Source organism: Paenibacillus sp. P4_A7 (assembly GCF_056402455.1).
Genome location: NZ_JBFUHJ010000018.1, coordinates 1 through 47,327 on the forward strand (window position 1 = coordinate 1; position 47,327 = coordinate 47,327).

29 protein-coding genes and 3 pseudogenes are annotated in these 47,327 nt (G+C 43.9%); 6 read left to right on the forward strand and 26 right to left on the reverse strand.

The window, feature by feature from the left end; translation table 11 throughout:
• The 6 genes and pseudogenes from AC1DWN_RS04885 to AC1DWN_RS04910 all read right to left on the reverse strand — a co-directional run.
• Positions 1-287: pseudogene (locus AC1DWN_RS04885) on the reverse strand (carbohydrate ABC transporter permease); the annotation flags it as partial.
• 5 nt (positions 288-292) lie between these two features.
• Positions 293-1,192 carry a carbohydrate ABC transporter permease gene (locus AC1DWN_RS04890; protein ID WP_477557843.1) on the reverse strand — a complete coding sequence of 300 codons (900 nt, stop codon included), beginning with the start codon at positions 1,190-1,192 and terminating at the stop codon, positions 293-295.
• A 67-nt stretch (positions 1,193-1,259) separates the two neighbouring features.
• Positions 1,260-4,193 (reverse strand): extracellular solute-binding protein, encoded by a 2,934-nt coding sequence (locus tag AC1DWN_RS04895; RefSeq protein ID WP_477557817.1) that lies wholly within the window; start codon positions 4,191-4,193, stop codon positions 1,260-1,262.
• A gap of 96 nt (positions 4,194-4,289) precedes the next feature.
• The gene (locus AC1DWN_RS04900) at positions 4,290-5,666 is read right to left on the reverse strand and encodes an ABC transporter substrate-binding protein (protein WP_477557818.1); all 1,377 of its coding nucleotides are present in this window, start codon (positions 5,664-5,666) and stop codon (positions 4,290-4,292) included.
• A gap of 396 nt (positions 5,667-6,062) precedes the next feature.
• Positions 6,063-7,199: a GntR family transcriptional regulator gene (locus AC1DWN_RS04905; protein ID WP_477557819.1), complete on the reverse strand. Its 1,137-nt coding sequence runs from the start codon at positions 7,197-7,199 to the stop codon at positions 6,063-6,065.
• A 297-nt stretch (positions 7,200-7,496) separates the two neighbouring features.
• The gene (locus AC1DWN_RS04910) at positions 7,497-9,605 is read right to left on the reverse strand and encodes a methyl-accepting chemotaxis protein (RefSeq protein WP_477557820.1); all 2,109 of its coding nucleotides are present in this window, start codon (positions 9,603-9,605) and stop codon (positions 7,497-7,499) included.
• Positions 9,606-9,791: 186 nt separating this feature from the next.
• Here AC1DWN_RS04910 and AC1DWN_RS04915 point away from each other — a divergent pair, with 186 nt between their 5' ends.
• Positions 9,792-10,982, forward strand: a complete 1,191-nt coding sequence (locus AC1DWN_RS04915) for an MFS transporter (protein ID WP_477557821.1) — start codon at positions 9,792-9,794, stop codon at positions 10,980-10,982.
• Positions 10,983-11,108: 126 nt separating this feature from the next.
• On the opposite strand, the gene AC1DWN_RS04920 is transcribed toward AC1DWN_RS04915, so the two are convergent.
• Together AC1DWN_RS04920 and AC1DWN_RS04925 are read right to left on the reverse strand one after the other, a co-directional pair.
• Positions 11,109-12,932, reverse strand: a complete 1,824-nt coding sequence (locus AC1DWN_RS04920) for an ABC transporter ATP-binding protein (protein WP_477557822.1) — start codon at positions 12,930-12,932, stop codon at positions 11,109-11,111.
• On the reverse strand, positions 12,916-14,670 hold the full coding sequence (locus AC1DWN_RS04925; protein WP_477557823.1) for an ABC transporter ATP-binding protein: 1,755 nt from the start codon (positions 14,668-14,670) through the stop codon (positions 12,916-12,918). Before AC1DWN_RS04925 ends, AC1DWN_RS04920 begins: the two co-directional genes overlap by 17 nt.
• Before the next feature lie 202 nt (positions 14,671-14,872).
• Between AC1DWN_RS04925 and AC1DWN_RS04930 the strand changes: the two genes are divergently transcribed.
• On the forward strand, positions 14,873-15,043 hold the full coding sequence (locus tag AC1DWN_RS04930) for a hypothetical protein (RefSeq protein ID WP_477557824.1): 171 nt from the start codon (positions 14,873-14,875) through the stop codon (positions 15,041-15,043).
• Positions 15,044-15,264: 221 nt separating this feature from the next.
• On the opposite strand, the gene AC1DWN_RS04935 is transcribed toward AC1DWN_RS04930, so the two are convergent.
• The 4 genes from AC1DWN_RS04935 to AC1DWN_RS04950 all read right to left on the reverse strand — a co-directional run bounded on the left by AC1DWN_RS04935 (position 15,265) and on the right by AC1DWN_RS04950 (position 17,086).
• On the reverse strand, positions 15,265-15,702 hold the full coding sequence (locus AC1DWN_RS04935) for a TFIIB-type zinc ribbon-containing protein (protein WP_477557825.1): 438 nt from the start codon (positions 15,700-15,702) through the stop codon (positions 15,265-15,267).
• Positions 15,703-15,783: 81 nt separating this feature from the next.
• Entirely contained in the window at positions 15,784-16,008 is a 225-nt protein-coding gene (locus AC1DWN_RS04940; protein WP_477557826.1) for a hypothetical protein, read from the reverse strand.
• Positions 16,009-16,112: 104 nt separating this feature from the next.
• Positions 16,113-16,433 (reverse strand): hypothetical protein, encoded by a 321-nt coding sequence (locus tag AC1DWN_RS04945; RefSeq protein ID WP_477557827.1) that lies wholly within the window; start codon positions 16,431-16,433, stop codon positions 16,113-16,115.
• Positions 16,434-16,516: 83 nt separating this feature from the next.
• Complete coding sequence (locus AC1DWN_RS04950) at positions 16,517-17,086, reverse strand: xanthine phosphoribosyltransferase (RefSeq protein ID WP_477557828.1); 570 nt, start codon at positions 17,084-17,086, stop codon at positions 16,517-16,519.
• Positions 17,087-17,321: 235 nt separating this feature from the next.
• Between AC1DWN_RS04950 and AC1DWN_RS04955 the strand changes: the two genes are divergently transcribed.
• Positions 17,322-18,029 (forward strand): hypothetical protein, encoded by a 708-nt coding sequence (locus AC1DWN_RS04955; RefSeq protein WP_477557829.1) that lies wholly within the window; start codon positions 17,322-17,324, stop codon positions 18,027-18,029.
• 29 nt (positions 18,030-18,058) lie between these two features.
• On the opposite strand, the gene AC1DWN_RS04960 is transcribed toward AC1DWN_RS04955, so the two are convergent.
• Entirely contained in the window at positions 18,059-19,348 is a 1,290-nt protein-coding gene (locus tag AC1DWN_RS04960) for an ArsB/NhaD family transporter (RefSeq protein WP_477557830.1), read from the reverse strand.
• Positions 19,349-19,626: 278 nt separating this feature from the next.
• On the opposite strand from AC1DWN_RS04960, the gene AC1DWN_RS04965 reads away from it, so the two are divergent.
• Positions 19,627-20,661, forward strand: coding sequence for a YkvI family membrane protein (locus AC1DWN_RS04965; protein ID WP_477557831.1), 1,035 nt, complete (start codon positions 19,627-19,629; stop codon positions 20,659-20,661).
• 581 nt (positions 20,662-21,242) lie between these two features.
• On the opposite strand, the gene AC1DWN_RS04970 is transcribed toward AC1DWN_RS04965, so the two are convergent.
• From AC1DWN_RS04970 to AC1DWN_RS04980, 3 genes are all read right to left on the reverse strand, one after another.
• Entirely contained in the window at positions 21,243-24,779 is a 3,537-nt protein-coding gene (locus AC1DWN_RS04970; RefSeq protein WP_477557832.1) for an AAA family ATPase, read from the reverse strand.
• 721 nt (positions 24,780-25,500) lie between these two features.
• Entirely contained in the window at positions 25,501-26,781 is a 1,281-nt protein-coding gene (locus AC1DWN_RS04975) for a metallophosphoesterase family protein (RefSeq protein ID WP_477557833.1), read from the reverse strand.
• A 28-nt stretch (positions 26,782-26,809) separates the two neighbouring features.
• Positions 26,810-27,943, reverse strand: a complete 1,134-nt coding sequence (locus AC1DWN_RS04980) for a glycosyltransferase family 4 protein (protein ID WP_477557834.1) — start codon at positions 27,941-27,943, stop codon at positions 26,810-26,812.
• A gap of 259 nt (positions 27,944-28,202) precedes the next feature.
• On the opposite strand from AC1DWN_RS04980, the gene AC1DWN_RS04985 reads away from it, so the two are divergent.
• The gene (locus AC1DWN_RS04985) at positions 28,203-29,369 is read left to right on the forward strand and encodes a GGDEF domain-containing protein (protein ID WP_477557835.1); all 1,167 of its coding nucleotides are present in this window, start codon (positions 28,203-28,205) and stop codon (positions 29,367-29,369) included.
• Positions 29,370-29,502: 133 nt separating this feature from the next.
• Here AC1DWN_RS04985 and AC1DWN_RS04990 read toward each other — a convergent pair.
• A pseudogene (locus AC1DWN_RS04990) lies at positions 29,503-29,766 on the reverse strand (LLM class flavin-dependent oxidoreductase); the annotation flags it as partial.
• Here AC1DWN_RS04990 and AC1DWN_RS04995 point away from each other — a divergent pair.
• Positions 29,767-30,006 (forward strand): annotated as a pseudogene (locus tag AC1DWN_RS04995) (IS110 family RNA-guided transposase); the annotation flags it as partial.
• 841 nt (positions 30,007-30,847) lie between these two features.
• Here AC1DWN_RS04995 and AC1DWN_RS05000 read toward each other — a convergent pair.
• From AC1DWN_RS05000 to AC1DWN_RS05040, 9 genes are all read right to left on the reverse strand, one after another.
• Positions 30,848-36,418: a discoidin domain-containing protein gene (locus AC1DWN_RS05000; RefSeq protein WP_477557844.1), complete on the reverse strand. Its 5,571-nt coding sequence runs from the start codon at positions 36,416-36,418 to the stop codon at positions 30,848-30,850.
• A gap of 409 nt (positions 36,419-36,827) precedes the next feature.
• Complete coding sequence (locus tag AC1DWN_RS05005; RefSeq protein ID WP_477557836.1) at positions 36,828-38,108, reverse strand: Gfo/Idh/MocA family protein; 1,281 nt, start codon at positions 38,106-38,108, stop codon at positions 36,828-36,830.
• An 80-nt stretch (positions 38,109-38,188) separates the two neighbouring features.
• Positions 38,189-39,178, reverse strand: coding sequence for a carbohydrate ABC transporter permease (locus AC1DWN_RS05010; RefSeq protein ID WP_477557837.1), 990 nt, complete (start codon positions 39,176-39,178; stop codon positions 38,189-38,191).
• A 12-nt stretch (positions 39,179-39,190) separates the two neighbouring features.
• The gene (locus tag AC1DWN_RS05015; RefSeq protein ID WP_477557838.1) at positions 39,191-40,063 is read right to left on the reverse strand and encodes a carbohydrate ABC transporter permease; all 873 of its coding nucleotides are present in this window, start codon (positions 40,061-40,063) and stop codon (positions 39,191-39,193) included.
• Positions 40,064-40,067: 4 nt separating this feature from the next.
• A complete protein-coding gene (locus tag AC1DWN_RS05020; protein WP_477557845.1) occupies positions 40,068-42,443 on the reverse strand; it encodes a DUF5696 domain-containing protein in 2,376 nt (791 codons plus the stop codon).
• Complete coding sequence (locus AC1DWN_RS05025; RefSeq protein ID WP_477557839.1) at positions 42,443-44,551, reverse strand: YIP1 family protein; 2,109 nt, start codon at positions 44,549-44,551, stop codon at positions 42,443-42,445. Before AC1DWN_RS05025 ends, AC1DWN_RS05020 begins: the two co-directional genes overlap by 1 nt.
• A gap of 18 nt (positions 44,552-44,569) precedes the next feature.
• A complete protein-coding gene (locus AC1DWN_RS05030) occupies positions 44,570-45,481 on the reverse strand; it encodes a carbohydrate ABC transporter permease (protein WP_477557840.1) in 912 nt (303 codons plus the stop codon).
• Positions 45,478-46,473 carry a carbohydrate ABC transporter permease gene (locus AC1DWN_RS05035; protein ID WP_477557841.1) on the reverse strand — a complete coding sequence of 332 codons (996 nt, stop codon included), beginning with the start codon at positions 46,471-46,473 and terminating at the stop codon, positions 45,478-45,480. Before AC1DWN_RS05035 ends, AC1DWN_RS05030 begins: the two co-directional genes overlap by 4 nt.
• Positions 46,463-47,327, reverse strand: an 865-nt coding sequence (locus tag AC1DWN_RS05040) for an extracellular solute-binding protein (RefSeq protein ID WP_477557842.1), incomplete at its 5' end; no start/stop codon positions are given. The genes AC1DWN_RS05040 and AC1DWN_RS05035, both read right to left, overlap by 11 nt.

Genomic DNA, 47,327 nt, shown 5'->3' on the forward strand with positions numbered 1-47,327 from the left:
GTTCCTAATACTGCAACGAAAAACGTATTGAATAAGTACCGGGAAAACGGGATCCAGGAATCACTAAACAGATGCAGCAAGTCAAAAAAGTTTTCCAACGTCGGATTTCTAACAAAAAACCGTGGTGGAAACACGAAGATTTCATCCATAGGCTTAAATGCGTTGCTTATGGCAAAGACAAGCGGCAAGGCCATGAAGGCAGCTACAGAACCGATCATTAGAAAAAGTAAAATGTCTACACTGATCGAACGATTTATACGCTTAGGCAACAACCACCGTAGAAACATTGTGCTTATTCACCCACTTTCTTTAAAAGCCGCTGAGTTATAAGATTCATTCCAATCATAAGCCCAAATAGTACAGTGGCTATAGCCGAAGCGTATCCCATCTCAAAACGGATGGTACCATAGTCCATTAGATGCGTAACAATTGTATGCGCTGCATAATCCGTACTTGGGAAACCCGTCAAAGACATACTAACTTCGGCAACCGCGAACGAGGTCGTTATTTGGATCACCGCTCCAAACATGAGCTGTGGCCTCATGGATGGGAGCGTGATAAACCAAAGCTCCTGCCATCGATTTCGAATCCCATCAATAGCCCCTGCCTCAAACAACGTCTGATCAATACCCTGGAGACCAGCAATAAAGGCAAGGAAAGCGGTTCCTAGGCTTAACCAAAGCTGTACGAGCATAACAATTCCAAGCATATACTTAGGATCTTGAAGCCAAAGAATCGGCTCCGATATAAAACCCCACTGCATTAAGAATGAATTGAAGTACCCATACGAGTCTCCATTAAACATAATTTGCCAAATCATAAACGCATTTCCTGCAATGGATGGTGCGTATAAAATTAGCGTGATGAGAGCCCTAATCTTCGGAGGCAACTCATTGATGAGCCATGCGAAAATAAAGCAAGCTATATAACTGAGAGGACCAGTAATCGCAGCGAATAAAAACGTGTTCTTTAAAGCGATTAGGAACACATCATCCTTGACGAATAACCGTACATAATTGTCCCATCCGGTCCACCGCGGAAATTCAAGCATATTGAAGTTCGTAAAGCTAAGCGATAGGGACATCACGACCGGAAGCGCAGTAAATAGGAAAAAAATGATAAAAAACGGCGCCAATAAAATATACGAATGCTTGTTTAACTTTACATCTAGTAATAAAGTTTTCAGCTTCATCGACTTTTGCTGGGGCTGCACGTTCACTGCGGAACGTTCACGAGTTGTGCTTTGAATAAGAATCCCCTCATTTCTCTATTGGAAGCCCGAATTCTTTTCGTTTGATCGTAATTTCTTCATTAATAAATCGGACGTATTGATCAATCGTCTCCCTAGGGTCATCCCCTTGTAAAACAACTCTTCGGAAAGCATTGTCTAAATGTCTGCCAGTAAAGTAACCTCCCGGAACTTCCGGAATTCCCCTTACCCAGTTCCATTGATTGATCAGTTTCTTTAAGTCGGCTGTTGGCCAAGGCAGCTCCTGGAGTGCCTCAATATTTGCGGTAGGGTATCGAGCGGATATGCCCAGCAGTCCTTCCATCTCAAGACCAAAATCCACCTGAGCCTCTTTTGCCGTCCACCACTTCATAAATTCCCATGCATCTTGTTTATTCTCAGCACCTTTAAACATGACGGTACCGAATCCTCGACCTGGAGCTTCGCGGCGCACCTCTCCATTATCCGAACGAACCCCTGGAACTGGAGCAAAATCCCATAAACCTCGGATCTCTGGCGCACTGACGCTTAAATGGTTGTATGTCGAATAATCCGCAATACCTATCGGCATTTCCCCCGTTCTAAATCGGTTCGGGAAGTCAAACGTAATCGGCAGCTTATAGTTCGCATACAATTCAGTCCACTTTCGGAACGCCTGGATGGACACTTCGGTATCAAGCCCACTGGTTTTTCCATCATTCTGGTACAATTCACCGTCGCTCTGATTCAGCATCATCGTATAGGCCGGATTTGGCGGCATCTGGTCAGTTACTGCAGATGCATCAAGCGAAGCCTGCGGCATACCGAACTGCAAGTTATTCTTTTGCAGCACTGGGATCATGTTATAAACGTCTTGCCACGTGTCAGGAACTTTTAGCCCGAGTTCACGAAGAATATCTTCTCGATAGAACAGAACTGGAAATATTTGCTGCTCTGGCAGCGCAAAATATTCACCTAAATACTGATAGGGAACCATCGCACTCGGTTGGAACCGTTTAATTACTTCATTAAAATCTTCGAATACGGATAAATCCTGGAGCGCGCCGCGCATCGCAAAGTTTACCGGAACATCGTTACCCACCTGTATCGCCACGTCTGGACCTTTACCTGCAAGCGTTGCGGACAGCAGCACATTAGCGGATACAAGCTGAAGATTAATCGGAACGCCCGTGTCCGATGTAAAATCATTGTCGATCATTTTCTTTATGGTTTGAGCTTGGTCTCGCCCTGATAGTACCCATACAGAAATAGCTTCTTTTCCATTTTCATTTTCTGCTGTACTAATGCTGCTGTAATCCTCGAAGAAAGACGATAAGAATGATGTACTCTCATGGACAATCTTTTCGAAAAAAGTCGCTTTCGCTCTCGGCAAATCTGCACCAGGCGATGTGACAAGAAGATAATCCAAAGCCAGCGGCTGTTCCTTCGCCTGCATCATCCATGTGCTGAGCGCACCTACATTCGTCTTGAGAGACTCCAAGCGTGACGGAATCGTATCCGGGTTTTTAGCCATATCATCCAATTGGTACGATAATGTTTGGAGCAACGCTGTCCGTTCGCTCGCTTTACCGTCAAACCCTTGAAGTACCGAAGCAACCTCTTTAATCGTCTTACTTTGTTGAACCAACTCGTCTATTAACTCAGGAATCCGTTTCTCTAATTGATAGTCCCGGAATGGATCCGGTACCACACCAGTAAAGCTAATGATTTTACGGTAAAGTGAATTCAGCCCTAATACACTGGATTCTACAGTCCGTAATATCGGAGCAAGCTCTCCGAGCGTAACTTCCATCCGCAGACGGTGTTTCCCTTCCGTTAAATAGAACAAATAAGGCTCCTTCTCTTCCGAGCCAACTACTTTCATTTGCCAATCGCCACTGTAATCGAATGAAAGCCTGCTAGCTTCTTTAAATGGAATCTTCCCGTCAACGTATAGTACCCTTGTTGATGAAAGTCCTCTATTTGCCGTTTGTTTACTTTTCATTGCAATTTGATATAAACCGGTATCGGGTACTTCAATTTCCCACTCTACCCACTGACCAGGCATTCTCCAATTCGTACCGCCAATCGCATTCATGCGCATTTTCGACGCATGATAGGGCTCTGATGTAGGTGAACGGTCCATGATCGGATATAGTGTTGAGCTCGACTTTAGTACAGCGTCTTCAGCTTGCAATTTGACGAAAGCATTGGAAACTTCCTCATAGCCGTTCTGCTTATATACGTCCAATTGATCTTTATAATCAATCATCTTCTCCGTCTGAAATAGTTCGATCCAATCGATAACTACTGGCTCTTTCAATGAGGTTAATGACAGAGTATGAATGCCTTCACTTAAATAAAAATAATAAGGCTCTTCATAATAACCAGTTATATCCCGAAGTGTAGCCTCTTGCCAGATTGACTCTTCCGCTTGATCTGGACGAATGTCGTTACCACGGTTATCTCGTTTAATTTCACTATCTTCACTCTTCCAAGCTCTTTGCAAAAAAACGCTATTCGCCTCTGCGAACGGGCTACGCCCATCAATTCGAAGCTCTCGCTCAATATCCGAATTTTTCCCTGATATGTTGAAGTAACGTAGTTTGATGTTGTAGAGCCCCGCGTTCTTCACTTCGAGCTTCCAGCTAATTGTGCCTGACTCGTCTGCAAGCACGGCACTTCCGTTCTTCCCGCTTCCATCCTCGAATGGCGCAGCTTCCATTCCTTCAACTTTCTCATAATGTTCAGCTTCAACTCGAATGACTTGCTTTGGCTTGGCCTCATTTATGTATCCATCGAGATAACGGTCATATCCGTTTGCACTAAACGTCTCCTCGATCGCCAGTGATGATTCACCCGTCCCGATAGTCTTCTCTTCTGCCTCAATGCTTGATGCCGGCGGCGCAATCGCCAATAAACCTATGGCCAACGCTGCTGAACAGCAGATCGCTACATATTTTTTAATGTTGAATGACTGGCGCAATTGAAGCTCCCCTCTCCGTCCTCTTACACGAGCACCTTCAACACAATGGCATGAAGGTGCATCGTATGAGAGCGTTAAATGATACTTACTTCAGAGTTACTCCAAAATTTGCTTCATTGCAGATTCCAATAACGGCTTGATCTTCTCAATTGCCGTAGCAGGTGTTTCTTTTCCTTCAGCCATATTCTTAGTAGCTTCAGTAAGAATAGTACCAGCTTCTGGTAAAACGTTGTAACTCATGTACTCTACATTTTTCGCCATTTCTCTTACAGTGTCTACAATTTCAGCAGAAGGATATGTTGCTTGCTGCGATTCATTGACCATCTCCTGAACATCTGGATAAGCTGGTCTCCACAATGTTATTTCATCCATTATTTTAGCAGCCACTTCCGCATTCTTGGACATTTTCGCTACAGTCCACATGTTTCCAAACGGCGTAAAAGTTGTATATTTCTCTGCTTTCGGGCCTTTCGGGAAGAACACAAAGCCAATCTCGTCCGTCATGTTTTTCTTAAAGTTGTCAACTTCCCACGTGAAATGCAGCGTCATTGCCACTTTGCCATCCACAAATTTCTGGCCGGCTGTATCAACCGCTTTGTGAGTATTGTACAAGTCATAGAAAGCTTGTGCAGCTTCCATCGCGTTCGGGCTGTCAATCGAAACTTTCGAAGAACCGTCTTCCGCTGTATCTACCGAAGCGTTATTCGAATAAACATACATATTGTAAAGATCTTGATGTCCAGCGCTCAAACCAACTGTATCCAGTTTACCGTCGCCATCCGAATCTTTCGTAGCGTTTTTCGCGACTTCARCGAATTTATCCCAAGTCCATTCACCCTTTTTCTGCAATTCATAAGGATCTTCAAGACCTAACTTTTGGAATAATGTTTTGTTATACCACACGCCAAAACCTGAAGGGGAGCTCTCTGTAAGCCCATATTGTTTGCCATCAAACGTACCACCTTCGATCATCCAAGCTGGTACCTTATCTTTGTCGATCGTAATGTAATCCTCAAATGGAGCTATGAAGCCGTCTTTTACAAGCTTCGGGAACGCCCAGAACAATTCCAAGCGGACGATGTCTGCAAAGGGATCACCTGCTAAGGATGTTGTAGTGAATTGCTCAACGTATTGGTTATAGTCGAGTGTTACAAACTCAATTTTTGTATTGTATTTCTTCTCAACCTGTTCAATAACTTCAATCTCTTTTTGGTTATAAGCATCGCGATCCGCTTCTGCAACTGCGCGCGGGTCAGCGTTCCACCATGCCGCAATCTTAATCGGCTTGCCACCCATGTCGATAGCTTCTTCTTCAGGTGCTTTCGTTTCTTCAGGCGCCGGCGTTGCTGTCGCTGTATTCGCAGGAGTTTCTCCTTCTTTATTACCGTTATTACCGCTACAACCTACAATTGTGAAAACAAGTGCGAAAACAAGGATGATAGAAAATAAATTAAGCGCTTTGAATTTTGGCATGCGATTACCCCTTTTTAATTGGAATTTAGAATGCACTTCAAATGATTAGCCCTTGCCTTTCCTTGCTTGCCTCGATTCACCCCCTCAGCTGTAAGCGCATTCACACTTTGGAAACCTTCCCGTCTTTTGCAAAGCGAGAAGAAAGTCCGTACCCCGCTAGAATAATTAGATATATCAACTATCAGGGATTCGATCCCATTATATTTGTTTTTTTGTTTTATGTAAATATGTTGGCATAACAAATTTTCGTTTTTTAACATTAGATATACTTTCACTGATGTTAAAGCTATACCTGAAAGACACCTATAAGCCATATAGCAACGATGAAAATTAGAAGAAGCTGAGACAAAAAAAGTACCCGCTTCTCAGCGAGTACTCGAAAAATTCTATACAACCCTAACTGGCAGGACCAGTTGTTTGCCTAGCAACCCATTCCACGTCAATCTCTAACTTGTTATGCTTCTGTACGTTTCCATTATTAATCTGATCAACAAGCATCGCGGCTGCTTGCTTGCCGATTTCATAAAAATTTTGTGTTATCGTCGTAATCGGTATTTCGATGTTTGCGGAAATCTCATGATTATCAAAACCTACAATAGACAGCTCTTTCGGCACCGCTACGTTCCGTTCAATAGCTGTGCGCACAAGGTCTACAGCCAAATGATCATGCTCTGCTTGAATCGCAGTAACACCTCTATCAAGCAAACGATCTATTAGCGATTGAATGAAATTCAATTTTTCTGGGGATTCATATATTTCCATAAAATCATCAACCACAATTTCCCCATCAATTGGAATATCTGCATCCTTCAGCGCCTTACAATAACCGTAAAATCGATCTCTGACGGAGGTTCTATATTGTAGATTAATACTTGATATAAAGGCAATAGATCTATGTCCTAGTTCAATAAGCTTAGATGTCGCCATGTAACCGCCTTTGAAATTATCAGACGTTACACTTCCTACTGGGACATTGTCATAATACTGGTCGATTGTCACAATCGGCTGTCCGTTCATGTAGAGCGAATAAACGGCATCAAGATTCTTTAACGTACTTACTGGGTATAGTATGATGCCCGAGATACCGCGCTTAGGCAGACTATATATGAGTTCTTTCTCTTTTTCAGTRCTCCAGTTGCTCGAATGGATCGTAAGATAATATCCCTTATCGTCCAAGTACTCCGTCGCACCATGAATATAAGCTAAAAGACTATTCGAGGCCGCATATGGCAAAATCATCGAGATAATCTTGCTCTCGGAGATTGCCGGAGGTGTACGGTTGTCTATTCTTTTGACAAAACTGCCGCTTCCCCTTTTTCGATAGATCAACCCGTCACGCTCCAACTCTATAAGTGCGCGTTTCGAAGTGATTCTGCTTACTCCGTGCATCTCAGCGAGATCATTTTCAGTTGGAAGCTGTTCTTCCACCTTATATTCCCCTGATTCAATCTTGTTTTTCAAATCCTTGTATATCCTACTATACAACGGTCTGACATCTTTCGGCATAACTAGCCCCTTTTCTACTTTGTTCATCGTAAATTAAGTATATCAAATTTTCAAGTATATGAAAAGTCAACCATACAAGTCGGCCTCTAATAACCAATGTTGTTATATTAATATGCATCCCATGCTAAAAGACCTTCACTTTATGCAAAAAAAGGGAATGTGACTAGTCCAAAGACAATCTTCATCCCCTTTTTTTCAMTCCAACAGTCCTATAGCATAACAAGAGAAGTTCTTTCATATGGTCCAATTATATCAGATTATCTATTAACTTTCCAAGTTATCATAGCCTTCCCATACATTTCCACAAAACCTTTATTAGCGAGCTTATATTTTAAAATAAGACAGCTTCTCCAGCAGCTCCTGCACCATATTGCTTAGTGCTTCTGCTGAAGATGAAATTTCCTCCATAGATGCAAGCTGCTCCTCGGAGGCTGCGGCAACGCTCTGAGCATCAGACGAAGCATCCGATGCTAGATCAGCAAGCTGGGAAACACTAGCTGATATTTGCTCTGTGCTAGCCGTCATTTCCTGGGCTGCAGCGGACACCTCTTGAATCTGGCCATTTACTAGATTTATTTCCTCAAGAATAGAATGGAATAACTCGCCGCTCTCCGTAACACTTCTAACCCCTTGCTGTACCTTCTCACTACCAACAGCCATAGCCTGAGAAGCTTTTTTTGTGTCGACACGCACATGCTCTACGAGTCCCGTCACTTGCACCGCTGCATTTTTCGTTTGATCTGCCAGTTTACGGATCTCTGCTGCAACAACTGCAAAGCCTCTGCCATGCTCGCCTACTCTAGAGGCCTCGATTGCTGCGTTGATTGCAAGCAGATTAGTTTGCGCACTAATATTTGTTATGAGATCTATCATTCCACCGATTTCAACAGATCTTTCACCTAGCCGCACAATCGCAATTCCCGTCTCCTCTACGGACTGTTCCAACTCCGCCATCTTGGAAACCGCTTCTTGCAGCTGAATGCTGCCCTGTTTCGTTTGTTCGGCAACCTCATGCGTGGATTCCGATACAGCAGACGAGGAATCTGCAATACGCTGCACTCCAAGCGTCATTTCATTCATAGCTTGAGAAGATTCCGAAGCATAATCATTTTGTTGCTCAGCTCCTTCGGCTACCCGTGAAATAGATTCCGCAATGGTTTCAGCCGCTTTCCCAGTCTGTTCGGCACTTGCCGTTAGCTGCTGAGAGGTCGCTCCAACTGCCATTGACAAGTCTGCCACGAGTGAGAACATTCCTCGGAGCTTATCAGTCATTTCATTGAAATGACCAGACATCTTTCCAAACTCATCACCTGAATGAACTTGCAACTGCTGGGTCAGGTCGCCTTTTGCCATTAGTTGAAGCTTATCCGTTAGTACACGAAGAGGGGACACTACCATCCTCCATATGAGTAAGGACATAATAACAGCTAATACAAACATCGCTATTACCACCGCAATAATTGCGTCACTCTTAGCTTTCGTATACTTCGCCAAAATCGTCTCTTTTTCAACGGATGCTTGTGTATACCAAACCTGATCACTACCAGACATCACTATAGGCTCGAAGACTCGCAATACTTGAACCCCTTTGGAATTCAATGTGTAATCGTTTAATGTTTTCCCGCTTTTCACCTGTTCCCACAATGTAGCCTTTTCAGGAGAATCGCCGTAATGCTGAAGAACAGACTCAGTATTGTTTGGATTGGCAGCGTATATACCGCTAGCAGTTATGAGTGAAACATATCCACCCATTGGCGAATATTTCTCTGCCTCTTCTTGTAAATATTCCAAAGAAAGATCTATCCCGATAATTCCAAGGAATCGTCCTGACTCATCCAGTAACGGCTGGATGACTGACATCATTTGCTTCTGCTCACCCGCTGCTTCATAAGAATAAGGCTCCAAGTATGCAACCTGCTTACTTGATTTAGGCAAAAGATAAAAATCACCTTCTCCTGGTTTCTCATAGTTCTTCAACGGTTCTACGATCATTTTATCGCCTTGCCTGATCACATAAGGAATGAATCGACCTGTGTCATCATCATAGAGAGTTTTATTCACATTCGCTAGATCGTTTTGATCAAATGCATTAGGCTCCCATAGTGTATAGATTCCCAAAGCCTCAGGATGCTGCTTCAGCATTCCCTTTAATAAAGAGACTACATCCTCACGAGAGAGCTTCTGATGCTTTGTTGACTCTAATAATATCTCAGATAGTGCCTTCATAGATGAATCCATCCGTACGATCGTATTTTCAAATTGTTTAGCATATTCTTTACCCGCTATTTGCGCTGTAAGCTCCCCATCATTCAAGCTTATTTCCTTTAACTGTTGAAGATTAATAAGCAAAATGGAGAAAAACACGATTCCAATGAATAAACCAACTACTGCAATAAATTTTACTGTTAATGAAAGCTTCCTATACAGTTCCATGTGCTCAACTCCATTTAGTTTGTTATGACATTAATCGACAAATTACTACATGATTATTATAGGTATATTTACCTATATTAAAATTGCTAGGTTAATCAAGTGTTTGTTGATTATTACTCTATCCTTTTGTCATATAATTCCGTATAATGCAAGATTATAACGATTCGTATAGAGGTGTGTGTTTCAATGAAAAATAGCAGTCCATTAACGGCCAATTTAAATTATTTTTTGTTTTTTTACGTGTTTATTTATGCTGGAAATGCAGTTTACGGCACCTTCCTGCCCGTATATTTCCAAGATATCGGCTTCTCTGCTATACAAATCGGGACGTTGCTTAGTTTAGGTCCTTTTGTTGCGATTCTGGCACAGCCGCTCTGGGGTTCACTCGGTGACCGGGCTAAAACGAAAAATATCATCCTGCTTATTTTACTTGCAGGCTGCGGTATTACGATGATTTTGTACCCTTTGTCTAACGAGTTTACTTATCTATTATTGATGATTTGTATCTTTACTTTTTTTCAAACCTCTATCTTTGCCATAAGCGACACCATAACATTAGAAGTATTGGACAAGAAAAAATCTGGCAGTTTCGGGCATATTCGTATGGGAGGGACGATCGGATTCGCTGTAATGTCGCTTGTGTTCGGTATTATTTCCAAAAACCATATTGGCTCATTATTTGCCGTATACTCTAGCATTATAGTGGTGTCCTTCTTGCTAGTATTAAGATTCCCTAAGGTGGAAGGTCATCAGTCGCAGGGAAGGAAGATATCCTTTTTTGTACTGTTCCGAAACCGGATGTTAATGCTCTATTTCAGTATAAATTTCATACTGCAAATTACTCTTGGGTATTATTATTCGTTTTTTCCGATGTATTTCAAGGATCTAGGCGGAGATAACATTATGCTCGGGTGGTCAATGGTTATTTCATCACTCAGTGAGATCCCTTTTTTATTATTTGCTGATAAAATATTCAAACGTGTGAAAATTCCTTATATTTTATTAGGTGCCGCTGCGGCAACCGCACTGCGATGGTATCTTTTTTCCTTCATCGACGCGCCACTTTGGGTGCTTCCGGTACAAGCGCTGCATGGCCTAATCTTTATCGTCCTGTCTGTAACGATGGCAACTTACATTAATCAAGAAGTGCCTAAGGAGTTAAAGGCGAGCGGCCAAACGTTCAATGGACTAATGAACCTTGGTATAGCGCGTATAATTGGAAGCTTCGCTGGTGGTATCGCAACGGCTAGCTTTGGAATTCGCCGCGTGTTTATGTACAATTCGTTCATCGCGTTTCTATGTATGGTCGTGTTCGGTTTAATCTTCTGGAAAGTAGGCAATCGGAAATCGTCCGTTACAAAACAATCATCCATATAGTCTGGAAATGTAAAAAGGGTTGAACAGGAGTCTAATCCTGTTCAACCCTTTTCTGTCTGTCTCATAAACAAGCCACTCAAAAATTTGTTCGTGTCATCAACTATATTCCAGTTAGCATCCATTCGTTTATCCGGCCTCAGTCATCGTGCTCCCCTGCGAGTGGCGGTACATTTCTTCATAATAGCCTCCAAGCTCTAGCAGCTCGGTATGAGTACCGGATTCGATAATCTTACCTTTCTTCATGACCAATATGCGGTTAGCCTGCATGATCGTTGACAATCGATGAGCAATGACTATCGTCGTTCTTCCTACAGAAACAAGCTGCAGTGCTGATTGAATAAGCCGCTCCGTATGTGAATCGAGATTTGCTGTCGCCTCGTCCAAAATTAATATTTTTGGCTCAAACACAATAATTCTAGCAAACGAGATAAGCTGTCTCTCCCCCGCAGATAAACCACTGCCTCGTTCAGAGAGTCTCGTGTCGTATCCATTTTTCATTTGCAAAATCAACGTATCCGCACCAACAAATTCACAAGCACGAATAACCGATTCCCTGGAAATAGTCTCATCAAACAATCGCACATTATCAAGAATCGAACCCGAGTATAAGTATGGCTCCTGCTGCACAAGGCCAACTATTCTATGCAGTGAAGCTTGTGGTATTTCACGAATATCCGTTCCATCAATTAGTACACTTCCCTGCTGCACATCATAAAAACGGCATAACAAGCTAATTAACGAGCTCTTGCCCGCCCCGGTCGTACCTACGATACCGATCATATTCCCTGCTTCAATATGGAGGTCGAGATTGCGAATAACTGGGCTTTCAGGATTATAGGCAAAGGAAACCTGATTGAAATCAATCCTTCCTTCTACGTCCGATACCATCATTTCATTCGTTACTGAATTATCCTTCACTTCTGGTTCTATCGCAAAAATGCCCCAGATTCGATTCACAGCGACCGATGCCGCTTGCAGTGTATTCCACTGCTGAGTTATATTATTAATCGGTTGAAAAAACTGGCGAATATAAGTAATAAATGCATACAACACACCAAACTCCAGCGCAGAATCAAGAACTGCCGATCCCCCTAGCCAAATTACTAAAGCAATTGAAATATTACTTAAAACTTCAAAGGATCGATTAAACAGCACGTTAGTACGAATCTCACGCACATTGGCTTGAAAATAGGAATTGTTACGCTCAGTGAATTGCTTCCCCTGCTCCCGCTCTTGGTGAAACACTTGAATCAGGTTCATACCTGATAAATTTTCCGCAACAAACGCTACGAGACGAGACAAACGAGTTCGAGCCATTTGATAGGTTTTGCGCATGTACGATCGAAATGCAATAGCAATCAACGCGATAATCGGCAGCAAAATCAAGCAATACAGTGTTAAAGTGACATCCAGCTGAAACATAAGCACAATAATGAAGAGAAGTGTCATCCCGTCTCGCAGCAAGCTTAACAGAACTTGGTTGAAAAACTGATTCAAAGCTTCAGTATCACTTGAAACATGTGTTATAAGACTTCCGCTGGGCACCTTGTCAAAATAGGACATCGACAGCTTCGAAATATGCTCGAACAGCTGTTTACGAATTTTCGCAACGATGCTTTGACCTGCGTATTGCAACAAATTATTTTGTATATAAGTAAATAGCAGACTCAATAAGGACAGTATTAAATAGATGCCGCCGATAACGAGTAGCCCGCTATAGTCTTTGCCAGCCATTAGAATGTCATCAATCGCGATTTTTACAAGAAAGGGCTGCAGCAGCTCGGCAGCGATAGCAATAATCGTACTGAAGAACACGCCAATAAAAGCTAAACGATGCGGCTTAATATACTTTGATAATACTCGAAAGGTAGATATATACTTGGGCTTGACAGCTGGCCCATTAAGTTCAGCTTTCTGATCCATTTGCCAGTTTTTAATGGCCTGCGGCATGCTGACTTCCCTCCTCTTGAATGGCGTGGAGAGTGGCATACAGTCCATGCTGAGCGAGTAATTGCTCATGTGTGCCCCGTTGAACGATCTCTCCTTCATCCATGACGATAATTTCATCGGCATGCTTTAATGCGCTAATTCGATGCGCAATCAAAATCGTCGTCTTCCCTTTCCGAATCGCACGTATAGATTCAATAATGCCGGTTTCTGTAACCGCATCAACAGCGCTAACGCTATCATCAAGAATCATGACAGGCGACTTCTTAATAATGCCTCGCGCCAGACTAGTTCGCTGTCGTTGTCCGCCTGACAATGTTATGCCACGCTCTCCGAGCTTCGTTTCAAAACGATTAGGAAATTCAATAATATTGTTATAAATCTGAGCTTCCTTAGCAGCTTCTTCTACTTCCTCAAGCGTTGCATCCCTCCGATAAAATGCGATGTTCTCCCTAATTGTTGTGCTGAACAGAAAGCCATCCTGCGGCACATATGCAATCTGATTGCGCAGGCTCTCTAATGTAAGATCCCGTATGTCCGTCTCGTCGAACCATATCGTTCCAGGTGGTGGGTCATACGTACGTAGCAGAAGCTTCATTAAGGTAGTCTTCCCGCTTCCCGTTCTTCCCACGATGCCAACTGTCGTTCCGGATTTGATGTCCAAGCTGATGTTACGAAGAGCTTCTTTCGTCGTATCCTCGTATGAAAAGGATAGATTATGAATATGTATGCCTGCATGCTGAAAATCGAGAGCAAGCGCATCCTTTAGTTGCTTAATATCCGGCTTCTTGCTTAATAATTCATTCAGCCTCTCCAGCGAAGCCCGTGACCGCTGCATCGTGTTAATAACGTTGCCGATTTGCTGCAGCGGATTCATCAGCATCCGAATATAGAACATTAACGCAACAAAGCTGCCGAGTGATATCTCCTTCGTAATGGTCAGATAGCCGCCAAGCGTCAGTCCGATAATAAGCGAGAGCGAACCGAGAAAAGGGATTAACGCTTGAAAGAAAGAGGAGACACGCACAAGATGCAGCTGATTGTCACGAATAAGGTCGACCGTCTCACCGAATCTGCGATTCATAATCGATTCTACAGCGAACTTTTTGGTTACACGAATGCCGCCGAACTGCTCCTCAGCTGACTCCGTCATCGCTCCAAGCGACTCTTGAACCTTTAGAGAGCGCTTACGGATAATAGGTCCAAATTTTATGACGATGATAGGAATGAGAAGTAAGGGGATGATGCATGCGACAATTAAGTAAACAGGAATATCACTAAGCAGCAGCATCGTGACCGTAGCGACTAAAAGGATCGATGCCCCAGCCGTCTGGTTCACGCCCATCGAGATCGATTCCCGTACAGAGGTCACATCATTCATAAAGTAACTGAGTAGTTTGCCTACACCATTTTTCGAATAGAAGCTTTCGCTTAATTCAGTGAAATGATTAAATAGCCTTCTTCGAGTCATAAACTCGAATAATCGACCGACATACATGACCAAATATTGCGCTAACCCTCCAATAAGGGCAAAACCCGCCCCTATCCCGAGCAGCAACCAACTATAGTTCACAACATCAGCCTTTGATAATTGTCCCGCTTCAAGTGAATTAGTAAAGTCGCCAAGCACCTTAGGAAACTGCACATTAATGCTATTCGCTATTAAATGAAACAAGATTGAAAAAAAATAAATATGCCAGGTCTCTTTAAAAAAATCAGCCAACAACCTTTGTTGTTTCAAAAGAATATCACGTCCCCTCCCTGTTCAGAATTGAACCATTTTTCCCATTATACACCACTTTCCGGTCAACGGATGATCACCGACGATTTATTAACTCTACTGAAGATCAATTAAATCCAAGCCAATGCGTTAGTTCAGAACCTCTGGGATAAAATGAAAACCATCTTCTCATACTATGTGTGAGAAGATGGAGGTGTAAGTCATGCCCAAAAATGACGCTGATCCCAAGATGGACCGCGCAGATAATCGTGCAGATAAGAAAGACAATCAACAGAATCACGCTAATTTCACTGAAGAAGCTCAGTCGTTGACAAGCAATAAAGCTGCCGATTATGTCCCTAGTTTAAATGGTATATCTAAAGATGAAATTTAAATAACAACGAGGCTGCTTTAACGTTACTATATAACGGGAAAGCAGCCTCTCTAAGAAAAGGAACCCTCTGCGAGCAGTAGATCCACTTAATCCGAGGTAGCCTTTATCGACATCAATTTGTATGCTGTCAACAAATTTAATCATTTGTAATTACAGAGCAAGAGCCTCTTTCCCTTAAGGATCGAGGCTCTTGCGATTTAGTTTATGATCTAAAACTATCCTCAATCAAACAAATCTCCAAAGACGTCCAAAACCGTCTTTTTCTTCTTGTAGGGACGGCCGTATTTATCGTAACCGTGCTTGTCATGGCCGTAGTTTTGTTGTCCAAACCCTTGAGATTGATAGGGTTGTTGCTGCTGTTGGTACTGCTGTTGAGGCTGTGGCTGTTGGTACTGCTGTTGTGGTTGTTGATAATGCTGTTGAGGCTGTGAGTCTTGTTGTGACTGTAATGGCGGGGCTTGACTGCCAGATGTCGACATATTATTTGTCTGCTGCTCCATACTATCAACCTCTTGCTGCATACTTCTCAAGCCTTGCATTAGCTTATCCAGCTCACCTCGATCAAGCCATACCCCTTTACAATCGGGACATACATCAATAAGCACATCATCCTTAACGACCTCACGCATACGCACGTTATCACATACTGGACATTTCATTTGAATCACTCCTTGTATATTGAAGTTTAGAAACAATTGATCTATCTAGTTAGACTATTACGATCTTTAAAGCCATGCAGATTATGTAGCATCCTCAAAGAGATTAATACGTTCTTCCGACGCAAAGGTATAACTATGTTCTCGGCTTACCTTCACAACACGACGATTTGGCCGGCGAATGACAACAGTCGAGTCATCCCAAGCAACAACAATTCCAACTACATCATTTTTTTCGATGGCATCTCTTACTACTCTGACGGATTCACCGCTTAAGCGGAACTGATCCAATTGTTCTTCGCTAATCAAATAAATCCCTCCTGCTGCTTCTTATATTTTGAAAAACCTCAATGATTGCTTGCGCAAATCATTGAGGCTCGCTTCATTATGCGACATGGCCGTCTATACAATCATTAGCCAGCATGCTCTTTGGCGTCATTCGTTTCAAACCATTCATCAAGAACACGTGATGACATTACACGTTTACTAATATAATCGCTTTGCCGGTCTGTAAATTGTTCACGCCATTCAATAGATAATTCGTCGGACAGTTTCACAATTGTAAGCAGCTCCGACCAAGCCACGTAACGTTTGTACCAGAAAAACTGTGGGTGCTCAATCATATAAGGATATAAATCATCAAATTCCGTATGTTTGCAATCTAGTGCACGTTCAAAATGAATTTTAGCAGCAGTCAGCTTCGCATACATAAAATCAGCAGACATTTCCCCCATAACTTGTGCCTCCCCCTCGATCACTTCTGTATCATTATAAGCGATAATGTCGGATGGGAAAAGAGTAATTGTACTGGAATTTGTTACTCAAATGTAATTTCACCATTATCTAATGATGAGATTCGCACGAGCGGTTCCACTCTAATCCCCTGTTCCCTTAACGTTCTGCCACCTGCTTGGAACGATTTTTCCACTACAATACCTAAACCGACCAATGTCGCGCCTGATTGCTCGATTATTTTAATAAGTCCGCGAGCGGCATCGCCGTTTGCAATAATATCGTCAATGAAAAGCACACGATCGTCTTTGCTTAAAAACTGCTTGGATACAAGAATATCAGTTACCATTCCTTTTGTAAAAGATGGCACACGCTCGCAGTAAGCATCCGGATCAGCAAGCAGCGTCTTTTTACGACGAGCAAATACTAACGGTACTCCAAGTGTATACGCAGTTGCGAAGGCAGAAGGAATGCCTGATGATTCCACCGTAATAACCTTCGTAATTCTGTCTTCCACAAATCGCTTTGCGAATTCTTGTCCCATTTCCATTGTCAAAGCTGGATCCACCTGCTGATTGAGCAGTGTGTCCATTCGAAGCACATTATCTGACAATACGGATGATTCTGCCAAAATACGTTGTTTTAATCTATCCATCTTTCATAACCTCCACCAAAATCCTTTTGGTTAACGTACCATAGGTCAGGCAAAAAGTGCAACCTTATCGAAGGCATCTTTTATAATCAAAATAAATCATTGTATATCTAGGTAATATTTTCAAACTAATGTTAAAAAAATAGCAACTTTTACCCTTTATTAAGCGTCTCAAATAGAGAGAATAAAACAGGCCATCACATTAAAAGATAAGCTTTTACAGAAGGGAGAACGATTGATGATGCCTTTTATGGAAAATAAAAACAAAGCAGCACGAATGCTAATCGCAACCTTGTTGATTCTCATTCTTGCTAGCTGTCAAACAGCAATTAAGACTCCGTCAGAAGAACCGTATTCTACCCATACAAGCATGAATAATGATCCATTAGTAGAAGAGGCTGATAGTCCTCAAAAAACATATATCGAAGATAAAGCCAACACAAGCTCGCAAGAACCTTATATTAATAAAGCAGATACTACAAATGACACAAATGCGGAATTGTCGAATTTCCGTGACAAAGACAAAGCAAATGTTGAAATCGAAAGCAATACCTCAAAATGGTCTCAAACCCTTCCCAAATTAAACGGTATGGCAATCGGTGACAGCTCCAAAAGTGTTACAAAGCTATTTGGCAAGGAAAAAGATCGCTATAAGTTTGAAGAGGAAGACGTGACAATTGAGGTACTAGAATATGATGGCTTCGCCGTAGGGTTCGATGAGCATAAATCGATTCATTACATAGAAGTCTATGGCAAGAAGGTTGCTACTGGCTTGAGCAGCTTAAAAATCGGAGATACTCCTGATCAAGCGATAATGACGCTAGGCAAACCAACAACACAAACGACCTTCCTGCTGACTTACATTGCTGAGGGTGCCTTTCTCAAGCTTGACTTGGATCCCGAGCATGATCAGATCGTTTCGATTAAGCTCCTGAAGGAGAGTTAATAACCTAAGCTGCTAAACAGAGTGAGTAACTAAGACCAGTCTAACAGCCACAATCCAAACAAAGCGACTACTAAGATCGGAATGGTAAGTAAAAGACCATATTTCGTATATTCCCGCCAACTGATCGTTATACCACCCTTCCTTACCAATTGGATCCATAATAACGTGGCTAACGATCCCATGGGCGTTAGCTTAGCTCCAATTGAAGTACCTATCAAGCTTGCATAGGGTAAATAAGCGGGACCATTTACCTGCTCAATAGCAAGTGAGGAAATAAGTACAGCTGGCAAGTTGTTAATGATTGATGCGATAAAAGCAAACAAAGCACCTGAGCCTAGTATGCCAATTAATTCCCCTTTGTCCGTAAGTGGTGAAATAGCCGCAGGAAGCCAAGCTACTGCGCCATGAACATGTAAGCTATAGACAATTAAATTCATCGACAAGGCAAATACGATAATTAACCAAGGAGCCTGCAGTATCGTTTGTTTAAATGGAGCACGACCTGCTGCTGCCGAAGCTATCCATTGTACAACTGCACAACTAAGAGCTACTGCAGCTGCCGGTATTCCTATTTTTTCAGAGCCAAGATAGCCTGCCATCATAAGTATAATAATGATCCAAGAGATCCGAAATAATCTTTTATCACCAATGGCCGAAGCAGGCTCCGGGAATAATTCCGGCGCTTGTTCTCGGCCTTCTTCCTGTTTAATGAGTTTCCAAAAATAGCAGCACGTCACACAAATAGTTGCGGCGATAGCTAGTGTTCCAGGCAGAAGCATACGCGATGCGTATTCCCCGAATGGAATGTGGAAGAAGTCGGCTGTCAAAATGTTGGTTAAGTTGCTCATCATTAACGGAGCACTTGCCGTATCTGCCATAAAGCCAATACCTAGCAAAAAAATAAGTCGTCCACTCCGCGATAGCTTAAGCAGTGATGTTACTTCGAGTACGATTGGTACCATAATGAGAATAGTTCCATCATTATTGAAGAAAACAGTAATGAGTGCGGCAAGCAGCGACAAGCCGATAAATAGCTGCAGCTGTCGATGATGAAACCTCTTCACGATATGTAACGCAGCCCAACGAAAAAAACCATTTTGATCAAGTAAAGCTGTAAAAATCATAATCCCGATCAGTGAAAATGTTGCATTCCATACAAATCCCCAAATATACGCAGCATCCTCGATCTTGAGCAGTTGAGCAGCAAATAAAAGGACAGCCCCGATAAGGGCAATAAATGCCTCATTTATCTTTTTCGGTTTAAACAATATGAATCCTAGTGCTGCAATAAAAACAGATACTGAAATGACAATAGACATGTCGGAAGCTCCTAACAAACCTTCTTTGTAATTGGTGAATTATTATGCGAAAAAGAAGTTAGTACGTAAATAAACGAGTTACTTTGTAAAACAATTAGTGATTAAGTAATTGAATAAGCTACTATATAAACGAACAAGATTATGTTATCGAATAAGCTACTATGTAAACGAACAAGATTATGTAAATATACAAGTGATTATGTAAAAATGTCATGCCTGTCCTCCTTCGGACATACCATCTTAATAGAGATGGGTTATCGAACGGGGGACGGAAGACGATGTGGAAACGTTTTGGTAAGGTATTGCAAATTGCATCAACCTACATTGGAACAATTGTTGGCGCTGGCTTTGCCACTGGACAAGAAATTTTACAATTTTTCACAAGATTCGGCTATTGGGGCTCCTTCACGATTATGCTAGCTACGGTGTTGTTCATCTGGCTTGGAACAAAGATGATGCTCATTGCCAGCGATATCAAGGCCAAATCTTACGAGGATTTAAACAAAGCGTTATTCGGTGACAAGTATGGCCGATTAATCAGTCACTTTATGCTCGTTATCCTGCTGGGTGTAACCGCCGTTATGCTGGCTGGAGCAGGCACTATTTTTTATGAGCATTGGAATATATCCTATCAATCGGGGCTGCTTATCACGGTGGTCGCCTGTTATTTTTTGCTTCGCAAAGGGATGAGTGCCATTCTTACGGTTAATGCTATCGTTGTGCCAATTATGTTGATTTTCACAGTGTTCATCATCATTAATACTTTTCAAACACCCGGCGCAGATAAGTTTTTGACACTCAAAAGTGACTATTCTCCGTGGGCAGCATGGGCTGCACCGTTTCTATATACTGCTTTCAACTTGTCAATGTCACAGGCTGTGCTTGTACCGCTAGGATCTCAAATTCAAGATCGTAAAGTTATCATTGCGGGTTCATGGGTCGGCAGTATTGGAATTGGCTTCATGCTGCTGGCAGGTCATATCGCTCTATCGGTTCATATGCCCGGCATTCAGCAATATTCAATTCCAATGGGGGGCATTGCCAAGCAGCTTGGACAAAGCATCCAGTTTATCTATGTTTTCCTCATTTTCGCCGAAATTTTCACCACACTCATCGCTGATATCTATGGCCTTACCCTTCAATTGCAAGAACGTTTCAAATTGCCCCGCAGTGTGCTGACTATAATGGTGCTCTTTGTTTGTTACCTAGCTAGCCAGATTGGCTTTGGCCCACTTCTCTCAACGCTTTACCCGCTATTTGGTGTAATCAGCTTTGGATGGCTCATTCTTATTATTCGGAAGCGTGTGGCATAGGGATAGAATATCGCAGTTTAGATTATCATGATAAAATTACATGTTCAGCTTGCGGCTATGATGCAAAGAATATCAGTAATTTCAGATTGTGAAACTAATGATATTCTTTGTAGGTTTTAAGACGAATTAGTTTCAGAATTTGCAGCTAATTCAGTGGTAAGAGGACACTGAGCGAGCTAACCCATCCATTAAGTTCATCCACTGACACTAAATCGCCGCTCACCCATTTGCGGTCTCATTTAATTTCAAATATTGAAATTAGTTCGTAAAGTAAATAAGACAACAGGAATGGAATCTCATTTCGTGTTTGGATAGGATGAGTATTTGCGACTAAGAGCTGAACAACTATAAGAGCTAATTGCTCAGCTTTCGCACCCATTTACATTTGGATGAGTATTTGCTGACTAAGAGCTTAACAACTATAAGAGCTAATTGCTCAGCTTCGCACCCATTTACATTTGGATGAGCATCGCACTGGGGCATTGCTTAGGCAAGCTGTCTCGTACATGCTCGTGGCAGGTCATCACAATTATTTGTCTATCATTCGAGAGCACGGCTACATAACGGCTAATTGCTCGCATTTACATTTGGATGAGCATCGCACTGGGGCATTGCTTAAGCAAGCTATCTCGTACATGCTCGTGGCAGGTCATGACAATTATTTGCCGATCATTCGAGAGTTCGGCAATTAGCTTCGTTACTGCTTGTAGGCGGCCTCGGTCAAAGTTTACGAATACGTCATCGAGTAAAAGCGGAAGCTTCACAGTTTGCGAAGCCTCCTCCGCCAAAGCAAATCGCATGGCCAAGTACAGCTGTTCTGCCGTTCCGCGGCTAAGCAGCCCACTATCAACCAGTCGCCGTTCTGAAGATTCTAAACGAATACCTGGCTCTCCGGGCGTGGTCAGCACGCGATTGTACTTTCCATTCGTCAGCTGATCAATAAACTGGGAAGCTTTGCGCAGCACAACCGGCTGCCGCTCCTCCTCGTATACCCGTTTTGTCCTTCGAATTAATGCTGCACTTATTGAGAGTACAGCAAAACGTTCTGCATCTGCTTCCAGCTGAGTTAATGTCATCTCTTTCATTGTAATCAGACGCTGCTGATCCTCTTCACTCAGCAAATGATCCAGTGATTGCTGCAATCTCCCCCGCTGCTCAAGCTGCGCCTGCTTCTGCTGTTCGAGCTGTGTCAACTCAGCTAACGACATTTCATGCATGGACTGAAGCTGCTGCTCGTCACTTTCAGCAAATAACTGCTCTAACTCGGCAATTCGTTGCTCAGACATGCCTGCTGTTATTTCTAATTTCAACTGAGAAATCTCCATATCTATAACCGCCGATATACGACGATGCTCAAGTGCCAATTCATACTCGGCTTCACTATTTAAGCCAGCTGCAATCATTTGAGCAGCGAGCTCTGCTTGCAGCTCCTGTAATCGCGCTTCCGAAGATTGCTGCGCAAGCAGCAGCTCTTCACGCCGCGCTTCAATGCGGTGCGCTTCAAGCTCGGCCGCTGCGTGCCGGCGTGTCTCGGCGTGCAGCAGCCGCAAAGCTAGCGCAGGGTCAGCAGCAAGCTGACGAGATGCTTCCTCGAAGCACTCGCATAATGCAGCTGCCTGCGAAGCGAAGGCGACTAGTTGCTTGTCGATAGCGGATTTTTTTGCCGCTAGTCGATCATATTGGTGCAGCCGCTGCACAGCTTGCTCGGCAAGCTCGAACGCTTCGAGCGCAGCTGACGGCGACATCGATGCCGGCAGTGCGCGAGCTGCAAGCCAGCCGGCCCATTGCCGGGCGGCGGCTTGTTTCGTTTGCGCAGCGGCGGCAGCTGCCTCGCTGCGCTCGGCGAGCACTGCGCGCAGCCGTTCTACTCGGCGCGCGTGCTCGCTTTTGTTGTCGATGAGGCGCTGGCTGATTTGCAGCGCCTCGAGACGGGTGTCGACTGCAGCGCGCAGCTGTGTGCGCGCTTGTTCAGCTGCGAGCTTATGCTCAGCTGATTGGTTTGTATGCGCAGCAAGCGGTACAGCAATTAACACCGCTGCCGCCTCCTTAGGCTCCCTTACGAGCAATGTTAAAGCCGTAAATACCTTTAGCTCGCGTGCTCTTAGTTCTTCACCTGCTGCAGTATCCCGTACGGATACTACACCACCTAAACGTGTACGCATTCGTCCACCAGCTGTCGATGCCCGCTCCTGCCCGCTGCCCTCTGAGAACGCCGTTCGACCATCCGATTGATTAGCTCCAGCATATGCAGCATCATTCGTGGAACGGCTAACAGCTCCATTTACCGCATCGCCGCTTGCAGCCTCTGCGACATCCCTCACGCTGCGGCTCCGCATCAGCGCCGCAACAACAAACACCAGCGCTGCTACCGCCAGCGCCAACGCAGCCATTCCGGCTGCGCCAAAACCTTCGCCCGCGGCTGCCCCGCTCAGCGCAGCAAAGCCAAGCGCCAGCGCTGCTCCGCCTGCGCCCGCCGCTCCAGCCCACATCGGCCCGGCTCCGCCTCGGCCCGCAGCTGCCGCACCGCGGCCTCCCGCCTTACTATCGTCGGCGGCAGCGCCAGCGATGCTGGCAGCGCGCACCCGCTCGAGTTCCCACTCGCGTAGTGCAGCATCAAGGGCGTTCCACGCCCCTTTCAGCGCTTCTCTCGTGCGCGGCAGAAGCTCAAACCCATTCTCGCTCTCGAGCTCTCGCCGCTTAGCCTCGCGTTCTATTGCATGCTCCGCTTCTTCCCAAGTATAAGCAGCATCTCGTTCCTGCTGCTTGAGTGAATCCAGCTCGGCCGCAAACCGCTCCTCCGTGCGCATAATTTCCGTTTCCTGCTGCCTTGCGCTTCGCACATAGTCACGATCTGCAACAGTCACATGAAATTCACGTAGTTGTCGTTCCGTCCATTCCGGCGCTATACTGCTTACAAGACGAGCAATCGCATCATCATTTTCGCGCAGCTCCGCTTCAAGCTCCGCGCTATCCAGCTTTAACATACGCATACTTTCACTCGTCTGAAGCAACTGTTCCGTTTCATCTGCTATATGTATAAACTTCTTGTCATAGCTGAACGTTTGTAGTTGAAGCTCTAATAGCAAAACCTTCTGTCGATATTGCTCAACCTCATCACGCCGCTCTGTACGCTGCCTTATTTGATCTTCCCAGCTTTTCTCTTCATAAGACGTCAGACAAGGCGGATAAGCTGCCGCTTGACGTTCCATCAAGAGTTTTTGCTTCCTCATCCATAGAGGTCTTACTGAACAAGCTTTGCTCATCAATAACTGCCGCGCTTCTCTTAGAGGCAGCTCCGCATCAATAGTTCGCAAGGAATGCTCAAGATCATCTGCCAGCTGTGTTAGCTCATTATAAGCCGTTATTGCATCCGTGCGTTTTCGCAAAGCCGTATCGAGCTCATCCAGCGTTTTCAATTGCTGATTGATTTGTTGATTCGTTCCGCGCGGCTTAAACAACGCTTCCATTTCAACCATTAATTTTTTTTCCGCAGCAGCGATAGCCTTTCCACTATCCCAACCCGCTTGGTATAAGTATCTGCCAAGCTCATCTCCGGACAATGCACCAACCTCTTGCAGCTCCGTCAGAGTAACCGCGAACAATTGACGGAAAAGCCGTTCACTAACTCCCCCGAGGAAGCTTCGTTCCCACTCCGCTTGAGTCAGAATAGTATCTGCAGTGAACTGATCAAATTGTTCTCCTGAATTTGACCTGCTATTTGGTGTATTCTTATTGTTAGAAGCTCCCGAGACATCTCCCTCGTACTTTAACGCCCCATCTTTTCCTTCAAACTGCCCCTTCACTTTCTCAAAAGAACCCAATCCGCGAAGCTTAAGCTTACCCGAGCCGTCAGCAGCATATCGTTCCAATACATATTGATTGCCCTTCTGGTCGACAAAAAACAATCGCCCGCCATGCTTGCCGCCATTAACCGGCTCTTGCCGTTCAACAGCTTGTCCCCGTTTGGCAAAGCCATACAGCATGGACCTAATAAATCCAAACATTGTACTTTTGCCAGCCTCATTTGGTCCGTACACGATAATAACAGACGCATCAAGCGGTATCCGCTTCCCATACAACTGACCAAAACCGTCAATCTCAGCTTCCAAAAGCTTCACGAATCTTCCCTCCTCCAAAATTTTATTTCCTCGCCAAATTCCCTTAGAAAGATGGAGCAAGGGATTCCTTGAACCATTGTAGATCGATTGCTTTACACCAGTTTCGTAGGAGGATCTTCTTTTTCATCCAAAATTACAAATGAAAATACAGATAGGAGTTTGTGGTGGACTACTACTTACGATATTTTTTTCATGGAATGATCCTTTATTTGTAAAATAATATGTTGTATTGAAATGATACTTTATATGTGAAAAAGAATTTTTGTTTTGGAATGATACTTTTGTCATGAAAATATACTTTTTAAATAAATTGTCGTTAATTGAACAACCCGGCTGCTCGAGTTTCATTGGATAGTGAGGACAATCTTCATAAGCGTGAGGTTAGGTTCACTATTTTAAAAGCATCTGTTTCACGCCGTCCGAATTAGTGAGGCATACCTCATTACCGATGAAGCTACCCTCACGGGGAATGAGGTTTACCTCACACTACAGAGTTCTGCCCCCAAAATAATTGTAATTAATGAGATTAGCCTCACTAAACAGTGAGTTTCCCTCACTCACTACCTTTATACCCTCCTACTAACCCATTCCAGTAAAAGGGGTCTACGTATTGGAAGAAAATTTCACTTAATTAGTAGAGTCTGAAGCATGCACTACTAAACTCACTCCATCAGCACGATCCAAAGCTCCACTACAAACCTCAGTCAATAAGCATCTAACTCTACTTATCCTCCGTTGCTATTAGTCCCAGAGTCAGCTCCCTTGCCTGCTCCAGCCACCTTTCAGGAAGCTCGTCCCATTTATCTCGAAGCAATCTCCCCAGCTTCACGTTATTAGAAAGCGGGCTAATTGATTCTTTTGCAAATTCACGCCATGCTAAATCGTCACCCGAAAGCTGTTCACTGAGCCGATAAAGCTCGCCTGCAAAGCTGTCTTCCATAGCAAGCTCTTCCAAGTTCAGCTCGATACGAGTATCCACTTCAAGTGTATACACAAACGCCCATGACTCCCCTGAAACAAAAGGTCGACTTTCCTGTAGCTGCTCTAGCAGTGCCCGAACAATATTCGGCTCGGAGAGTTGATTGTGCAACGGACCTCTACCCGTCAAAACAAGACGAAGCATGACAGACCGACCATCCGCTTCTGCAACGAGCTGCTCAATCAGTGTCTCTAACTGCTGTAAAAGCTCTTGCTCAGAACCCGCTGCTTCGATTGACAAAGAATAATCAAGCCAGCGCACCTCGTCTAGCGGTATAAATGATAGCTCTATCGACCGCGTAGCCGTCACATCTACGACATAACAGCCTTTCGCTCCCGTTTCACGCGGATTTCTTCCCTGCGTATTACCTGCATACACAACATGAGGATACTCATGCAGCACCCTTCGATGATGAATATGACCAAGCGCCCAATAGTCAAACCCTTTGCCACCAATAAGCTCATCCAGCGTGCAAGGCGCATAAGGATCATGAGTACCATCGCTATCTACATTGCCATGGAGCAAAGCGATATGATAAGGTGCCTCTGGCTGAATCTGATAGCTCGCCGCTACGTTTTCCGTCACAATTCGTGTGCCGTAGGATCTTCCGTACACAAAAGCAGCCAGCTCACCGCTTTTGCGATAAGCTGGCCGGTATTCCATTTGATCCGCACCAAATACATGCACCGTCTTTGGAAGCTCGATCTCCGCCCTTATACCGTTCAACGGATCATGATTACCGTGGATGACAAACACCGAAATGCCATGCTTCTCCAGCTTTTCCCACTCTCTCACAAGCATAAGCTGCGCTCGCAATGAGCGATCCGATTCATCGAACAAATCTCCCGAGAGCACAATAAAGTCCACCTGCTCACGAATGGCCATTTCCGTTAAATGACGTAATGCAGCGAACGTTGAGTCGATTAACGACTCACGAACCTGTTCTGGCGCTTTCGCAAGACCGCGAAAGGGGCTATCTAAATGTAAATCTGCAGCATGGATGAATCGAAAAGGTACAGCCATTCCATCCCCACCTATTCCGATATAGTTGTTATTGTTGCTCTGTTTTAAACTGAATATATACTTTTTTCATTTGTGCAATGACACGTGTAAGTGAATATACTTTTTTCGCTTTATCCGAGCCAGAACGAGCTAAATTGTAACGATAAGTAGGATCTGTAACAACCTTTTCCAAAGCTAATGCTAAGGCTAGTGGGTCCTCTGGTGGTACCAGCAATCCGTTTATACCATCATCTATCTGCTCCGCAATTCCACCTACATTAGTGCCGATAAGCGCAAGCGAACATAGTGCTGCCTCAGCAAATACTGAGCCAAAGGCTTCTGCACGAGATGGCAAGACGAACACGTCGAAGAACGGCATAAATTCCTCTGGGTGCAGCATATAGCCATAAAAAATAATATCATCATACAATCCCAGCTCTACAGCTAACGCTTCAAGCTCCTCACGAATTGGACCGTCTCCGATAATATGCAGCACAAATGGATGTCCTCTATGCTTTAGCTCCGCACATGCATGCAGCAAAACATCTAGCCCCTTTGCAGGAACAAGCCTGCACACTGTAATGAGCTGTGTTACCGCATTTTCATGTGCGATCGGCTTAAAGCGTTTTTCGTCAAAACCATTCGGGATAACCTTGAAGCGATCAGCATCCTTCACATATTGTGAAATGTAAGTGCGGAACGATTCAGATACAGTAAGCATCTGGTCTGCTTTCGCCTCTAGTTCCCCATAAAGACTCATCAGAAACTGATGCTCGGGTCCACCCTCTTTTATTTTACCGTTCAAAATAAGCTCACGCTCATAACTAGAGTGTATCGTAACGATCAAAGGCGTATCTGGAAATAATTGCTTCATTGCAAGTGCCGCTATTGGATGATGCGCATGAATAATATCATAGGACTTTTTGATGCGCATACGCGTCCACCAAACGTAGTCTCGGTAGGTTTGAATATATTTATCTATAATTACATTTCCGCTATAGACGGTATGATCAAATGTTTCAAATACTACTTCTTCTTGTCCTTTTCCTCTAACCCGTTTAGGAAGTGAGAATAGCTCCATTTGCCAACCAAACTTCGTGAAACGCTCCTGAATATAAGGAACCATTGATGAAACCCCGCCCGGCTGCTCCGGTGGGAAAAACAACGCTTGTAAAATATTCATGATCCCATCTCCTTAAGTTTTGCTTTCGCAAAACTGACTTCGTAAGCATATACTTGGTTTTGCTTTCGCAAAACTGACTTCGTAAGCATATACTTGGTTTTGCTTTCGCAAAACTGACTTCGTAAGCATATACTTGGTTTTGCTTTCGCAAAACTATCTTCATTACCCTCAGATATACGTCTGCCGTAAAACATGATATATTAGAACATATGTTTCTGTAAAGCTACTGACTTAAATACTAGATATTGGTGGGTAACAAATGACAATTACACAATGGTTAACTGGGCCCAATGGACAACTTTTCTCTTCATCAGCTGTTATCGTTATCCTCTTTTTAATGCTCTTCATGTCGTTAAGGCTGTATGTGAGTTATCGCAATAAACGAATTTATCGACTGCTCATCTCAGCGTTACTACTTATAATCGCCAAGCAATGCCTGCTTGTCACTCTCGCCTACCCAGGCTGGTCATTGTCACCATGGTTATATTTAGCATCCACCATATTGCAAATTATCTCTTTCATCATTATAAACTTAGTTTTCTTGAAATTATACACGCTTCGCTCAGCTCAACTGAAAGTCGCTCCTTTTATTATTATGATTGTAGTGACGTTTATAATTGCAGCCATACAATTTTTTATGACGCCTTTTACAACAGATACACTTCAAAGTACTGAATTGCTTACGTTTCCTGCACTCGACTTTTATGAATTAATCGTCATATTCATAATTATGCTAGACACAAGAAATGCTGACATGAACTCTAAATATTATATGAGCCTTATCGTCTTTTTTGTGTGTGAGCTTGCCCGGCTTGCTAACGCCTATATATTTCATGGCTCGCTATCCTGGCTGATCTTACTTAGCCATCTGCTGCCTATCATTTATTTCAGCCTATTGTTTATTTTGTTGTTCGAGTGGGTCATTGAACGTTTAATGTCCACCTATCAATCGTCAATAATGGACGGATTAACAGGACTTTATAATCGTCGTCATTTCTCTTCGAAAGCAGAACAATTGCTGCGTAGAAACAAACCGATGGCTATGCTATTTTGTGATATCGATAATTTCAAAAGATTAAACGATACGCAGGGTCATCACAAAGCAGATCTTGTACTGAAACAAGTAGCGGATATTATTAAAGAGGAATCAAGCGGCATCGGATCAGCCGGACGCTACGGGGGCGAAGAGCTGCTGGCTTGCATAAGCACAGAGCGTGTAAAGCCTGAAATAGTAGCGGAATCCATCCGCCGGAGAGTACAAACCGAAACGATTGTAACGATAAGTATCGGCTTTAGTACAAACAAAGAATCAGCAGCTGTACAGGAAATGATTAAATATGCAGACGATGCTATGTACTTTTCTAAGACAACTGGAAAAAATAAAGTAACGGCATTTAAATCATTGCCTGCCTCCAAAAAAATATGATTTCGATACGATGAGTAAAAGGTGTATTGGTGTACCGATAATAATAGCATCTGCTGCCATTATTGTTTCCGTTACATGGATTGTATCCCCTTCATATGCCTGCAATTCCAATGATTTTCATTCTAATCACTCCTTATTTTGTAGCGGCATACTTTTTAATTACTGGCATAATTTCTGTTGCAATCAACTCTCTATTTATCGCGATCTTATCAAATGGAACGCCGCCAAAATCGATTTGCGCCTTAAAGCGCTGTTGACCAATTAATTCGTATTGGTAGAGCATTTTTTCAATTATTTGCTGCGGGCTGCCGATCAATAATGCATCACGGAAATCTGTAGATTGGGCAAATTGTTGTTTTGGATATCCGCCGCCTCGTAAAGCTTGCATACCAGAATTATGGTTCTCGACAAGCGCGGGCGCCCTCGTCTCCGACGTTTTCTCTTTCTCATGACGATGTGTATGGTCATGACCAATCCAGATGTTAGGGCTCTGCACCACTACAATGTGGATATAAAAAAGCTCAAGAAGATGAAGTCCATTATGAAATTATGCGGTAAAGTGGCTCGAATGCTTGTTGGGCTGGCCAAGAACAATCAAACTTACTGTTCTGCTAAAGTATTTCCGCAAGTAGCTTAAAAGCGTTAGTTCATCAGCTGATGCATTCGCAGGATTATAAGAAGCACGGAGTATCCGGAGACGTTACGCAAAAGGGCTCGGACCCGTTCCGTTAGAAAAACCGACCTCCACCCCTTAAATAGATGTGACGAAGGAACGAACGGGCTTAGATCCGTTGAGACATAGAAGCGGAAATAGCTAAGGGCGACATGGAGACGTGCAACATATGGAACGAATTAGGTGATGCAATAATCACTTTTGTTCCTGCATGCCCTTCTAACTGTTCTAAACTACCGACTCCTCCTTCCCCTCATATTTACCTTAGGGTGAAATCCTGCGAATTCATGAGTCTGAGTGAGGAAATTGAATCATTTCGAGGGAGCATTCCTGCAGTGCGTTATCTATCGTTCCTTATCAAGCTAACAAATTTCATGAATAAATGAGCCTTCGTGAGAAAACAAAATAGTTCATCAGCAATGGGAATACATTCTTGGCCTAATTCGGCAATCGGTACATATTCTTGTCATCCGACAATAAATTAGATTGTTACACAATATATGTCCTTGTTTCTGTTGAATAAAATAATAAGTGTGCTGCCGGCCGATTTTAAAGTATTGGACTCGCTGTGTTAATCCCATACGGATTCCTAGCGCTTTTGTTGAACTTTTACTACGTGCAACAAATACAAGTTGGGAAATTTGAACATACGAACATCAAAGAAGAGGCAGAGCACCTTTTGCCCCGCCTCTTCCTACTGCAATCAAATAACTTACCATATGGCCGCAACCGAGCCCGACGATCATCAACAAGTTGGTAGAACTCGCCATGGCTACCTTGACTGACAGCTGTCAGGGTTCGTGCTTTAGAAATAAATAACTAAATTGTTCAGCCGCATGAAAATTGAGGCGGTTTCGGCACGGGTGGCCGTGCCCTGCGGGTCCAGATTGTTCTGGCCATTGCCGATCAAGATGCCCTTGGAAATCGTCCAAGCAACCGCCTGCATTGCCCAATCGTTCACTTTGCCGCCGTCGGCAAAGCTGCCCACATTGGATGTATCCACTTTCGGCGAGCCGCTTGCCCTCCACAGCATGGTCACAAGCTGCTCGCGGGTAATATTATCAGTCAGATTCGTACCGTCGGAAATATGGTTCTCCACGGCCCATTTCCGGGCATCATTGTACCAGTTGCCCTGACCGGTCGCGTTGGGCGAGCCTGCCTGCCGGTACATCATGGTCAGAACCATTGCCCGGGTGGTCTTGGCCTGAGGCGCGAAGCTGGTAACAGAGACACCGTACATGATGCCGTTGTATACTGCATATTGAATCGCCTCATAAAACCAGTCGCCAGACTTCACATCGGTAAAGCTGGCTGCGGGCTTCTCGCCCTTAGCAAAGACGGCGGTGATTTTGTGGTTTTCGGACACCTTATTAAAAGTGTAGCTGGTCACAGCGCCCACGGACTTGCCGTCGGCCAGCACGTCATTGATGACGTATCCRTTGTTGACCTTGATGGTGAACGTGGCGCTGCCGCCCTTGTCGACCTTTACGTTCGACGGGCTGATGACACCACCCTCGGTCTGGATCACCTTGATCTCATACTGGGTGGCCGCGGTCTCACCCACGGGCTTGATCTCATCGCTGTTTGTGACAGTCACGTGCACTTGCTTGGTGAACGTCTTGCCCACCAGTTGCACCTTGACAGTGATGTCAGTCTCACCAACGGCAACAGCATTAATCTTGCCGGCTGCATCCACCGTTGCGACATTGCTATCCTTGGATTCGAACATCGCGTTTTTCATCAAATCCACTTTGTCCAGCGAATCTTGCACAACAAGCTGAGTGCTCTCCCCCACCTTCAGCGTGGACTTTTCTGCGGCAGCCTCGATCTCTGGCAGCGCCCCGTACTCTACCATATACAGCGCGAACTCGGAGAACGTAGGTCCACTCTTTTGCTCGTCGGTTGCGATCAACTTCAGTTGGGTTGCCGTCAACGGTGTCTCCAGTGCGACAGCCAGTATTCCATTTTGCAGCTTCGCGTTTGTTTGAATGTCGATCCACTGACCATCTTTTTCATATTGAATCGTGACACTGTCCGTTCTTCCTATGAATTTTGAGTCCTCCGTTAGCACCAGCGTATTGAAGGTCTTCTCCCCGGCGAGGGTGATCTTCGCGGTGCTGTCCGTATCGCCGCCACGCGAAGCCCAGCGCGTGGTGGAATCGCCGTCGAACATTTTTTCGACCCCATAGACGGCAAGCTCCGTATACGTTTGATCGGAAGTGCCCGTCGCATTCAGCGCGAGATTACGACCGTAAATCTTTTCCTCCAAATCCACAATGTTTTTTTTCAGTGCATCCCCGCTGGCGATGCCGAGCTTTCTGGCGGCGGCGTACAGCGAATCAATGTCGGCCTGTTCGATTTTGCCTTGGCGGTTGGGGCCGGCGTTGAGCACCAGGACGTTGCCCTCATTCTTGTATTTATTGTACTTGGCTGCAATAGTATACGGAGACATGGACGGCTTAGTGCCATAACCCGTGTGCCAGAACCAAGAGCTGTTGAGCACCAGAGTCGCCTCGAAGGGAAGATAATAGGTCTGACCGCGATAGGTAAAGAGCTTAGGATCGTTGTCGCTTGTCTCCATGCCGTCGCCCAATCTAAAATCAGAGGGGAAATAGTAGATGTTGTCGCCCTCCTTATGATCGGGTATGCCTTTCACCGTGCCATCGGTGCTTCCGATCGTCCAATTCAGGCCAACCTGGCTTTCGGGCTGGAGTTCTTTGACCGTGTCGTATAGTTTGCTAAATTCCCACCGTGGGGCAGCCTTCTCCCAATTGCCGTCGATCCACAGTTCTGATATAACGCCACGACCGTTTTCATCCTTGAGGCCGTATTTGCCGCTCATGATCTCCGACAACTGATTTCTGGCGTACTCGTTGTATTTGGCGTCATTCTCCTTACCGTTTTTTCGATCCCAATTGCTGTCCCACGCCGAGTAGTAGACACCCATATTAATGCCGTACTTGTTGCAGGCGTCGGAGACCGCCTGCAATACATCGATGTGGCTTCCGGACTCCGGATTGCCGACATCGTAATCGGTGTAGGCGCTGTCCCATAGGGCAAAGCCATCGTGGTGCTTGGTCACCAGAAGCACAGTCTTCATACCGGCTTCCTTGGCGGTTTTTACCCACTGGTCGGCGTCGATGGAGGGCGGCGCATATGTGGCGGGAGAGAGATCTCCGTAAGACCATTCGCTCTCGGTGAATGTATTTAGACCAAAGTGGAGGAACATTGTGTATCCCCGATCTACCATCGTCTTCTGGTGCTCGTTGGGCACCACATTCGGTTCCAACTCGATCAGGCCCGTGTCCAGCGGCATATCCGAAGCGGCGGATTCTAGGGCGGTGATCTCGTTGATTTTCATGGCCCCGTTCGTGTCCGTCTTCACGGTCAGCCGAATCTTGCTGGTGATGACAGACTTAAAGAAAATATTCTTTTTGTATGGCAGCTTTGCGCAGTCCACCGTTTTCAGCGTTTTCCACTCCGCGCCTTCCCAGTACTCCACCTGAATGGTCTTGAGCTTGCCGGTAGTCTGCTTGGCCTCGTCTACCGTGATTGTGTTGACGATCTTGGCAACACCGTAGTCGATTTCGATCACCGACTGCTTCTCGCTGCCGTCGGAGAGCCAGGCGGTGGCAGGGTCCTCATCCACCAAATTGAAGGCGGGATTACTGGCGTCGGAATTGGTCGCCGTCGCCTGGGCCCCAGTCGGCAGCGCGTACCGCAGTTGGATTTCGCTGAAGTTCAAGCCTTCCGGAGGACTCACCGTCGTCAATGTCAGCCGGAATTCACTAGCCGTCACTTCATCAAACATGACGGTGCGGGACTGGCCTGAATATACAGGTTTATTTGCATTGGAAACCGCCGACCAGTTGTCTCCGCTTTTATACTCAACGGTAACTGTTTTCAGATTGTTGTAAATGCCGTATTCATATAGAACCAGCCGGTTAATCTTGGCTTCGCTTATCAGCGCTAACTCATAGGTCGCACTGACAGAATCGTTCTTCGTAGCCCACCAGGTGGATTTGTCGCCATCCACCGCGTTTTCGGCCTTCAGGTCATAGTTGCCGTCTTTGTAAGATTCCGACGCGGTAACCTTGGTGCCAAGCGCATAATTTGGATAGTTCACCAGACCACCCATTGCCTGCGTCAGCGCATTTGTGGCCTCTGTCATGGCCGCTTCATCGTTGGAGTTCCCATCGATGAGATTCTTGGCGCTGTACATGGCGACGGCTAGTTGTGACCATGACTGCTCGGTATAGTCGTTGCTGTTCTTCTTCAATGCCTCGTTGTAGGTCTGGATCAGTGTCAGGAGTGGCCCTTCATCCATTTGTACACGGAAAGCATCAATATAAAGGTTTTTATTTTCTAGATTCACAACCTTGATGGTGTGCTGCTGATCTTGTGAAAGATTGCGAATACTGTAAATGGTGATGTAATCATGCTGCACTAACTCATACGCGTCCAGAATTACTGGATCATTTTGATCTAAATAGACAGCCATTTTCCCTGCTCCGTTATTTTTCTCAACTACAAGATCAATGCCAGTGCCGCTAAATTGATATTCCACTGCATCATTGATCGTTGTCGTAGATTTTACACCGTCCTGATAAGCATATTGTCTTCTCATGTCATACCAACTGCCTGTATATTTGAGAACGCTGTTACTGCTGTCGGCCATATATGTCATTGGGATTTCTTGACCCGAATATGGACTTGTCGAAAAAGAAATATCGCCGACATTCTCACCTGCTGCCGCTTTTACCAAATAATCATGAAGCGTCTTGATGTATTCAGGGTCAAGCGTATATTTTCTTGGGTCATCCGGACTTACTGCGCTATCAGCGATGCGCTTCGCTAGATCTTTATTGGTTTGTTTGATTTTGAACATCAGCTCGTAATCCTCTATACCGTCCCTTTGTGCTTCATAACGAAGCGAGCTTTTGACTCCCATATTTTTCGTGTCTGGATAGACAATAGCGGAATCACCACCCCATGGTCCTACATACCATGCGTTCCACGCCCAGTGTAAAGCACCTTGAACACCATCTTGGCTTAGATTCCAGAACAAAAGCCTGCCCGTTAAAGTGGGCTGGGTCCAAAATCGGTTCAACCATGGAGGTGTATTTACTTCACAAGTGTAAACCCACATATCTTTGCCGACCAATTGCTCCGCTTTGTACAGCTCTTTCTTCTCTTGGAAAGCAGGTGTTAGTGGAACCCATACGTCTACATGAGGCTTGCTGCTTTCTGCCATCAGTATACCGTTTGGATCTGCGTCCATCGTTTTAAACTTTGGCGCAACCTCTTTTATTTTTCTAGCCACATATGTCCAGAAATTCTTTTGGCTATCTGTGATAGGCTCATCTAAGATATGCTGATACCATGTGAGACCCTTATCCTTCCACTCTTCTTTTTCTTCCACATGCTTACTAAGAGCAGTCAAGTAATTAGTAATAAATGCATCTGTTACTGGTAATTCTTTAGGCACTCCTGTTTTCCACATTTCGGCTGATAGATGTTCCTCATTAGGCATGTACTTTAGTTGTCTTATCAAATGAATGTTAGCGAAATCAGTGACACCCCTATCAATAAATGTCTGAACATATTGATCAAACTTCGACCAGTCAATTTTATCAGGAATACCCGTTTCGAATGCTTTAAGATCAGTTCCAGTCGCATTCAGTAAGAGGTCTGTTCGTATCCATACCATATTCTGTCTGTAGTCCGTCATTGTTTTGGCATAATTATCCATTAGTTTGAACCATTTATCACTGTAAGTCTCCACTCCATAATAGTACTTTCCTACGTCATATCCCTTCTCATTTACTCCTTCACCGTATTGATACCCATCCGACCCAAAACCATTGGTCATGGACCATTGATAATTGATAAAATTAGCTTCTTTGGTCTTAGGGATTTCAACATTGGCAACTTCAACACGAACAGGTACTATGTAATCTCCTAGAGTTGTCTTTACGTTAATTGTACCGCTATAAGTTCCAGGTGCTGTAGCTGTAGGAACATAGTTAGTAATAAAAATGGGCTGGGTTGAATTGGCTTTTACTTGCATGGATACTTCGTTGGATAGCGGATCAGGCATCTCAGATTCTGGATAGATAAGCCCCCCCTCTCTATCTGGAAAGATATAATTCGCTTTAATCGTATCCGTTAATCCGTATTCCACAAAATGATAAGCTAGATTGCTTCCAGCTATTATTTCTTTTGATCCGGATTCCAAATCTGAGAATTCAACTTTGGTAATTTCAAATGCCTCTTTATTTCTCACTGCGATTATAGCGCTTTCATATTCGTTTTTAGCTGACACTAAGGAAATGTTTTGGATTGGTTTAGCGGGAATGGTGCTGGTTCTATACACCGTTTTCAACGAATTGACCACCCAGAAGTCAACCATTTCACTAGCAATGTCACTAGTTATACCACTATCCGTATTACTTTCGGTGTCACTATCCGCATGCGCAGGTAGAGATAAGATGGACAAGAAAAGACTTAAGGAGAGAATGATACTTAATAATTTCCGTCTCATTAATAGACCTCACTTTCATTATTAAAAAGATTGTAAACCCTGCTTCTTTCTCCGTCCGCCTCTCTTTCTCTTTAGTAAATTTTCCGTAAGCCAATTACAGCGGTTTGAATCGTACTTCTCGATTTGACTTTCCCCTTTAGGTTTACGGCGCATACGATCTCCACTCACTCAAACTCACAGACTTTGACGAAGTACATCCCCTTTACCTCTGACTTCCTTCTTTTGAAATGGAAGTAGGTCACTAATCGCAAATGGAATAAAGGTCTTTAAATTGTTTCGAGAAGGCATCTAAATGAACAACCTCTTTCGTGACCCTCGCCTGTTCCGCTGCAAAAGCCATCAAATGACTTTGAACCGAAGTCTCTCCCGAGGTGAGTCCTTTGCCGTTGCTATCGCCTCTCACCAATCTTATGAAATCCTTAATTAAGCCGCCGTCGCCTCCGCCATGACCCATATCATCACTTAAAACATCAAGCGAGATCAGTTCTGGTTTATCTTGATCGAATCGGATCAATTCGATCTCACTTTTCTCCATCGCACCGCGAATTTCACCCTTTGTGCCCATAAGCTTAATTGTCCGAGTGCAATCCTTCGTGAATGCCGACATCGTGAACACTGCGGTTACTTCGTTTGCAAATTCCATATTGACAACTTGATGATCGACAACGTCGTTATCACAATGATAGACACAGCGTCCGTATGGACCTTCCTGCAATGCTTTTAAAAGTGATTCATTACTCTGATCATCACTGAGAGCCCATTTTACCCAGCTATCTTCTTCAGTAATATAAATGTTCGGAGCATAATACAAACAACTATCCGAAACGGGACAGCCGTCCGTGCACCTGGTTGGTGCTCCTTCCGGAGCATTCTCCTCTTTGAAATGCGATAAACTGCCAAAGGACGATACGCTGACACAGTCATCACCTGCGAGCCAAAGCAGAATATCCAAGTCATGGCAGGATTTCGCCAATATCATAGGACTAGATTCAATGGAGTTACGCCAATTACCGCGCACATAGCTGTGTGCTTGATGCCAATGTGCTACATTCTCATTATGTTGAATCGACATGAGTTGTCCGATCGAACCCTCATCCAACAACCGCTTAATCGTCCCAAAAAATTTCGTATAGCGCAGCACATGGCAAATCGATAAAATTTGTCCTGAATTTCGCGCCTTTTCTCCCATATCGACGCATTCCTGCGGATCTGGCGACATTGGCTTTTCCAACAAGACAGGATATCCCGCTTCTAACGCTTTCATCGTCGGCTCATAATGCATCTTGTCCTGCGTGCAAACAAGTACCGCATCAGCAAGCTTCGGCTGTGCCAACATATCTCGCCAATCGGTAAAACACATTTGGTCTTCGATACTGTGAGCCTTCTTAAATTTATCTACACGATCACTGTTTGGATCCGCCACAGCTACGAGCTGCATTTCATCAGGATGACTCAAAGCGTAATTGGTGTAGATCATTCCTCGTAAGCCAGCACCGATTAAGGCAACTTTGATTTTACTCAATATCTCTCAACCCCTATTGTCATATCATTATTCTATAACTGCTGCGGCCACGCCGATCATAAACTTTATTTAAGTAATTGCTACTCCACCAATCCCGTCCGTTCTACGCTTTCCAGAAAATAGCGCTGTGCAAACAAATAAATAAGCAGCGGTGGCAATATAGTCAAGAAACTAGCTGCCATTTTGATTGGTTCAACTACATATTGCGTCATCCCTGATGTTTTGACCAAGTTATCAAGCGATAAACCTAGACGTGACATTTGTACGGCCAGCGGCACATCCTCCGCCCCCCCTAAGAACATACGCGGCATATACGTGTCGTTCCAAGTCCATACGAAGGAAAATAAGAAAACAACAATAATAGCTGGCATGGCTAGTGGAAACATAACCTTAATATAAAATTTAAGCGCGGTGGCACCATCGATTTTCGCAGCCTCTTCGAGCTCCTTTGGCTGGGTCATGAAAAATTGCCGATAAATGATCACAAACAGTGATCCTTTTACTCCAAAGCCGAATAATGCTGGTATGACTAACGAGATGAGTGAATTATCCAAGCCAAGCTCTCGATATGCGAGAATCAACGGCAAAATAATAACTTGCGGCGGGATGATAAATGCGACAATCAGTAAGCAAAATATGAATCGTTTGAACGGGAATTCAAGACGAGCGAATGCATACCCGGCAAAACCACAAGAAATGCAATGAAAGATGGCTACAGACAAAGAGACGATGATGCTGATCATTACCGATTTGTCATAATTCAATACATTCCAAGCAGCTGACAGATGCCCCATATATATCGATGAGGGAATCCATGTAATAGTCGGATCGATAATATCCTTGCTGCTCATTACCATCTTGACGATCATTTTCAAAATAGGCTGTATATAAATATACGAAATCTCCAGAAATATAACGTAAAGAATCACTTTAAACATTAAGCCATTATTGATTTCCCGACCTAATAGCGCGTATCGGATTTGCCGAACTCTGTTCTTGACTCCCGATCTACGTCCAAGCTTTCGCTTGATCGACCATTTACTCTTGATGTCATTCACTTTAGTTAACATGAAATACCTCCTTTATCGCCGCATTCCTGAGCGCTGTCGGCTGATCCTAACGTAGAAGAGAACGACAATGGACAGAAATACAATAATGATCATAAAATAAATCCAAACTAAAGCACTATTAAAGCCATATGATCCTTGACCGCTGCCGATCAAATCCATTATTGGATTAAACGGATAAGTGAATAAATCCACGACCGTATAGATCAAGTTCAGCAAAATGAAAGGAGACATCGCAGGTAACGTAATTTTCCAAAACACTTCCCATGGCGATGCTCCATCAATACGAGCGGATTCATAGGCAGAAGAGGAGATTGTTTGCCGCCCCGCCAGAAAAATGATGATCTGTACGCCTGAGAACCACAATACGAGTACAAAACGATTCAATACTTGTTTAATTGGATTCGTCCATGAGCTATCTCCGAGAAACTGATCCAAATAGCTGGATAGCTCATATCGTTCAAGAAATCCGAGGCTTCCTTGACCTTGATTGATGAATTCCGTTAGTACATACCCTGTCGAGAAGATAACAGGCAGAAAGAAAATGGCCCGAAATAGCATTCTCCCAGGCAGCTTCTGGTTCAGAAGCATAGCTAAGAATAAAGAAAATACAAGGATGATCGGAATCATCACAGCCGCTTCCTGAAAAAAAGGAATAATATTGTCATACAACGCCGAGCTCTCGAACAATATACTTTTGAAATATTTGAGACCCACATAGTCATATACCATTTTTTTCGGAAGCACTTTTACGTTATGGAAACTCATGTATAGTGAAAATACGAGCGGAAAAGCTAAAAATATCATAAAGCCAAGCAGCCAAGGAAAGATGAATAACATGCCCTCCATGTTCCGAATCGTTTTTCCGCTTAAAATTCGTTTTTTCATCGTTTCATTCCCCTCCCAAAGCGATAAAATCTTTCGCCTTCACGGAAATTCCATCACTTGAGTAAGGGACGTCCTTGTAATTCACGATAATTCGCCTTCCGTTCGAATAGGTCGTTTCGAATACATCCTCCGTCAGCTTGCGGTGCCCTACAATAAATTTGTTATGCAAACCGTTTAGTGCTTCATTGTATTGCTGGTATAATGACACCATTTCTTCCATCCAATCTTTATAATTGGTGCTGTAAAAGTTACTTAATGACCTGGACTTCAACAGCTCATTCGAAAGCGCATGCGTAATTAAAAACGATGGCTCAGCACCGTATTCAATACCCTTCAAGTAATTGTTTTTATAGTCTCCATTCAGATTGGCATAATTGTGTGAATAGGATACGAGCCCATGCAATGCTATTTGTTCGAAAGGTACGATACGATCGACAAACATATCATGCGAATAATCGCTAAACATGCCATACATATGATCAACATAACGGGCCGTATACATATTGCCTGCATCTACTCTTACATTGCCGAGTGTTTCTTTTGTTTTCTGCATAATATTTTGTTGTACTTTCAGAGCTTCCGGCCGCATCACTGCGATTTTCTCGTTGTAATCCGAGTTAAGGAAGGTACCGATCGTATGCCCATACAAATAACCATCTACATTTAATGGTTTGACCTTATCTAAATCCTTATCTATAACCTTCTCCATGAACTTCGGACCGACGATCGTAAGAGCTGACACTTCGTTGGTAAACTGTACGACTGTTGAACTTAAATCTCTTAATCCATCCCTGCTTTTTCGGAAGCCATTTCCTCCGGAGTTGTTAAAGGAATACGCGCTACCATCCAGATAGACTGGAAACCCTTTGGAATGGGCGTAATCGACGAATGTCTTCATACCGCCATTGCCCCCAAGTTTACCGTCAACTGGAAATTGAGACCCGTATTTGCTATAACCTCCTTTTTGCCAACCCATATAGGCAATCGACATTTGCTCAACACCAAGACTGTTCAATTCCTGTACAATTCCTTTGGCTTCAGAGGTTGTCGTAAGTGGCAAATAGGAGTCCCAGAGAAAGCCCTTTTCTATATCTCCTCCAAGCAGATTTAGATGCAGCGGTATTTTCTCACTGTTACCTTGCAGTTGGTTCATACCTGATTCTTCCATCAAATAAGTTCTGTAGCGAACCGCCAAATCAACATAATCTGGATTGTCACCACTGATAAAGTAATATCGCGTAGCCCGGTCTCCGCCAATCAGGTCTTGATTATACGTAAAAAAACCATTAAATCCTTTCTTGTCAGTTGTTTGGAAAAACTTGAACCGGAATTGGTGCTCTGTTGTAGCCCAATTGTATGCGCTGAATGACTTGGATGGAACGGCAAATATATTGGCGTATTCTGCACCTTCTTGCACAATACCGAGTACGGCTTGTTTACCTGATTTAATACCGAATATCGGCATTTTGACTGGTTGCCTATTAGAGAAACTAGAGCTGTAAGCCCAATCATCACCGTAGACACGTTCATTGTAGAAATTGATCAGATTCGGCTGATCCTTCTTAAAATCGATCAATGCGCCCGGTCCATCAGGGATAAGTAAAAACCCATTCTCATGATCCGACGTCTCCGCTCCGAGGAACGGGAACAAACGAATAGCGACAAGTCTAGCTTTCTGATCTTTTGTTTGCCCAGATTCTGTTTTCGAAATGATTTTCTCGTCTATAAGTCCGTCTTGCAATATCTTGGTTTCTACATAATCATCCTTCAGCCTTACCTGTACAGGAATGACAAATCCAAGATTAGGAAGCTCGTATACGATTCGGAACCCATCCTCTGTCTTCTTAAATGATGTCACTTTACCTTGTTGTGCAATAAAATTCGATTCAACATCCAAATCCTTTCGGACATTAAATTCTACATAACGCATCATAAAAGGAGATTGTAAATGTTGTTTCCAAGCTGCCGTAGTTTGCTCATCGCTCCATCCATCAGGATTAGGATAAGACCTCCATATCTCTCCGGATGATTTATCTGTCACGGTAAAATGTCCGGTTTGTGGATCAGCCTTTAATTGTAGTCGGTCACTCTCCGCCATAGCTTGGAAAGAGCTCTCATCCGGTAACGGCGATTTTAAGACGTCTCCTTGACCGCTTTGTGGGGCCACCGTTTTCACTGGCTCTTCCTTTGCCACTTCAGCAGTTACCTGTGTGGTTTCCGTTTTCAGTTCTGTAGTCGCTGGAGAATTCGAATCCTCCGGTCCTGTTGCCGTCTTCTTATCCTTGGAACCCGCAATAACAAATATAACTGTGACGGAGGTGATCAGCACAACTGCTAACAAAGTAAGTAGCAGCCAGCGTTGTCTAACAATCCTCTTCATCACATCGTCACCTCCTGATAAATCGTATAAATGAAGTTAAGCAACTCGGAGGACAAGCCGATAAAGATGAAGATCAGCACCCACAATATAATTATGGCAAAACTCGTCAGCAGCACATTAACGATCGTCTCTCCAACACTATAATTTTGAAGGGATTGGATATTCCAAAAAAACAACATGCCGCTCCATATGACCATAGCCATTTCAAGAGATTGATAGATGGAGGATTCACTCATCGTCATGACATTGGATACAAGAGCTAAAGGCAGCCCTAGCATAGCAATCGGCATCAATGCGTAAGCACTCCMTACGAAAACATCCTTAAAGCGAGCCTCACCTTGATAAATAGAGCCAATTAAAAAATTACATACGACCCATGAAGTCCATGTAACGATAAAAATCGTCAAGATCGAGGTGCTGCTTTGGTCCGCTTTTGKAATTGGATTAAATGTGAAGCTTGTATAATACGTTTTGACCAAAAGCATTACCACTACGGTAACAAGTAGAATTATGGCGCTAATATAGCCCCCCCGATTCAAATATCGCAAATCACTAAACCCTTCCAGTGGGTTCTTCAAGATGAAGAAGGTATGCTTGAGTTGACGAATCAGATTGAATTCCTTCCACTTCTTTCGGAATCTGCGCTTGAGCCGGGATTGAATACGCGTTTTTTTATTTAGCCTCGACCAAATCATACATGCGATAGCAAAGATAACTACACTATTAGCGAGCAATGGAAAATTCTTTTGGAACCATTGCAGTCGAAGTTGCCAAAAGGAATCGGAATAACCAGTCGAATCGCCAGCCCACTTGTAAAGCTGCCGCGCTCGATCAAAGTCTCCTTTATAGAAGGCAGCTTGTGCCAGTCCTTTGTAAGCAGGCGAATACAAGGCATTCAATTTAACAACATTATTCCAATAGCTTTCACTTTCCTGATATTTACCATCTTGCGACAACTTATAAGCGGTATGAACCGCAGCTCCGAATTCGGTTGGCTTGAACACTTGAAGTAGATTAAGTGCATCGTCCAATATAAATAATTCGTTTTTCGAATTAGAAGCGACTGCTACTGGACTTTGATTGATGCCAACCTGTGGAGTACCTACAGAGACCGGACCGACCCAATAAAATAGTAGTTTCCCCATTGAATCGTACTGCAGCACAATATTCCCATTTTTATCGATGACCGTCATATTACCGTTCCGATCGACTGTAATATCGGCTAATTCCTGTTCCTTTTTCAATGAAGAGGTATATCTGGTTTTCTGCCCAAACGATAAATTCTTCCACATATTATTGCCGCGAATATTTAGTTTTTTCACCTGCTCTGATGACGATCCCGATACGGAATAAATGAATCCGTCCGAATCGAGGTCAACACTGCGGATTGTGGACGGCAGCAGTTTAACTTGTCTACTTAGCTGTTCCTTTGTGTAGAAGGCGACTCGTATTTTTTCCATCCAACTAGCGTCTGTCGTATTCGTCCCGAAAAACCCATAAAACTCTCCACTTGGATTGAGTTGAACGATCCCTTGATAACCACCGCTGGACACGACGTACAGGAAGCCTCTCTTGTCGACAACCATATTCTTTGGCTCGTAAATAAAGGTGTCATTGATGAATTTTGATTTCGGACGCAAATATTGTTGTACGAGCTTGCCATCCTTATCCAATCGAACGATCCGTTTATTTCCAGTGTCGGCAATATAAATCTCCCCATTGCCCGTAACGAAAATACCTTGTGGCTGGTTTAGCGGACTGTCCGGTATCGTCAATTCTCGTACAACCTCTCCATCAGGAGAAAAGTGGACAATACGGTTATTATCCGTATCCGCGATATAGATATCATCTTTGGAGTCAATAAAAACATCTTGCGGTCTTTTAAGCGGTGAATACGTTCTTTCACCTTTTTCATTCACGATATATATATCTCGCGCTATTACCTTTGACGGTTCATAAGCAGGCTGCGTAAATATGGTCCGATTATAACTGTCCTTGGAAAAGGTTGTATAAGGAACCTCCGCTCCCACCGTTAGTGGAAACACGGTCAACGCAATCAAGCAAACGAGCGCAAGGACGATCTTGTATTGGCTTCGATAAGCGTGCATCGTTTCGCTCCCTTTCGTTTACTTGATTCCTGAATGCGCCATCGTGGCGATAAATTTGCGCTGGTTGACCAGAAAAATGATCAGTGATGGTAAAAACATAATGAGTGCTCCCGCAGCTGCTGCACCTTGTCTAGCAACTGAGTTAGCCAAATTTGATGTCAATGTGCCCATGTAGAAAGGCAATGTTTTCATCGCATCGTCCTGCATGAACAGCGCTGACGTTTCGGAATTTCCCCACGCGCTTTGGAACGCGATAATTGTAATTGTCGCCATAGCTGGCGTGACCAGCGGAATAACGATACGTAAAAAAATACGTACTTCCGAAGCACCGTCAATTTTAGCAGCATCGATCAGTTCATCCGGAACTTGATCCATGAACTGTTTTAACAGAAATACACCGACCGGCAGCGCGATCATGGGCAGAACATGCCCGAGATACGTATTCATGATTCCTAAACTTTGCACAACAACATAACGAGGTATTGCAATGGTCTCCGTCGCGAATAAAAGTGAAACCATAATCGATCCAAAGAACAATTTATTCCCTCGGAACTTATGCTTTGATAGCGGATAGGCGCATAACGCCCCTGTAAACACCATTCCGATTGTAGCGAGAACTGTCACGATGACACTATTGAAAATATAACGGCTTACCGGTATAGCTGTACTTTGCGTCAGCGCTAACAAATCAGTGAAATTTTGTAATGTCGGCGCTTCTACGATAAATGTGGGCGGGAACAATAGCAGCTCGTGAAGAGGTTTAAATGCATGATTAAACAAATAAACGAGTGGCAGCAGCATGAAAATAGACAGTAATGTCAACATGATCAATATGACGAATTGTGTTCGATCGATACTCTTTACCTGTGCGAGCAAATCTTCAAGAAAGTAAACAAATCTCTTACTAATGGTGGGTTGGCTCAGCTTCATTCCTCATCCTCCTTCGGAACGAATAAGAGGCGGAGCAGTTGATTCAGCAATAACATAATAATGAGCAGCACGATTGAAATAGCGCTCGCATAACCAAGTTCATACCGTATAAAGCCGTAATCGTCGATATGGCTAATCATCAATTGGCCTGCATAGTCCGGTGTTGGATTACCTGCCATTGATGTGCCGACTCCCCCCGATTTCAGTGTACCTACGATAGAAATGACCGCTGCAAACAGCATCTGTGGTTTCATTGACGGTATCGTTAAATACCATATTTCTTGCAATCTGCTCGCAATACCGTCAATTTTGCCCGCCTCGTAGAGCTGCTTGTCGACACTTAGAATACCGGCGAGCAAAGCAAGGAACCCGATCCCCATACTGCCCCAGATCGATACAAGAATCATAATGTTCATTAAATAATCTTTATCCGCAAGAAAAAGGATCGGCTTCTCGATCAAACCAAATTTTAGTAAGAAGCTATTGATATACCCAGTACGATCACCAGTAAATGCCACCTGCCAGACGACACCGATCGCAATTCCTCCCGTCAATGAAGGAGCATATATTGCCAAGGCGTACCACATCCGTAATGTGCTTGGCAGTTGAGCGATAAACCAAGCTAGCAAGAAAGCGCATATATACCCTAATGGTCCTACAAACAAGGAGAATTTGAACGAATTGGGCAAGACATGCTGTAAAAAAATAATATCCTGTGAAAATAAGTTTTGAAAGTTCAGCCATCCAATCCAAGTCGGAAATTCGATCGCGTTAAAATAAGTGAAGCTCAGCATGAGCCCTACCGCGATAGGTATGACGATAAAGATGGCGAACATTGCAAAAAAGGGCGTAATAAATAAATAAGATAAACGGTCTCTCCATATATCGGCCAACAAGTCAACAATCTTCGATTTCGTATTTCTCTTAACCTTTCGTACTACGACTTTTTGCTCCGGGAGATGCTGCGTTTTCGCATGCGCTTTACTTGACATATTGTTCCGCACCTTCCCAAGGCTCCACGATCTGCGGCAAATCTAGCGTCTTCAATACTTTGCCGTTCACGTCGATAATCTTGAATTCTCTTTGCTTTCGGACAAGCTCCCTATTGATTTCTCTCACTGCTTTCTCTAACGAGAGTCGAGGCGTCTCACCATCAATTACCGCACGGTTCCATGCAAATCCAAGCTCACGTGAAGCCATATAACCGCCAGGTACATTTGGAAACTCCTTCATCCATCGCCACTGTTCAAGAAATACTTTCAAATCTTCAGGGTTCCACGGCATATTGGCGAACGCCTTTATATTCGATGAATTCCAACGAAACGCTTCACCGCTATACTGTTCGAGATCCAAGCCAAACTTCGTCTGGATTTCATCTGATAAATACCATTGCAAAAATTCCCACGCCTTCGTCCGTTTCTTCTCTGGAGTCGCTTTGAACATCATTGAGCTTACCGATTGAGAGCCTCCAATCCATCGGGAAACCGTACCATCTTCACTTACTGTTCCAGGAACAGGCGCAATAGCCCAATCTTCCATAATTTCCGGCGCGGCAACTAGTAACTGCATATATTGATTAAAATCTGCGATCCCAATTGGAATCGTTCCTTTGCGGAACTGATTGTAGAAGCTTTGTACCTGCTGCTCTAGACCATGCATATTGAACAAATCAGTCCAGCGTTTAAATGCGTCGAAGGCTTCTGGTTTATTAAGTGCAGTCGATATCCCATCGGGTGTAAACAAATCCGCACCGTTCTGGAAAAACAAATACGAAAAATCACCAGGTTCGATAAAAAAGTTGTATTCATTTTGCAGCAATGTCGGGATCATATTGTAAACATCATCC

What these genes read in the sequence shown, in the direction of transcription:
- AC1DWN_RS04965 (WP_477557831.1), top strand. Translation starts at nt 19,627, where the DNA reads ATGTGGAAACGTTTTGGTAAGGTATTGCAAATTGCATCAACCTACATT.
- AC1DWN_RS04930 (WP_477557824.1), top strand. Translation starts at nt 14,873, where the DNA reads ATGCCCAAAAATGACGCTGATCCCAAGATGGACCGCGCAGATAATCGT.
- AC1DWN_RS05020 (WP_477557845.1), bottom strand. Translation starts at nt 42,443, where the DNA reads ATGAAGAGGATTGTTAGACAACGCTGGCTGCTACTTACTTTGTTAGCA.
- AC1DWN_RS04915 (WP_477557821.1), top strand. Translation starts at nt 9,792, where the DNA reads ATGAAAAATAGCAGTCCATTAACGGCCAATTTAAATTATTTTTTGTTT.
- AC1DWN_RS05015 (WP_477557838.1), bottom strand. Translation starts at nt 40,063, where the DNA reads ATGAAAAAACGAATTTTAAGCGGAAAAACGATTCGGAACATGGAGGGC.
- AC1DWN_RS05035 (WP_477557841.1), bottom strand. Translation starts at nt 46,473, where the DNA reads ATGTCAAGTAAAGCGCATGCGAAAACGCAGCATCTCCCGGAGCAAAAA.
- AC1DWN_RS04960 (WP_477557830.1), bottom strand. Translation starts at nt 19,348, where the DNA reads ATGTCTATTGTCATTTCAGTATCTGTTTTTATTGCAGCACTAGGATTC.
- AC1DWN_RS04950 (WP_477557828.1), bottom strand. Translation starts at nt 17,086, where the DNA reads ATGGATAGATTAAAACAACGTATTTTGGCAGAATCATCCGTATTGTCA.
- AC1DWN_RS05030 (WP_477557840.1), bottom strand. Translation starts at nt 45,481, where the DNA reads ATGAAGCTGAGCCAACCCACCATTAGTAAGAGATTTGTTTACTTTCTT.
- AC1DWN_RS04975 (WP_477557833.1), bottom strand. Translation starts at nt 26,781, where the DNA reads ATGGCTGTACCTTTTCGATTCATCCATGCTGCAGATTTACATTTAGAT.
- AC1DWN_RS04910 (WP_477557820.1), bottom strand. Translation starts at nt 9,605, where the DNA reads ATGGAACTGTATAGGAAGCTTTCATTAACAGTAAAATTTATTGCAGTA.
- AC1DWN_RS04890 (WP_477557843.1), bottom strand. Translation starts at nt 1,192, where the DNA reads ATGAAGCTGAAAACTTTATTACTAGATGTAAAGTTAAACAAGCATTCG.
- AC1DWN_RS04985 (WP_477557835.1), top strand. Translation starts at nt 28,203, where the DNA reads ATGACAATTACACAATGGTTAACTGGGCCCAATGGACAACTTTTCTCT.
- AC1DWN_RS05010 (WP_477557837.1), bottom strand. Translation starts at nt 39,178, where the DNA reads ATGTTAACTAAAGTGAATGACATCAAGAGTAAATGGTCGATCAAGCGA.
- AC1DWN_RS04955 (WP_477557829.1), top strand. Translation starts at nt 17,322, where the DNA reads ATGATGCCTTTTATGGAAAATAAAAACAAAGCAGCACGAATGCTAATC.
- AC1DWN_RS04935 (WP_477557825.1), bottom strand. Translation starts at nt 15,702, where the DNA reads ATGAAATGTCCAGTATGTGATAACGTGCGTATGCGTGAGGTCGTTAAG.
- AC1DWN_RS04945 (WP_477557827.1), bottom strand. Translation starts at nt 16,433, where the DNA reads ATGGGGGAAATGTCTGCTGATTTTATGTATGCGAAGCTGACTGCTGCT.
- AC1DWN_RS04980 (WP_477557834.1), bottom strand. Translation starts at nt 27,943, where the DNA reads ATGAATATTTTACAAGCGTTGTTTTTCCCACCGGAGCAGCCGGGCGGG.
- AC1DWN_RS04920 (WP_477557822.1), bottom strand. Translation starts at nt 12,932, where the DNA reads ATGCCGCAGGCCATTAAAAACTGGCAAATGGATCAGAAAGCTGAACTT.